At 72.1% G+C, this 56,429-nt stretch carries 53 protein-coding genes and 1 tRNA gene (1 of these 54 cut by a window edge); 44 read left to right on the forward strand and 10 right to left on the reverse strand.

Going from position 1 to position 56,429, the window contains the following annotated elements:
* Positions 1-1,147: 1,147 nt before the first annotated feature.
* The 3 genes from ACFU9E_RS25790 to ACFU9E_RS25800 are packed head-to-tail and all read right to left on the reverse strand — an operon-like array spanning position 1,148 to position 1,961.
* Entirely contained in the window at positions 1,148-1,387 is a 240-nt protein-coding gene (locus ACFU9E_RS25790; RefSeq protein WP_380715377.1) for a hypothetical protein, read from the reverse strand.
* Positions 1,384-1,599 (reverse strand): hypothetical protein, encoded by a 216-nt coding sequence (locus tag ACFU9E_RS25795; RefSeq protein WP_380715379.1) that lies wholly within the window; start codon positions 1,597-1,599, stop codon positions 1,384-1,386. Before ACFU9E_RS25795 ends, ACFU9E_RS25790 begins: the two co-directional genes overlap by 4 nt.
* Positions 1,596-1,961 (reverse strand): ATP-binding protein, encoded by a 366-nt coding sequence (locus ACFU9E_RS25800; protein ID WP_380690220.1) that lies wholly within the window; start codon positions 1,959-1,961, stop codon positions 1,596-1,598. The genes ACFU9E_RS25795 and ACFU9E_RS25800 overlap by 4 nt, the downstream gene beginning before the upstream one ends.
* 300 nt (positions 1,962-2,261) lie before the next feature.
* Between ACFU9E_RS25800 and ACFU9E_RS25805 the strand changes: the two genes are divergently transcribed.
* From ACFU9E_RS25805 to ACFU9E_RS25820, 4 genes are all read left to right on the forward strand, one after another.
* Positions 2,262-3,125, forward strand: a complete 864-nt coding sequence (locus ACFU9E_RS25805) for a helix-turn-helix domain-containing protein (protein WP_380690218.1) — start codon at positions 2,262-2,264, stop codon at positions 3,123-3,125.
* On the forward strand, positions 3,118-3,309 hold the full coding sequence (locus ACFU9E_RS25810) for a DUF397 domain-containing protein (RefSeq protein WP_380690216.1): 192 nt from the start codon (positions 3,118-3,120) through the stop codon (positions 3,307-3,309). Before ACFU9E_RS25805 ends, ACFU9E_RS25810 begins: the two co-directional genes overlap by 8 nt.
* 146 nt (positions 3,310-3,455) lie before the next feature.
* Complete coding sequence (locus tag ACFU9E_RS25815; protein WP_380688610.1) at positions 3,456-3,647, forward strand: hypothetical protein; 192 nt, start codon at positions 3,456-3,458, stop codon at positions 3,645-3,647.
* Positions 3,631-4,158 carry a DUF6879 family protein gene (locus ACFU9E_RS25820; protein ID WP_380688608.1) on the forward strand — a complete coding sequence of 176 codons (528 nt, stop codon included), beginning with the start codon at positions 3,631-3,633 and terminating at the stop codon, positions 4,156-4,158. Before ACFU9E_RS25815 ends, ACFU9E_RS25820 begins: the two co-directional genes overlap by 17 nt.
* A gap of 93 nt (positions 4,159-4,251) precedes the next feature.
* Here the strand turns inward: ACFU9E_RS25820 and ACFU9E_RS25825 are convergent, their stop codons facing one another.
* Positions 4,252-6,537 carry an FdhF/YdeP family oxidoreductase gene (locus ACFU9E_RS25825; RefSeq protein ID WP_380688606.1) on the reverse strand — a complete coding sequence of 762 codons (2,286 nt, stop codon included), beginning with the start codon at positions 6,535-6,537 and terminating at the stop codon, positions 4,252-4,254.
* A 134-nt stretch (positions 6,538-6,671) separates the two neighbouring features.
* On the opposite strand from ACFU9E_RS25825, the gene ACFU9E_RS25830 reads away from it, so the two are divergent.
* Entirely contained in the window at positions 6,672-8,402 is a 1,731-nt protein-coding gene (locus tag ACFU9E_RS25830) for a protein kinase (RefSeq protein WP_380715381.1), read from the forward strand.
* 29 nt (positions 8,403-8,431) lie between these two features.
* On the opposite strand, the gene ACFU9E_RS25835 is transcribed toward ACFU9E_RS25830, so the two are convergent.
* Both ACFU9E_RS25835 and ACFU9E_RS25840 read right to left on the reverse strand, forming a co-directional pair.
* On the reverse strand, positions 8,432-10,366 hold the full coding sequence (locus ACFU9E_RS25835; protein WP_380684352.1) for an FAD/NAD(P)-binding protein: 1,935 nt from the start codon (positions 10,364-10,366) through the stop codon (positions 8,432-8,434).
* On the reverse strand, positions 10,363-11,370 hold the full coding sequence (locus tag ACFU9E_RS25840; RefSeq protein WP_380684353.1) for an amino acid ABC transporter permease: 1,008 nt from the start codon (positions 11,368-11,370) through the stop codon (positions 10,363-10,365). Before ACFU9E_RS25840 ends, ACFU9E_RS25835 begins: the two co-directional genes overlap by 4 nt.
* A gap of 648 nt (positions 11,371-12,018) precedes the next feature.
* Between ACFU9E_RS25840 and ACFU9E_RS25845 the strand changes: the two genes are divergently transcribed.
* The 7 genes from ACFU9E_RS25845 to ACFU9E_RS25875 all read left to right on the forward strand — a co-directional run bounded on the left by ACFU9E_RS25845 (position 12,019) and on the right by ACFU9E_RS25875 (position 18,886).
* Complete coding sequence (locus ACFU9E_RS25845; RefSeq protein WP_355371254.1) at positions 12,019-13,188, forward strand: LLM class flavin-dependent oxidoreductase; 1,170 nt, start codon at positions 12,019-12,021, stop codon at positions 13,186-13,188.
* Positions 13,185-13,679 (forward strand): GNAT family N-acetyltransferase, encoded by a 495-nt coding sequence (locus tag ACFU9E_RS25850; protein WP_380684354.1) that lies wholly within the window; start codon positions 13,185-13,187, stop codon positions 13,677-13,679. The genes ACFU9E_RS25845 and ACFU9E_RS25850 overlap by 4 nt, the downstream gene beginning before the upstream one ends.
* Positions 13,680-13,727: 48 nt before the next feature.
* Positions 13,728-14,675: an ABC transporter substrate-binding protein gene (locus ACFU9E_RS25855; protein ID WP_380684355.1), complete on the forward strand. Its 948-nt coding sequence runs from the start codon at positions 13,728-13,730 to the stop codon at positions 14,673-14,675.
* Between the two features lie 34 nt (positions 14,676-14,709).
* Positions 14,710-15,732: an amino acid ABC transporter permease gene (locus tag ACFU9E_RS25860; RefSeq protein WP_380684356.1), complete on the forward strand. Its 1,023-nt coding sequence runs from the start codon at positions 14,710-14,712 to the stop codon at positions 15,730-15,732.
* Positions 15,733-15,785: 53 nt separating this feature from the next.
* Entirely contained in the window at positions 15,786-16,538 is a 753-nt protein-coding gene (locus ACFU9E_RS25865) for an amino acid ABC transporter ATP-binding protein (RefSeq protein WP_380684362.1), read from the forward strand.
* 35 nt (positions 16,539-16,573) lie between these two features.
* Complete coding sequence (locus tag ACFU9E_RS25870; RefSeq protein WP_380684357.1) at positions 16,574-17,560, forward strand: ABC transporter substrate-binding protein; 987 nt, start codon at positions 16,574-16,576, stop codon at positions 17,558-17,560.
* 129 nt (positions 17,561-17,689) lie between these two features.
* Positions 17,690-18,886: a protein kinase gene (locus tag ACFU9E_RS25875; RefSeq protein WP_380684358.1), complete on the forward strand. Its 1,197-nt coding sequence runs from the start codon at positions 17,690-17,692 to the stop codon at positions 18,884-18,886.
* On the opposite strand, the gene ACFU9E_RS25880 is transcribed toward ACFU9E_RS25875, so the two are convergent.
* Positions 18,842-19,543 (reverse strand): MBL fold metallo-hydrolase, encoded by a 702-nt coding sequence (locus ACFU9E_RS25880; protein WP_380684359.1) that lies wholly within the window; start codon positions 19,541-19,543, stop codon positions 18,842-18,844. The two genes, ACFU9E_RS25875 and ACFU9E_RS25880, sit on opposite strands and share 45 nt — an antisense overlap.
* A 187-nt stretch (positions 19,544-19,730) precedes the next feature.
* Between ACFU9E_RS25880 and ACFU9E_RS25885 the strand changes: the two genes are divergently transcribed.
* On the forward strand, positions 19,731-20,591 hold the full coding sequence (locus tag ACFU9E_RS25885) for a fumarylacetoacetate hydrolase family protein (protein ID WP_380684360.1): 861 nt from the start codon (positions 19,731-19,733) through the stop codon (positions 20,589-20,591).
* Positions 20,592-20,650: 59 nt separating this feature from the next.
* On the opposite strand, the gene ACFU9E_RS25890 is transcribed toward ACFU9E_RS25885, so the two are convergent.
* The gene (locus ACFU9E_RS25890) at positions 20,651-21,400 is read right to left on the reverse strand and encodes a TetR/AcrR family transcriptional regulator (protein ID WP_380684361.1); all 750 of its coding nucleotides are present in this window, start codon (positions 21,398-21,400) and stop codon (positions 20,651-20,653) included.
* A 171-nt stretch (positions 21,401-21,571) separates the two neighbouring features.
* Here ACFU9E_RS25890 and ACFU9E_RS25895 point away from each other — a divergent pair, with 171 nt between their 5' ends.
* The 4 genes from ACFU9E_RS25895 to ACFU9E_RS25910 all read left to right on the forward strand — a co-directional run bounded on the left by ACFU9E_RS25895 (position 21,572) and on the right by ACFU9E_RS25910 (position 26,983).
* Positions 21,572-22,270 carry a rhomboid-like protein gene (locus tag ACFU9E_RS25895; protein ID WP_380689900.1) on the forward strand — a complete coding sequence of 233 codons (699 nt, stop codon included), beginning with the start codon at positions 21,572-21,574 and terminating at the stop codon, positions 22,268-22,270.
* A gap of 84 nt (positions 22,271-22,354) precedes the next feature.
* Positions 22,355-24,079, forward strand: a complete 1,725-nt coding sequence (locus ACFU9E_RS25900) for a DUF885 domain-containing protein (RefSeq protein WP_380689902.1) — start codon at positions 22,355-22,357, stop codon at positions 24,077-24,079.
* Between the two features lie 193 nt (positions 24,080-24,272).
* Positions 24,273-25,856, forward strand: coding sequence for an MFS transporter (locus ACFU9E_RS25905; protein WP_380690237.1), 1,584 nt, complete (start codon positions 24,273-24,275; stop codon positions 25,854-25,856).
* Between the two features lie 179 nt (positions 25,857-26,035).
* On the forward strand, positions 26,036-26,983 hold the full coding sequence (locus tag ACFU9E_RS25910; RefSeq protein ID WP_380684802.1) for a trypsin-like serine peptidase: 948 nt from the start codon (positions 26,036-26,038) through the stop codon (positions 26,981-26,983).
* A gap of 68 nt (positions 26,984-27,051) precedes the next feature.
* Here ACFU9E_RS25910 and ACFU9E_RS25915 read toward each other — a convergent pair.
* Positions 27,052-27,123: transfer RNA gene (locus ACFU9E_RS25915), tRNA-Arg, on the reverse strand.
* A gap of 158 nt (positions 27,124-27,281) precedes the next feature.
* Between ACFU9E_RS25915 and ACFU9E_RS25920 the strand changes: the two genes are divergently transcribed.
* The 26 genes from ACFU9E_RS25920 to ACFU9E_RS26045 all read left to right on the forward strand — a co-directional run bounded on the left by ACFU9E_RS25920 (position 27,282) and on the right by ACFU9E_RS26045 (position 55,114).
* Positions 27,282-27,755, forward strand: coding sequence for a response regulator (locus ACFU9E_RS25920; protein ID WP_380684803.1), 474 nt, complete (start codon positions 27,282-27,284; stop codon positions 27,753-27,755).
* 74 nt (positions 27,756-27,829) lie between these two features.
* On the forward strand, positions 27,830-29,491 hold the full coding sequence (argS, locus tag ACFU9E_RS25925; protein WP_380684804.1) for an arginine--tRNA ligase: 1,662 nt from the start codon (positions 27,830-27,832) through the stop codon (positions 29,489-29,491).
* Between the two features lie 87 nt (positions 29,492-29,578).
* Complete coding sequence (lysA, locus tag ACFU9E_RS25930) at positions 29,579-30,973, forward strand: diaminopimelate decarboxylase (protein ID WP_380684805.1); 1,395 nt, start codon at positions 29,579-29,581, stop codon at positions 30,971-30,973.
* 136 nt (positions 30,974-31,109) lie between these two features.
* Positions 31,110-32,402 (forward strand): homoserine dehydrogenase, encoded by a 1,293-nt coding sequence (locus ACFU9E_RS25935; RefSeq protein WP_380684806.1) that lies wholly within the window; start codon positions 31,110-31,112, stop codon positions 32,400-32,402.
* 9 nt (positions 32,403-32,411) lie between these two features.
* Positions 32,412-33,509 (forward strand): threonine synthase, encoded by a 1,098-nt coding sequence (gene thrC / locus ACFU9E_RS25940; protein WP_380684807.1) that lies wholly within the window; start codon positions 32,412-32,414, stop codon positions 33,507-33,509.
* Between the two features lie 357 nt (positions 33,510-33,866).
* The gene (thrB, locus tag ACFU9E_RS25945) at positions 33,867-34,802 is read left to right on the forward strand and encodes a homoserine kinase (RefSeq protein WP_380684808.1); all 936 of its coding nucleotides are present in this window, start codon (positions 33,867-33,869) and stop codon (positions 34,800-34,802) included.
* Positions 34,803-35,381: 579 nt separating this feature from the next.
* Positions 35,382-37,469 carry a transcription termination factor Rho gene (gene rho, locus ACFU9E_RS25950; protein ID WP_380684809.1) on the forward strand — a complete coding sequence of 696 codons (2,088 nt, stop codon included), beginning with the start codon at positions 35,382-35,384 and terminating at the stop codon, positions 37,467-37,469.
* Positions 37,470-37,608: 139 nt separating this feature from the next.
* Positions 37,609-38,712: an LCP family protein gene (locus tag ACFU9E_RS25955; RefSeq protein WP_380681338.1), complete on the forward strand. Its 1,104-nt coding sequence runs from the start codon at positions 37,609-37,611 to the stop codon at positions 38,710-38,712.
* A 159-nt stretch (positions 38,713-38,871) separates the two neighbouring features.
* Positions 38,872-39,093, forward strand: a complete 222-nt coding sequence (gene rpmE, locus ACFU9E_RS25960) for a 50S ribosomal protein L31 (RefSeq protein WP_030057539.1) — start codon at positions 38,872-38,874, stop codon at positions 39,091-39,093.
* A 137-nt stretch (positions 39,094-39,230) separates the two neighbouring features.
* Positions 39,231-40,307, forward strand: coding sequence for a peptide chain release factor 1 (gene prfA / locus ACFU9E_RS25965; RefSeq protein WP_355371306.1), 1,077 nt, complete (start codon positions 39,231-39,233; stop codon positions 40,305-40,307).
* A gap of 58 nt (positions 40,308-40,365) precedes the next feature.
* A complete protein-coding gene (gene prmC, locus ACFU9E_RS25970; protein ID WP_350553031.1) occupies positions 40,366-41,232 on the forward strand; it encodes a peptide chain release factor N(5)-glutamine methyltransferase in 867 nt (288 codons plus the stop codon).
* Between the two features lie 37 nt (positions 41,233-41,269).
* Positions 41,270-41,917 (forward strand): L-threonylcarbamoyladenylate synthase, encoded by a 648-nt coding sequence (locus ACFU9E_RS25975; protein WP_355371309.1) that lies wholly within the window; start codon positions 41,270-41,272, stop codon positions 41,915-41,917.
* 29 nt (positions 41,918-41,946) lie between these two features.
* The gene (locus tag ACFU9E_RS25980) at positions 41,947-42,585 is read left to right on the forward strand and encodes a protein-tyrosine-phosphatase (protein WP_380681340.1); all 639 of its coding nucleotides are present in this window, start codon (positions 41,947-41,949) and stop codon (positions 42,583-42,585) included.
* 169 nt (positions 42,586-42,754) lie between these two features.
* A complete protein-coding gene (glyA, locus tag ACFU9E_RS25985; RefSeq protein WP_380681335.1) occupies positions 42,755-44,029 on the forward strand; it encodes a serine hydroxymethyltransferase in 1,275 nt (424 codons plus the stop codon).
* 160 nt (positions 44,030-44,189) lie between these two features.
* Entirely contained in the window at positions 44,190-45,542 is a 1,353-nt protein-coding gene (locus ACFU9E_RS25990; protein ID WP_380681333.1) for an MraY family glycosyltransferase, read from the forward strand.
* Between the two features lie 363 nt (positions 45,543-45,905).
* A complete protein-coding gene (locus tag ACFU9E_RS25995) occupies positions 45,906-46,295 on the forward strand; it encodes a hypothetical protein (RefSeq protein WP_380681331.1) in 390 nt (129 codons plus the stop codon).
* A gap of 285 nt (positions 46,296-46,580) precedes the next feature.
* Complete coding sequence (gene atpB / locus ACFU9E_RS26000; protein WP_380681329.1) at positions 46,581-47,393, forward strand: F0F1 ATP synthase subunit A; 813 nt, start codon at positions 46,581-46,583, stop codon at positions 47,391-47,393.
* A gap of 92 nt (positions 47,394-47,485) precedes the next feature.
* On the forward strand, positions 47,486-47,728 hold the full coding sequence (gene atpE, locus ACFU9E_RS26005) for an ATP synthase F0 subunit C (RefSeq protein WP_030302757.1): 243 nt from the start codon (positions 47,486-47,488) through the stop codon (positions 47,726-47,728).
* A 34-nt stretch (positions 47,729-47,762) separates the two neighbouring features.
* A complete protein-coding gene (locus tag ACFU9E_RS26010) occupies positions 47,763-48,323 on the forward strand; it encodes a F0F1 ATP synthase subunit B (protein WP_376091430.1) in 561 nt (186 codons plus the stop codon).
* A complete protein-coding gene (locus tag ACFU9E_RS26015; protein ID WP_380681327.1) occupies positions 48,320-49,135 on the forward strand; it encodes a F0F1 ATP synthase subunit delta in 816 nt (271 codons plus the stop codon). The genes ACFU9E_RS26010 and ACFU9E_RS26015 overlap by 4 nt, the downstream gene beginning before the upstream one ends.
* Before the next feature lie 155 nt (positions 49,136-49,290).
* Positions 49,291-50,865 carry a F0F1 ATP synthase subunit alpha gene (gene atpA, locus ACFU9E_RS26020; protein WP_355371332.1) on the forward strand — a complete coding sequence of 525 codons (1,575 nt, stop codon included), beginning with the start codon at positions 49,291-49,293 and terminating at the stop codon, positions 50,863-50,865.
* A gap of 32 nt (positions 50,866-50,897) precedes the next feature.
* Positions 50,898-51,812, forward strand: a complete 915-nt coding sequence (locus ACFU9E_RS26025; RefSeq protein WP_380681325.1) for a F0F1 ATP synthase subunit gamma — start codon at positions 50,898-50,900, stop codon at positions 51,810-51,812.
* Positions 51,813-51,814: 2 nt separating this feature from the next.
* Positions 51,815-53,260 (forward strand): F0F1 ATP synthase subunit beta, encoded by a 1,446-nt coding sequence (atpD, locus tag ACFU9E_RS26030; protein WP_380681323.1) that lies wholly within the window; start codon positions 51,815-51,817, stop codon positions 53,258-53,260.
* 185 nt (positions 53,261-53,445) lie between these two features.
* Complete coding sequence (locus ACFU9E_RS26035) at positions 53,446-53,829, forward strand: F0F1 ATP synthase subunit epsilon (RefSeq protein WP_376091445.1); 384 nt, start codon at positions 53,446-53,448, stop codon at positions 53,827-53,829.
* A gap of 148 nt (positions 53,830-53,977) precedes the next feature.
* On the forward strand, positions 53,978-54,478 hold the full coding sequence (locus ACFU9E_RS26040; protein WP_344324216.1) for a DUF2550 domain-containing protein: 501 nt from the start codon (positions 53,978-53,980) through the stop codon (positions 54,476-54,478).
* Between the two features lie 63 nt (positions 54,479-54,541).
* A complete protein-coding gene (locus tag ACFU9E_RS26045) occupies positions 54,542-55,114 on the forward strand; it encodes a cob(I)yrinic acid a,c-diamide adenosyltransferase (protein ID WP_380681321.1) in 573 nt (190 codons plus the stop codon).
* 3 nt (positions 55,115-55,117) lie between these two features.
* On the opposite strand, the gene ACFU9E_RS26050 is transcribed toward ACFU9E_RS26045, so the two are convergent.
* On the reverse strand, positions 55,118-55,660 hold the full coding sequence (locus ACFU9E_RS26050; RefSeq protein ID WP_380681319.1) for a hypothetical protein: 543 nt from the start codon (positions 55,658-55,660) through the stop codon (positions 55,118-55,120).
* Positions 55,661-55,807: 147 nt separating this feature from the next.
* Between ACFU9E_RS26050 and ACFU9E_RS26055 the strand changes: the two genes are divergently transcribed.
* Positions 55,808-56,429 carry the 5' portion of a sensor histidine kinase gene (locus tag ACFU9E_RS26055; protein WP_380681317.1) on the forward strand. Its footprint extends 599 nt past the window's final position, so only the first 622 of its 1,221 coding nucleotides appear in the window; its start codon is at positions 55,808-55,810; its stop codon lies beyond the right edge, outside the window.

The raw sequence follows: 56,429 nt of genomic DNA on the forward strand, positions 1-56,429 counted from the left end.
CCCTGGCGGTGCGCGGGTTTTTTTTTTAACCCCCCCCCCCCCCCGCGGGGCCCCGGGGTGGGGGGGGGGGGGGGGGGGGGGGGGCCGGGGGGGGGGCCCCCCCCCCCACGCCGCGCCTTCAACCTCCATCGCCACGCCATGCGCGAAGACCTCGGCGGCGATCGTTCGGCCCGAGCGATCGCCGCTGGCAGCAACCGTTCTCCACGAGGACGAGGTGGAGTGGGAAGTCGACGGGGCCGACTTCCCACTCCTGGCGCTCGCTCTGGCGGCTTCGGCTGCGCCTCGCCGCTGCATGTCTTGGCTGCGGAATGCTCGGTGTGGAGTGGGAAGTCGGCCATTCTGACTTCTCACTCCACCTGCAGAGTCCGTCCCTTGACCACCACACCTGCTCCGGCCGGTACTCGCTCAATCCGAGTGGGGACCGGCGGCCACACGTTGCGGCTGTCGTAGACGGATGGGTGCTTGGAGCAGGAAGTCGGCCCCTTCGACTTCCTGCTCCTGACGGCAGGGACCGCACAGCCAACCCGAGCATGGCATCGGGCGGCCCTTTGATCCGTGCAAGGGGTCGCTGGTGGAAGCGGAGTGGGAAGTCGATGGGGCCGACTTCCCACTCCGCGCCTTCAACCTCCACCTCCACCGCCATGCGCGAAGACCTCGGCGGCGATCGTTCGGCCCGAGCGATCGCCGCCGACAGCAAACCGTTCCCCACCAGAGCGAGGCGGAGTGGGAAGTCGATGAGGCCGACTTCCCACTCCGAGGGCTGCCATCTGGCTGCCTGAGGCCCGCCGACATCGACGGGTCCCCCCTGTTCCGGAGGCGTGGGGCGGGTCTGGTCTGTCACCTTTGCGCGCGCTGGGAAGTCGGTGGGACCGACTTCCTGTGCGTGGTGGTTGGGACAGCGCAGCCAAACTGAGCACGGTTTCCGCCGGCTCCTTGCTCCGTGCAAGGGGCCGGCGGCGGATGCGGAGTAGGAAGTCGGCGAGGCCGACTTCCTACTCCTGGCCCCGCACGGTGGGAGCTGCGCGAGATTGGCGGGCGGCCCCCTTGCTCCTCGCAAGGGGGCCGCCCGAAGGAGAAGCCGGGACTCCTTGGTCGAGGGGGTGGAGCGGGAAGTCGGTGGGGCCGACTTTCCACTCCGGAGGAGGCATCAGGGCGCGCGGCGGTGGTTGTCGGGGTTGGTTTCGGGGCTGAAGTGGCGGGCCTGGCGGGCGATCCAGGTGTATTCGGGGGTGCCGTCGGGGAGGGTGCGGAGTTCCCAGCGGCCGTGGCGGGTGATGGGCGGTGGGGGCGGGCCGACCTTGAGGGCGGTGATGACGCCGGTGATCACGGTGGTGAGGGCGAGGGCGAGGAGGGTGGTGAAGGCGGCGCCGATGAGGAAGTCGGTCACTTCGGGCTCGCTCGGCGGAGGAGTTCGAGGAGGTTGAGGAAGGTGGCGAGGGTGGTGTCGCCGAGGTGGACGGTGGTGCCGTCGACGGTGGCGGAGCTCCACCGGATGCCGAAGGGCTCGCCGCGCTCGTGGAGTTCGTGGAGGAGGGAGGCGATCTCGGGCTCGGTGTAGGTGCGGAGGTAGGGGTCGTGCGGGGTGAGGGGGAGGTTCACGCGGCGGCGTCCAGCTCGAACCAGGTGACCTTGCCGGTCTTGGTGGGGTGGGCGCCGAAGCGGTGGGTGAGGGCGCGGATGAGGTGGAGGCCGCGTCCGGAGGTCGCGTAGGGGTCGGTGGGCGTGGGGGGTTCGGGGAGGAGGGGGCAGTTGTCGCAGACCGCCACGCGCAAGGTGCTCGACAGGAGGGAGACCAGGACGCCGGGGGCGGGGGAGCGGCCGTGCTGCCAGGCGTTGACGAAGAGCTCCTGGAAGGCGAGTTCGGCGTCGGAGATGGTGTCCGGCGGCCAGCCGGCGGTGTGGAGGAGGGCACGGAGTTCGGCGCGGACGGTGGTGCAGTCGGGCGGGTTGAGGGCACGCATGAGAGAGACCTCCAGGGGAAGAGGCAAGAAGGGGAGGAAAGCGCCAACGGATGCGTCACCGTGAACGAGGCCAGCCCGGACCTGGCTGCTCTGCGGTGCGAAATGGGCAGCATGCGCCTACTGCCCCAGGAAACAGGCGTTACTGACGATCCGTCGGATCGTTGTGGCATTGACCATAGCGCAGCTCGCCACAAATTTGTGGCGAGCTGGCGGAAGTTCCCCCTTACGTGGCGCTCACCCCGAATGGCCCCGCATGGCGTCCGCGCGGCAGACTGATCCCACGCTCGCAGAGAGGACGTCATGGCCCTTCGATCGAATCCCACCCTCCGTCAGCGTCGACTGGGAGTTGAGCTGCGGAGAATGCGGGAGCAGGCGGGCTTCGGAGGTAGCCAGCTCGCCCGTGCGATCGGTGCCACCCCGGCTCAGATCACGCAGATGGAAGCGGGCCGGACCGGCATCAGTGTCGAGCGCCTGCGCACGATCGCCGCGACGTGCATGTGCGTCAATGAACCACTGATCGACGCTCTCGCGGAGATCATCACTGAGCGTGGCAGGCCCGGTTGGTGGGAGGAGTACCGAGACGCCTTGGCGACGGACTTTCTGGAGAACGCCGAACTCGAAGGCCACGCGAAGCGGCTCGTGACCTACACCGTGACCTTTGTTCCCGGGCTGCTTCAGACTGACGCCTATGCATCCGCTGTGTTCGGCAACTCCATCCCGCCATTGCCGCACCACGAGGTCGACCTGCGAACGGCCTTTCGCATGCGGCGACAGCAAGTGGTCCGTTCCGGCGCCGTCCCGTACACCGCATACATCCATGAGGCGGCCCTGAGGATGCGGTTCAGCGGAGCAAAGGTCTTCACCGACCAACTTGACGCACTCGTCGAGAGCTCCGAGAGGTCGGCAATCTCTGTTCGGGTTGTCCCGTTCGCCGTGGACGGCCTGCCAAGCCCCAGCGAGAACTTCACCTATGCCGAAGGGCCGATCCCTGAGCTGGACACCGTACAGATCGACACGGGTCTCGGCTGTCAGATGTTCGATGCCCCGGCCCACGTGGCAAAGTTCCGGGCCGTCCTCGTGCAGATGGAGTCGAACTCCCTCTCCGAGGGGGAGTCCCGCGACCTCATCCAGTCGATCAAGAAGGAAACCGGAAGGCATGCCTAGCCACACCTGGCAGAAGTCCAGCTACTCAGGCGCCAACAATGACTGCATCGAGGTTCGCACAGCAGGTGGGCTGATTGAAGTGCGTGAGTCCGAAGACCCTGGCGTCATAGTCCGCCCGCCGCTCGTTGCCTTCACTGGCCTTCTCGACTCCATAAAAGCCGGTGAGTTCGACTACTGGGAGTAGCTCTCGCGGCCCCTCGCTCGGTGCCGAGCGAGGGGCCGCCGCTTCGCAGTCAGGGTGGTTTCCAGTGTTGGAAACGTGAGGGCCTTGCCCACGTCCATCCCCTCTCGGGAGCATTGTCGTGACACCGAGCCACCGAGGAGGCGGCAGTGGAGCTGACGCGGCTTGTGGGTTCCTGCGACGACGGCGACTGCCCGACGCTGTACCTGACGGATCAGGGCACCCTCGCCGTTCAGGGCGGTCGCATCACCGAGCACGGTCTTCGGATCCCGGCCCACGAGACCCTGGTCGAAATTCCTGTCGAACTCATCCGAAAGGCCGTCCGTGACAACCTCATCTAGGACCCTGGGGGACTGGTTCGCAGCGTTCGAACGGACGGCATTCCGGCTGGAGACGCTGGACGACTACAGCCAGTCCGGTGGGGTGGACGCCTATCACGCGTTCCTCGCAGGGGAGGAGCAGCCGGAGGACTACCGGACCGCCGGCTGGGTCGGGACGGTGGCCGAGGCCACCCGTTCGGGGAAGCGCATGTACCGGGTTCACGTCCTCTCCCGCCCGCTCACCGACTACCTCCGGTTCGAACTCGCGTGGGGGTACCACCGCAACACGGCGGCCGGCGAGGAGTTCTTCATCCTGGACACCACCGACCAGCAGAACCCCGTCCCGCAGGCGCCGGATTTCTGGCTCTTCGACGACGAGACCGTGGCCGCGATGAACTACGACGGCAACGGCAAGTACCTCGGCGCCGACTTCCTCGCCCCCGCACGGCTCGACGAGTTCAGGGCGTACCGCGACACCGCGATGGCGCACTCGATTCCCTTCACGGAATGGTGGGCTCAGCACGGCGCGTGAACGGAGTGGTGATGGGCGACACCAAGCGCCCGGGCCGGCGGTGATGCCCCTGGAGTAGGAAGTCGGCGGAGGCGACTTCCTACTCCAGGGACATCAGGCATCGGCGCCGGTGTCGGGCTCGAAGCGGATGACGACGGCCTTGGAGGTGGGGGTGTTGCTGATGTCGGCGGTGGAGTCCAGCGGGACCAGGACGTTGGTCTCGGGGTAGTACGCCGCGGCGCCGCCCCGGGCGACCGGGTAGTAGACGACGCGGAAGTGGGGAGCCCGGCGCTCGACACCGTCCTTCCACTCGCTGACCAGGTCGACGTACTGGCCGTCGGAGAGCCCCAGCTCGATGGCGTCCGCCGGGTCGACCAGGACGACCCGGCGCCCGCCCTTGATGCCGCGGTAGCGGTCGTCCAGGCCGTAGATGGTGGTGTTGTACTGGTCGTGCGAGCGCAGCGTCTGCAACAGCAGGCGGCCCTCCGGGACCTCCGGCGCCGTCAGCGGGTTGACCGTGAAGTTGGCCTTCCCGTTCGCGGTGGGGAAGGTGCGGGAGTCGCGCGGGCCGTGCGGGAGGGTGAAGCCGCCGGGGCGGCGGACCTTGTCGTTGTAGTCCTCGAAGCCGGGGACGACCCGGGCGATCCGGTCGCGCAGGGTGTCGTAGTCGGCGGCGAAGTCCTCCCACGGCACGGTGTCCTGCGGGCCGAGGACGGCGCGGGCGAGCCGGCAGACGATGGCGGTCTCGGAGAGCAGGCCGGGGGCCGGCGGGCGCAGGCCGCCGCGCGAGGAGTGGACCTGGCCCATCGAGTCCTCGACGCTGACGAACTGGGCGCCGCCGGCGGTGACGTCCCGGTCGGTGCGGCCGAGGGTGGGGAGGATCAGGGTACGGGCGCCGGTGATCACGTGGGAGCGGTTGAGCTTGGTGGAGACGTGCACGGTGAGCCGGCAGCGGCGCATCGCGGCCTCGGTGACCTCGGTGTCCGGGGTGGCGGCGACGAAGTTGCCGCCCATCGCGAAGAAGACGCCTATCCGGCCGTCGCGCATCGCGCGGATGGTGTCGACGGAGTCCAGGCCGTGCTCGCGCGGCGGTTCGAAGGAGAACTCGCGGCCGAGGGCGTCCAGGAAGGCGGTGGTGGGGCGTTCGAAGATGCCCATCGTCCGGTCGCCCTGGACGTTGCTGTGTCCGCGCACCGGGCAGACGCCCGCGCCCGGGCGGCCCACGTTGCCGCGCAGCAGCAGGAAGTTGACGACCTCGCGGATGGTCGGCACGGCGTGCTTGTGCTGGGTGAGGCCCATCGCCCAGCAGACGATGACCTTCTCGGAGGCGAGGACGAGCCGGGCGAGCTCCTCGATGTGCGCCCAGGGCAGGCCGGTGGCGGCGAGCACCTCCTCGCGGGAGGTCGACGCGGCCTCGGCGGCGAACTCCTCGAAGCCGTGGCAGTGCTCCTCGACGAAGGCGTGGTCGACGGCGTCCTGCTCCAGCAGCAGCTGGTTGAGGGCGCGGAACAGGGCGAGGTCGCCGCCGAGCCGGATCTGCAGGAAGAGGTCGGTCAGCTTGGTGCCGTGGCCGACCAGGCCGCGCGCCTGCTGCGGGTTCTTGAAGCGCTCCAGCCCGGCCTCGGGCAGCGGGTTGACGCTGACGATGGTCGCGCCGGCGCGCTTGGCCCGCTCCAGGGCGGAGAGCATCCGGGGGTGGTTGGTGCCCGGGTTCTGGCCCGCCACGATGATCAGATCGGCCTGGTAGAGGTCCTTGAGGCTGACGCTGCCCTTGCCGACGCCAAGAGTCTCGGTGAGCGCGGAGCCGGAGGACTCGTGGCACATGTTGGAGCAGTCCGGCAGGTTGTTGGTGCCGAGCCGGCGGGCGAACAGCTGGTAGGCGAACGCGGCCTCGTTGCTGGTCCGGCCGGAGGTGTAGAACGCGGCGCCGTCCGGGGTGTCCAGGGCGCGCAGCTCCTCGGCGATCAGCGCGAAGGCGTCGTCCCAGGAGATCGGCGTGTAGTGGGTGGCGCCCTCGTCGAGGAACATCGGCCGGGTCAGCCGGCCCTGCTGGCCGAGCCAGTAGCCGGAGCGCTCGGCCAGCTCGGCGACCGGGTGGGCGGCGAAGAACTCGGCGCGGATCCGGCGCTCGGTGGCCTCCTCGGCGACGGCCTTGGCGCCGTTCTCGCAGAACTCGGCGGTGTGGGTCTTCCCGGGCTCCGGCCAGGCGCAGCCGGGGCAGTCGAAGCCGTCGGGCTGGTTGATCTTCCGCAGGGTGCTGAGGGTGCGACGGGCGCCCATCTGCTCGGTGGCCATCCGCAGGGTGTGGCCGACGGCGGGCAGCCCGGCGGCCGCGTGCTGGGGCGCCGACACCCGGGGGGCGTCCTGCGCCGGGTCGCTCTGCGGGGCCTGCTTGGCCATGACTGCGCTCCTCGGCTGTGCGTCGGGCCGCCGTCTCGTCACGGCGCCTGACTCATCCTCGCACCCGGCGGCCGGGGGCGGCAGGGGCGGGAAAGGGGGAGGGCGGCCGGGACGGCGGCGCGGATAGAGTGCAGGTGCTTCGACAGGTCCGGGGGTGGCGGGTGATGGTCGGCGACGTGCTCGACGGGCGGTACCAGCTGGTCGAGCGGCTGGGCCAGGGCGGGTTCGGCGTGGTGTGGCGGGCCTTCGACACCCGGATGCGGCGGCCGGTGGCGGTCAAGGTCATCAACCACCGCGGCGAGGACCAGCAGAAGGCCGCGCTGCGGTTCGTCCGGGAGGCCTGCGCGGCCGGGAACCTCTCCCACCCGCACATCGTCACCGTGCACGACCTCGGTGAGGGCGAGCTCGGCGGCCGGACGGTGACGTACCTGGTGATGGAACTGCTCATCGGCCGCACCCTGACCGCCGTGCTGCGGGACGGACCGGTGGACCCGGTGCGGAGCCTGCGCTGGGGGCGGCAGATCTGCTCCGCGCTGGCCGCCGCGCACGACGCGGGGATGGTGCACCGGGACATCAAGCCCGAGAACATCATGGTCACCGAGGCCGGGGCGGTGAAGGTGCTGGACTTCGGCATCGCGCAGCTGGACATCGGGACGGGCGGGCTGACCACCACCGGCACGGTCATCGGCAGTCCGGCGTACATGGCACCGGAGCGCTGGACCGGGGGCCGGGTGGACGGCCGGGCGGACCTCTACGCGTTCGGCTGCGTGCTGGTCGAACTCTGCACCGGGGCACGGCCGTTCAGCGGGGACTCGACGCCGGTGCTGATGTACCAGCACCTCAACGAGCCGCCTCCGGCGCTGGACCCGGCGCCGTTCGGGCTGCCGGCGGAACTGGCGGGGCTGGTCGCGGAGCTGCTGGCGAAGGACCCGGAGGGGCGACCGACGGACGCCCGCACGGTGGAGCGGCGGCTGGCGGAGCTGGCGGATCTGGAGGAGCGGCGGACGGCGGGGCGAGGAGGGGCGGCGGGCCGGGCGGAGGACCGCGTGGAGGACCGGGCGGCGGGCCGGGCGGAGGACGTCCGGGCCGCGCTGCGCGAGCGCCGCAACGCCGCCTTCCGGGCGCCGACGGCCGGCGAGTCCGCCGTCCAGCTCCAGGCGGTGGCCCAGGAGGCCGTGGCCGCGCTCGGCGCCGCCGACCGCGAGACCCTCGTCGCCTGGCGCGACTTCACCTGGTTCCTCAGCCGGGCCGGCGACCTCGACGGCGCGATCCGGTTGCTCTCCACGGTGACCGAGGACATGCGGCTCGCCCTCGGCCAGGGCGACCCGGACACCCTCGCCGCCCGGTACCACCTGGTGTGGTGCATCGGCGAGAGCGGCGAGACGGTCACCGCGCTGCGTCGGCTCGCCCAGCTGCTGCCGGACCTGCAGGCCGCCTGGGGCGGCCACGACCCGCGGGTGCTCAAGGCGCGGCACGACCTGGCGGTGTACACGGCCAACCGGGGCGACCTCGACGGCGCGGTGCTCCAGCTGCGCACCCTGCTGCCGGAGCTCGCCCGCGCGCTCGGGGAGCAGCACCCGGCCACCGTCCAGGCCTGGCAGGACCTCGCCGGCTACCAGCGGCGGCTGGCGGCGGCCCCGGCCGGGCGGGCGCGGCCGGGGCGGCAGCCGCGGATGCACCCGGGTGAGGCGCTGCTGCTCGTCCGCCGCCTGCTGGCCTGGGACTTCGCCTCGGACCAGGAGGCCGACGCCTGCCTGACCGCGCTGGAGCGCGGCACCGGGATCAAGCGGGTCGGCGACTGGGTGCTCTCCGCGCCGGACCACGTCACGGCCGAGGACCTGGTGGCGGAGATCTACGGCCCGTGACGCGGTGGGGCGCGTCAAACCCCGGCGCCCTACACCGGCACCGCCGAGTCTGCCCGGGCGAGCGCGCGCAGCAGGGCCCGGACCGCCGCGTCGTTCTGCCGGAAGCCGGGCGAGTCGGTGCGCGGGCGGGCGAAGGCCGCGGCCGCGCGCAGGCTGGTGTGCGGGCCGAGCGCGGTGCGGCGCGGGTGCGCGCCGCCGTCGACGGCGGGGTCGAGGGCCGGGTCGAGGACGCGGCTGTCCCCGGGGCGGATGGTGAGCAGGCCGGAGCGGTGGCTGTACTCGGGGTCGGCGACGACCTCCTCGGTGATCCGCCCGGTGCGGTGCAGGTCGCGCAGCAGCGCGTCGCGGGTGCGGGCCAGCGCGTGCTTGGGCAGGTACGCCTCGACCAGCGCGGTGGCGGTGACGGTGTGGCCGGGCACGGTGGCGCCGGAGGCCCGCCAGGTGCCGGTGGCCTCGTCCCGCTCGACCCGGACGCCGGCGCCGAGGAAGCGGACCACCCCGGCCTCGGAGAGCGCGAGCAGCTGGCGCAGCCGGAAGCCGGGCGGGCCGGAGGCCAGGTAGCTGAAGTAGCCGAAGAACCACTCGTCGATCTCCTCGGCCACCGAGCGGGCGGTGAGCCGGCCGGAGCCGAGCAGCCGGGGCAGCTGGCCGAAGAGCGAGAGCAGGGCGAGGAAGGCGCCGAGGTCGGCGCTGTGGGCGGGGTCGGCGCGGCGGTCGGCGTCCTCGGTGATGTAGCGGCGCAGGTACCGCTGGAGTTCCTCGGCGGAGCCGAGTTCGAGGCCGGCGAGCGGGAAGTCCAGGCGTTCGAGGTCGAGCCGGTCGGCCGGGTCGGGGACGGCCCGTTCGACCAGGGCGCGCAGCCCGGGGGACGCCCAGGGGTGGGCGTCGTAGCCGGCCAGGAACTCGGCCCAGGGCAGGGCGGTGCGCTCCGGGTGGGCGTGGAACAGTTCGTGGTAGTGGCCGAAGCCGATGTCCTTGGCCATCAACGGCCAGGCGTCGCGCCGCAGTTCGAGTGGGCCGGGCCGGTCCAGCAGGGCGTCGACGGCGGCGGCGTCGAAGTAGCGGGGGAGCGGTGCGGGCGGTCCCTGCAGGCGGTAGTCGGTCTTGGAGTGGTAGGGGACGCCGCGCCGGGAGCCGACGTGCAGGACGGGTTCGCGGCCGGAGGGGCGGTAGACCAGGCCGTCGGCGCCGTCCGGCTCGAAGCGGCCGCCGCGGCCCTCGGTGAGCAGGGAGACGAGGTCGACGAACGCGAGACCGAAGCCGCGCAGCACGGTGTGCTCGCCGGGGGCGATCCGGTCGAGGTCGCCGGCCGCGTCGGCGGAGTAGGCGGGCGGCAGGTGGAAGCGGCCGTGCCGGGTGGCGAAGGCGGTGTCGGCGGCGTAGCGGGGGTCGGGGGCGGAGTCGAGGTGGCCGAGGGTGAGTACGACGTGGTCGGCGGTGAGCACCCGGTCGGTGAGGTGGACGTGCTGCGGCCCGTCGGCCGGGCCCTCGACGCGGTGCGCGGTGTCCCGGTGCACGGTGACCGTGACGTGCGGCGGCAGGTCGGCGACGGCGCGCCGGAACACCCAGTCCAGGTAGGCGCTCTGGGCCCGGCGGGTGGGGAAGTCGGTGGGCGCGAGGGTGCGCAGCTCGGCCCGGACGGCCGGGTCGGTGATCTCCCGGTGGGGGGCGAAGGCCCGGGGGTCGGCGGCCCACTCGGCGAGCGAGGGGCCGGGGCGGACCGGGCCGTCGATGGTGGAGCGCTCGTCGGTGAACATCGTGACGTCCTCGGCCATCGAGTTCATCCGCAGCAGGGGGGACTGCTCGTGGCGCCAGATCCGGCCTCCGCCGGGCGGGTGCGGGTCGACCAGGTGGATGTGCAACGGGCGGTCGGCGGGCAGCAGTTCGGGCGCGTTGGCGGCGAGCCGCTCCAGGACGCCGGTGCCGCGCGGCCCGGCGCCGACGATGACCAGGACGGCGCTCATCGGCCGGCCTCCCCGGGCAGGTCGGCCGAGGCGGCGGCGCGCAGCCGGCGGTACCCGGCGCGGGCCTTCTGCAGCGGCGTGGGCGGCAGCCCCTCGCGGGTGGCGCCCTTCGCGTAGTGCCGTTCGACGTAGTACTGGCCGATCGACAGTACCGTGGTGATCACGATGTACCAGATGGTGGCGACCATCAGCATCGGGATGACCTGGTAGGACTGCAGATAGACCAGCTGCACCGAGTAGAGCAGGTCCGAGACGGCCAGCACGCTGATGATGCTGGTCCCCTTGAGCGCGCTGATCAGCATGTTGCCCGCGGTGGGCACGATCGAGCGCATCGCCTGCGGCACGACGATCCGGCGCAGCACCCGCCACCGGCCGATGCCGAGCGCGGAGGCGGCCTCCAGCTGGCCCCGGTCGACGGCGAGGATGCCGCCGCGCACCACCTCGGCGGCGTACGCGGCCTCCAGCAGGGTCAGGCCGACGACGGCGGTGAGGGTCGGGCCGAACAGGTTGACGGTGCGGACGGTGAGGAACTCCGGGCCGAACGGGATGCCGAGGCCGAGCGTCGGGTAGAGGGCGCCGATGTTGAAGAAGAGCAGCAGCTGCACCAGGGCCGGGGTGGAGCGGAAGATCCAGATGTAGACCCAGCTCAGCGTGCGCAGCACCGGGTTGCCGGACAGCCGCATGGTGGCGAGGACGGTGCCGAGCAGGAAGCCGAGGCCGAGGGTGACGGCGGTCAGCCAGAGGGTCAGGGTGAGGCCGTTCATGACCGAGGCGGCGGTGAACCAGTCGGCCACCACGTCCCACTGGAACGCGCGGTTGCGGGCGAGTGAGTTGACGACCATCGCGAAGAGCAGCAGGGCGACGGCGGCGGCGACCCACTGGCCGGGGCGGCGGCGGGGGACGATCCGGGCGGTGGCGGCCGCGGCGTCGAGGACGGTCGCGGGCGGCGGGGTGGTGGGCTCGGTGAGGGCGCGGGCGGGCAGGACGTCCGACGGGGTGGCCATGTTCAGGCTCCAGGCGGGAGGGCGGAGACGCGCGCGGGCGCGCGGGCGGGGTACGGCGTGGTCACGTACGGCCGTTGCGGCCGGCCCGCGTCCCTCAACACGGCCGGCGATGCGTTGCACTCCGCTTGGATCGTACGCGTGAGCGAGAGGCGGGTGTCAAGGGTGGGGACCCCGCCTCCGAGCGGGGCCGGGGAGGCTTCGCGGGGCGACAGGAGATCGCAACAGAGCGGTAATGGTGGACGGTTGACGCCGTGCGCGGTTCGCTGCTCAACTTGAGGCCATGTACGCCGAGCAGCCACTGGTCACCCGCGACCACATCGACTTCGGTCGGGTGTGGTCCGCGGCGTGTCGCGGCTGACCCGGCAGCGGGCCGTTCGTCCGGCCTGTTCCTCCCTCGCAGGGACCTCCCTCGGTGCCCCGTCCCGGGCCGGGAGAGCCGTCGTCTCCTGACGGTTCGTCAATCGCGCGCTGCCGCCGCCCCCTTCTCCTCCTCACCGCGTTGCGCTCCGGCTGTACCCCGTTCCGCGCCCGGGCCGTCACGTGCCCGCCGCCTCCACCGCACCACGGCCCGCCAAGCCGCCGGGCCCCGATCCGGTCTGCCCACCCGCAGCCCACCGGACTGCGCACGACCCGAAAGGTTCCGCCACCATGCCCGTCGAATTCCTCGGCATCGCCGCCACCGCCGACGGTACCGAGACCACCGCTCGCACCACGGCCGCGTTCGACCGCGACTACACCCTGCGGCTGGCCCGCGCCCACGAGGACAACGGCTGGGACCGGGTGCTGTTCGCCTACGGCTCCGGCGCCCCCGACCCGGCCCCCGCCGCCGCGTTCCTCGCCTCCCGCCTCGACACGCTGCAGATCCTGCTCGCCCACCGCCCGAACGTCTCGTACCCGACCTTCGCCGCCAAGACCTTCGCCACCCTGGACCACATCAGCGAGGGCCGGCTCACCGTCCACTTCATCACCGGCGGCAACGACCACGAGCAGCAGCGCGAGGGCGACTTCCTCACCAAGGACGAGCGGTACGAGCGGACCCGGGAGTACATCGGGATCGTCAAGAAGGCCTGGACCAGCCGCGAGCCCTTCGACCACGAGGGCGTCCACTACCGCTTCAAGGACTTCGTCGCCGACGTCTTCCCGGTGCAGCAGCCGCGGCCGGGCGTCTCCTTCGGCGGCTCCTCGGCGGCGGCGTACGCGGCCGGCGGCGCCGAGGCGGACGTCTACGGCCTGTGGGGCGAGCCGCTGGCGCGCACCGCCGAGCAGATCGAGCGGGTGAAGGAGGCGGCGCGGGCCGCCGGGCGCGAGGACGCGCCGCGGATCCAGGTGGCGTTCCGGCCGATCATCGCCCCGACCGAGGAACTGGCCTGGGAGAAGGCGCACCGGACGGTGGACGCGATCCGGGCCCGCCGGGAGGGCGGCGAGCTGATCCGCCGGGGACGCCCGGCCGGGGAGGCCCCCGAGAACGCCGGCTCGCAGCGGCTGCTGGAGATCGCCGAGGCGGGCGAGCGCTACGACCGCGCGCTGTGGACGCCGACCGCCGCGGCCACCGGCGGCGCGGGCAACTCCAACGCCCTGGTCGGCACCCCGGAGACGGTCGCCCAGGCGCTGCTCGACTACTACGACCTGGGCGTGGACATCCTCTCCGCCCGCGGCTACCACCTGGTGGACGACGCGATCGACTTCGGCCGGTACGTGATCCCGATCGTGCGCGAGGAGGTCGCCAAGCGGGACGCGGCCAAGGCGGCCGCCGCCGAGGCCGACCGCGCCGAGCAGAGCGAGCGCGACCGGCACCAGCTGATCGCGGCCCAGGCGTGACGGCCCTGCCCGGCGGCCCGGCCCTCGACGTCGAGGTGCGCCGGGTGCGCATCGACGACCCGCTCGCCGAGCCGCTGGTGCGCGAGCTGACCGAGGAGTACGTCCGCCGCTACGGCCCCGGGGCGTACGAGGAGATGACCCGCTACCCGGTGGAGGAGTGGGCCGAGCCGCACGGCGTCCTGCTGCTCCTGCTGGAGGGCGGCGAGCCGGTGGCCGGCGGCGCGTACCGGCGCTACGACCCGCGCACGGCCGAGCTGAAGCGGATGTGGACGCACTCGGCGCACCGCCGCCGGGGCCTGGCCACCCGGGTGCTGGCCGAGCTGGAGCGGGCCGCCGCCGCGGCCGGCTACCGGCGGATCTACCTCACCACCGGCCCGCTCCAGCCCGAGGCCCGGGGGCTCTACCTGGCCAACGGCTACACCCCGCTGTTCGACGTCGCCGCCGACCCTCTGACGATCGGCCCGCTGCCGTTCGAGAAGCACCTGCGCTGACCCGGCGCACCCCGCACATCCCGCACACCCCGAAAGGCACCCGTACCCGTGAGAACCACCACCGTCCGCCGCCGCCTGCTCGCGACCGCCGCCGTGCTCCCGGTCCTGGCGCTGGCCGCGTGCGGCTCGGACCCGAAGCCGGCGGCGGCGGGTGCCGGGCAGCCGGCCGTCTCCGCCGCCGCGGAGGACGTCGTCTCCGGCCTGAAGAAGTCGGACACCGCCGCCGCGCTGCTGCCCGCCGACATCCGGGCCGCCGGAACGGTGAAGTTCGGCAGCTCGATCGGCGCCCCGCCGTCCTCCTTCTACGCCGACCAGGCGAGCAAGAAGGCCGCCGGCCTGGACGTCGACTTCGCCGACGCGGTGGCCAAGCTGCTCGGTCTGAGCGTGCAGCGCGAGGACGCGGCGTTCGAGACCATCCTGCCCGCGCTCGGCAGCGGCAAGTACGACGTCGGCACCGGCAACTTCGGCGTCACCACGGCCCGGCTGAAGACGATCGACTTCGTCACCTACATCGACGACGGCCAGGGCTTCGCGGTCAAGAAGGACAACACCTCGATCCAGCCGGTCACCGACCTCGTCCAGCTCTGCGGGCTGACCGTCGGCACCAGCGCCGGCACCACCTTCGAGACCACGCTCAACGCGAAGAAGAGCGTCTGCACGGACGCCGGCAAGCAGCCCTACGAGGTCAAGGCGTTCAGCGACAACGGCGCCCTCCTGACCAGCCTCCAGCAGGGCCGGGTGGACATCGAGATGTCCACCATCAACGGCCTGCGCTACCAGGCCTCCCAGGAGGCCTCGGGCACCCGGTTCCTCGGCGAGTTCCACCGCCTCGACGTCGGCTTCGCGTTCAAGAAGGGCTCCCCGCTCACCGCCGCGTTCCAGGCGGCCGTCAACGAGCTGATCAAGGACGGGACGTACGAGCGGATCCTCAAGAAGTGGGGGGTGACGGACTCGGCCGTCAAGGAATCGCTGATCAGCCCGCCCGAGCACGCGTGACCCCCTGTCCAGGGCCCGTTGGGAGGAGTCCCCCATGAGTACCACCACCACCGAAGCGCTCGCGAAACCCGGCGGCAGACCCGGAGCCGGCAAGGCCGCCGGCGCCGGCACGACCGCCCCGCTCGACCTCGCCGAGCTGACCGGGCTGACCACCGTCCGCGCCCGGCACCCCTGGCGCTGGGCGGCCGGCGTCGCCACCCTCGTCGTGCTGGCCCAGTTCGCCCACGGCCTGGCCACCAACCCCGCCTGGGACTGGGCGACCTTCCGGCTGTTCTTCTCCGCCGACACCATCCTGCAGGCGGTCGGCCGGACCGTGGAGCTCACCGCCTACGGCACCGTGCTGGGCTTCCTGCTGGGCGCCGTCGTCGCCGCGATGCGGCTCTCCCGCAGCGTGGTCCTGCAGTCCGTCGCCTGGGCCTACGTCTGGGTGTTCCGCTCGATCCCGCTGATCGTCCAGCTGGTCTTCTGGTTCAACCTCTCCTACCTCTACAAGCGGTTCGGCTTCGGCATCCCGTTCGGCCCGACCTTCGGGGACTTCGAGACGGTCGGCGTGCTGGGCGCGCTCGGCGCGGCGGTGCTCGGCCTCGGGCTGCACCAGGCCGCGTTCGCCGCCGAGATCATCCGCGGCGGCGTGATCGCCGTCGACCCCGGCCAGCGCGAGGCCGCCGCCGCGCTCGGCGTGCCGCGGCTGCGGCAGGCCTGGCGGATCGTCCTGCCGCAGGCCATGCGCGGCATCCTGCCGGCCGCCGCGAACGAGGTGATCTCGCTGTTCAAGGGCACCTCGGTGGTCTACGTGATGGCCATCGGCGAGCTCTTCTACCAGGTGCAGGTGGTGTACGGCCGCACCGGCCGGGTGGTGCCGATGCTGATGGTCGCCACCGTCTGGTACGTGCTGCTCACCACCGTGCTGTCGATCGGCCAGTACTACGTCGAGCGCTACTTCGCCCGTGGCGCCGACCGCACCCCGCCGCCCACCCCGCTCCAGCGGGCCCGGGCGTTCGTCCGGGGCCTGCGCGCCCGCACCGCCACCGCCCCCGCCACCGGAGGACGCTCGTGACCACCGTCGCCAAGGACCCCGCCGCCGAAGAGGCCGAGCCGGCGGCGCCGCCGATGGTCCAGGTCCGCGGTCTGTGGAAGAGCTTCGGGGCGAACGCGGTGCTGCGCGGCGTCGACCTCGACGTGCCGGCCGGCTCGGTGACCGTGGTGCTGGGGCCGTCCGGCTCCGGAAAGTCCACCCTGCTGCGCTCGATCAACCACCTGGAGAAGGTGGACCGCGGCTTCGTGGCGATCGACGGCGAGCTGATCGGCTACCGGCGCACCGGGGACAAGCTGCACGAGCTCAAGGAGCGCGAGGTCCTGCGGCAGCGGACCGGCATCGGCTTCGTGTTCCAGAACTTCAACCTCTTCCCGCACCTGACCGTGCTGGAGAACCTCACCGAGGCGCCGGTCAGCGCCCTCGGCCGGCCGAAGGCCGAGGCCCGGGCCCGCGCGCTGGAGCTGCTCGAACGGGTCGGCCTGGCCGAGAAGGCGGCCGCCTACCCGCGCCAGCTCTCCGGCGGCCAGCAGCAGCGGGTGGCGATCGCCCGGGCGCTGGCGCTGGACCCGAAGGTGCTGCTGTTCGACGAGCCGACCTCGGCGCTGGACCCGGAGCTGGTCGGCGAGGTGCTGGACGTCGTCAAGGACCTCGCCCGCAGCGGCACCACGATGATCGTGGTGACCCATGAGATCGGCTTCGCCCGCGAGGTCGCCGACACCGTGGTCTTCATGGACGGCGGTGTCGTGGTCGAGCAGGGCCCGCCGCAGGCGGTCCTCGACGAGCCGCGGCACGACCGGACCAAGGCCTTCCTGGCCAAGGTCCTCTGACCCACCGAACCCCCCTCACCGGCAGGAGCCCCGCCATGTCTCTACCCCGTCGCGCCCTCGTGACCGCCGCCGCCGCGCTCGCCGCCGCCCTCACCCTGGCCGCCTGCGGCAGTTCCTCGGACGCGTCGGCCGACCTCGCCGCCCCGGCCAAGGGCAGCACCGCGCCGAACGGCACCACGGTGAACCTGACGGCGAAGCAGAACCGGGTGACCACGCCCAAGGTGGACGCCCTCGCGGCGCTGGTCCCGGAGGAGATCAGAAAGCGCGGAAAACTGACCGTGGCCGACTCGCTCGGCACCACGCCGCCGCTGGACTTCTACGCCGACGACGACAAGACGGTCATCGGCGTCGACCCGGACATCGCCTCGCTGATCGGCAATGTGCTCGGCCTCGACATCGAGTTCAACCCGGTCTCCTGGGAGAACATCTTCGTCGGCCTGGACAGCGGCAAGTACGACGTCGGCGTCTCCAACATCACCGTCACCGAGGCCCGCAAGGAGAAGTACGACTTCGCCACCTACCGCCTGGACATCCTCGGCTTCGAGGCGAAGATGGGCAGCGGCTGGAAGGTCGCCGGCCCCAAGGACATCGCCGGGCGGACCGTCGCCGTCAGCTCCGGCACCAACCAGGAGAAGCTGCTCGTCGCCTGGAACGAGGAGAACGTGCGCAACGGCCTCAAGCCGGCCGACATCAAGTACTTCCAGAACGCCTCGGACTACTACCTGGCACTCGCCTCCGGCCGGATCGACATGTACGTCGGCCCCAACCCGATGGCGGCCTTCCACGCCGTGCAGAGCGGTGACACCGAGGTGATCGGCACCTACTCGGGCGGCGGAGCCGACGTGCTCGGCAAGATCGGGGCCACCACCAAGAAGGACAACGGCCTGGTCAAGGCACTGAACGGGGCGCTCAACGAGGTGATCAAGAACGGCACCTACGCCCAGGTGCTGAAGCGCTGGGGCCTGGACGCCGAGGCCGTGCCGACCTCCGAGATCAACCCGGTCGGCCTGCCGAAGACGTAACCCTGGCTCCGGGCCCGGTCCGGGCCCGGTCCGGGCCCGGGGTCGTTCACCCGAACGCCGTCGGCCGCCGCTACCCTGACCCGGTCAGGTTGAACGGGGCTCGGTTCCGGCGGACTTGTGGGGGAAGGCATGAAGGCGGGCGATGTCGTGGGCGGCCGCTACCGGCTGGAGCGCGAGCTCGGCCACGGCGGGTTCGGTGTGGTCTGGGCCGCCCACGACGAGACCATCGGGCGCGCGGTCGCGGTCAAGGTGCTCTCCGAGGAGAAGGCCGGCGACGAGGAGGCGGTCGGCCGGTTCATCCGCGAGGCGAGGACCGTCGGCGGCCTCTCCCATCCGCACATCGTCATCCTGTACGACTACGGACGGGTGCAGGACGGCGCGCGCTCGACCCACTACCTGGTGATGGAGCTGGTCCGGGGCCGGCCGCTCTCCGCGCTGCTGGCCGGCGGGGCCCGGCCGGACTCCTCGGCCGCCCTGCGCTGGATGCGGCAGGTCTGCAAGGCACTGGACTCCGCGCACCGCAGCGGCGTGGTGCACCGGGACATCAAGCCCGAGAACATCATGATCACCGACACCGGTGAGGCCAAGGTGCTGGACTTCGGCATAGCCCGCCTGCTCACCCAGCAGGGCGGCGGGCTCACCTCCACCGGCGTGGTCATCGGCACCCCGGCGTACCTGGCGCCCGAGTGCTGGTCCGGCGAGGACATCGACGGCCGGGCCGACCTGTACGCGCTCGGCGTGCTGCTCTACCAGCTGTGCACCGGCCGTCGCCCGTTCAGCGCCAATACGCCGGTGACCATGATGTTCAAGCACCTCAACGAGCAGCCGCCGGCCCCCGGTACACCCGACCCCGCGCTGGACCGGCTGATCCTCCAGCTGCTCGCCAAGGACCCGGCGGACCGGCCCGCCGACGCCGCCGAGGTCCGCCGCCGGCTGCGCGACGTCAAGGTCGGCACCGACCCGGAGGCGCTGCGGCAGAAGGCCGACGACGCCTGGCGGCGCGGCGCGGCCGGCTCGCCCGAGCGGGCCGTCGAGCAGCTGGTCGCGCTGATACCGCAGTTCGCCCGGGCCTTCGGGCCGGCCGACCCGCGGACCCTGCGGACCTGCCACGACCTGGCGCTGTGGCTGGCCCGCTCCGGGCGGCCGCGGGCGGCCGTCGCGCTGCTGCGCGAGCTGTTGCCGGTGCTGGACGGCCACCCGCGGGCCCGCGAGGACGTCGGGCGCGACCTGGAGCGCTGGGAGCGGGAGAGCGCCGCCGCCGCGCCGGAACAGGACCGGCCGCTAGTGCTCGCCCAACTGCTCGACGGCCCGGCGCAGAGCGGCTGAGCCGCCCTCGACGATCGGCTCGCCGTGCCCGAACACCACCGTCCCGGCGTCCAGCGCGGCCAGCCGGCGGAAGGACTCCAGCGCCAGCGCCGGATCGGTGTTGAAGACCCCGGGCGTGGTCCGGTGCCCGACGTTGGCCGCGAGGTCCCCGGTGAACAGCACGCCCGGCCCCGGCAGGTGCAGGGCGATCGACCCGTCGGTGTGGCCGGGCACGTGCACCACCACGGCGCCGCCGCCGAAAGCCAGCACCTCGCCGTCCGCCACCTCGCGGTCCACCCGGCACGGCGGGGCGGGCGGCAGCGCCGGCAGCGCGTCCCACAGCTCCTGCTCGAAGGGGCTCAGCGCGAACGGCTTCGGCTCCTGCTCGCCGCGGACCACCGGGGCCTCCAGCCGGTGGGCGACCACCTCGGCGCCCAGCCGCCGGGCGAGTTCGGCGGCCGAGCCGGTGTGGTCCTCGTGGTAGTGGGTGAGCACGATGGCGCGCAGCGCGGCCGGCTCGGCGCCGACGGCGCGGATCGCCTCCTCGATCGCGTCGGCCTGCCCGGCGATGCCGGTGTCGACCAGGGTGAGCGTGCCGTCCTCGTCGCGCCAGAGCTGGGCGGTGCCGAACTCCAGCGTGATGGTGGTCAGTTCGGGGCGTATGCGGGTGATCTCCATGGGCGGATCCTGTACCGCGCGGTGCCGGTTCACGCCCCTGTTCGCCCCGGGCGTGACGCGGCCCCCCGGGGGCGCCGGCCGGGCCGGCCTGGCCCGCCGCGGCGGGCCGTTGATATACCTCGCAGGCAGCAGCCGGGCGCGGGCCCTCACCGCCCCGGCGATCGACGAATCAGGAGGTGGGGATCGGATGAAGCTCCTCCGTGTCGGCCCGCCGGGCGCCGAGCGCCCGGTCGCGCTGGCCCAGGACGGCACCGCGTACGACCTCTCCGGGGTGACCGCGGACATCACCGGCGGCTTCCTCGCCGGGCTGGACGGTTCCGGCCTGGCCGAGCTGGCCGGACGGGTGGCGGCCGGGCGGCTGCCGGTGGCCGACCTTGCCGGGCAGCGGATCGGCCCGCCGGTGGCCCGGCCCGGCAAGGTGGTCGGCATCGGCCTCAACTACCGGGACCACGCGGCCGAGGCGGGCGCGGCGATCCCGGACGAGCCGGTGATCTTCCTCAAGCCGAGTTCGACGGTGGTCGGCCCGTACGACGAGGTGCTGGTGCCGCGCGGCGGCGAGAAGACCGACTACGAGGCCGAACTGGCCGTGGTGATCGGCCGCACCGCCCGCTACCTGGAGGACCACGCGGCGGCGGCGGGGGTGATCGCCGGCTACACCATCGCCAACGACGTCACCGAGCGCGCCTTCCAGTTCGAGCGCGGCGGCCAGTGGGACAAGGGCAAGTCGGCGGAGACCTTCACCCCGCTCGGGCCCTGGCTGGTCACCGCCGAGGAGGTGGCGGACCCGCAGCGGCTGTCGCTGCGGCTGTGGGTGAACGGGGAGCAGCGCCAGGACGGCTCCACCGAGCGGATGATCTTCCCGGTGCTGGAGCTGGTCCGCTACGCGAGCCAGTTCATGGTGCTGGAACCGGGCGACGTGATCATCACCGGCACCCCGGCCGGGGTCACCCTCGGCCGCCCGGGCACGCCCTACCTCGCGCCCGGCGACGTCGTCGAGATCGAGATCGACGGCCTCGGCCGGCAGCGCCAGGTCCTCGGCAAGGCGTAGTGCGGGCCGTGGTCCCGGCCCTCGGCGCGGGGGCCGGGGCCGCGGCGCCCGGACCCGCGCTACCCGGCCGCCGTATCCAGGACCGCCCGCAGCCGCGCGGTCCGCGGCGAGTCCGGGCCTTCGAGCAGCAGCAGCACGGCCAGCACCTCGGCGGTCTGCGGGTCGTGCAGCGCCGTCGCCGCCGCCATCGCCACGAACTGGTCCACCAGCCACTCGCGCAGCTCGTCCACCGGCAGCGCCCGGCCCTCGTCGAGCCAGCTGAGCGAGGCCCCCTCGACCACCGCGATCCACGAGCGCACCAGCAGCGTCAGCCGCGGCCCGGCCTGCCGCACCCCGAGGTGGCGCAGCGTCCGCCGCAGGGCCGCCCGCCGGACGTCGTCCACGATCGCCGAGGTGCGGGCCGTCTCCACCACCGAGCCGCCGCGCAGCAGCGCCGAGTAGCCGGCGTCGTGCTCGGCGACGAAGGAGAAGTAGCGCTCCAGGACGGCGGACAGCTGCTGGGTCGGGGTCCCGGCCGGCGGCACCATGAAGCGGTCGGTGAGTTCCTCGGCGGCGCTGCGCAGCGCCGCCTCGTACAGCTGCTGCTTGCCGCCCGCGAAGTAGCGGTAGACCAGCGGCCGGGAGGCTCCGGCGGCCTCCGCCACGTCGTCCAGCCCGACGTCCTCGGGCGGCCGGTGGGCGAACAGCTCCAGTGCCACCGCGATCAGCTGCTCGCGCCGCTGCTGCACCGGCAGGCGCCGGTATCCGGCGCGCCGTGGCCGGGCGGCCGGTTCGGGGTCCGGCGGGACGGGCGCTGAGCTGGCTTCCATGGCGGTCAGCGTAACGGCCCCGGGCCGGATGGGAGGCGGGTCTGCACCGATCTTCCGAACGGGCGTTTGTGCCGCCCCGCGGCCCGCCCGGGGCCGGCTCCGGGAGGCGGCCCGCCGGGCGCCGTCCGAGGATGGGACACACCACGCCACCGCACCGAGGAGGCCCGCCGGATGGCCCGGACGCTGGAACGGCCGCCCCGCGCGCGCCGGCTGCGCGGGGCCTCGCGCGCGCTCCTGGCGTGGGTCCGCTCGGCGCCCGGCACGTACCTGTGGCTGCTCCTGCTGGCGGTCACCAGCTTCGTCGTGGCGCGGATGGACCAGCGCACCCTGGACTGGTTCCTGGCCGCCCGCTCGACCAACCTGGAGCACCTGCGCTCGCGCCCGGTGCACGCCCTGGTCGCCAGCGCGCTGTGGACCGAGACGTCGAGCTGGCCGCTCTACGCCGTCCTGTTCACCCTGGTCCACGCCAACGCCGAGCGCTGGCTGGGCACCGCGCGCTGGTTCACGGTGGCCGCGACCTCGCACGTGCTGGCGACCCTGGTGAGCGAGGGGGTGGTGGCCTGGGGGATCGTCCAGGGCACCCTGCGGCGGAGCATGGCCGAGACGGTGGACGTCGGCGTCTCCTACGCGCTGGCCGGGGTGGTGGCGGTGCTCACCCACCGGTTCGCCGGCGGCTGGCGGTGGCTGTACGGCGGTGCGGTGGTGGTCTTCTACCTGGTGCCGCTGGTGGCCTCGCACACCTTCACGGACCTCGGGCACTTCACCGCCGCGCTGATCGGCCTCGCCTTCTTCCCCTTCGCGCACGGACGGCCCCTCTGGGACCCGGGCCGGGCGCTGCGGCGCGGGTGGCCGCGCCGCCCGCACGGCTGACCCGGCGGGCCCCGGCGCGAATTGGCCGGCCCATGCCAGGCCGAAGGGGCTTGCAAACGGCGCGGGTCACGAAATGATGTCCGGATGGTTGAACTGATCAGCTCCGACGGCACCACACCCCGCAGTGTCGCCGACACCTATGTGCGGGACCTCGCCGAGCTCGACCCGCTGACCGCGGTGTACCTGGGCCTGAACCCCGAGGACGACCGCCTTCCCGACCTCTCGCCGGCCGGCGCCGAGGCGATCGCGGACCTCGGCCGCGCCACCCTGGCCCGGCTCGACGAGGCCGAGGCGGCGCTCGACGCGGCCGAGGCGGCCGGCACCCCCCGGGACGAGGCCGAGCGGCGCTGCGCACGCCTGCTGCGCGAGCGGCTCGACGCCGAACTCGCCGTCCACGACGCCGGCGAGCGCTACCGGGCCGTCCACAACCTGGGCTCCCCGGTGCACCTGGTCCGCGACGTCTTCACCCTGATGCCCACCGACACCGAGGAGCAGTGGCGGATCCTCGGCCGCCGCCTGGCCCGGGTGCCCCAGGCGCTCACCGAGTACCGCGCCACCCTCGCCGAGGGCATCGAGCGCGGCCTGCTCTCCGGACCCCGCCAGGTCACCACGGTGACCGGCCAGCTCGGCGAATGGCTCGCCGGGGAGGTCCCGGGCGGCTGGTTCGGCGAACTGGTCCAGGAGGCCCCCGAGGCGTTGCGCGGGGAACTGGCCGGGCACGCGGTGGCCGCCGCCGAGGCGCTCGCCGCCCTGCGCGACTGGCTGCGCGACGTCTACGGGCCGGCCGCCGCCGACGCCCCCGACACCGCCGGCCGCGAGCGCTACGGCCGCTGGGTGCGCTACTGGACCGGTGCCGACCTCGACCTCGACGAGGCCTACGCCTGGGCCTGGCAGGAGTTCCACGACCTGCTCGCCCAGATGCGCACCGAGGCCGAGAAGGTGCGGCCCGGCGCCGAACCGATGGAGGCGATGAAGTGGCTGGAGAGCGACGGCCCCGCGCGGGTCGGCGTCGAGGCCGCCCGTGAGTTCCTCCAGGGCCTGATGGACTCGGCGATCGCCGACCTCCAGGGCATCCACTTCGACCTGGCCGAGCCGATCACCCGGGTCGAGTCGCGGATCGCCCCGGCCGGCAGCGCCGCCGCGCCGTACTACACCGCCCCGTCGCTGGACTTCAGCCGCCCCGGCCGGACCTGGCTGCCGGTCCTGGGCCGCGAGCGGTTCCCCGAGTGGGACCTGGTCTCGACCTGGTACCACGAGGGCGTCCCCGGCCACCACCTGCAGATCGCGCAGTGGAACTACGTCGCCGACCGGCTCTCCACCTACCAGGTGAGCCTCGGCGGGGTGAGCGCCAACCTGGAGGGCTGGGCGCTGTACGCCGAGCGCCTGATGGACGAGCTCGGCTACCTCACCGACCCCGGCCACCGGCTGGGCTACCTCAACGCGCAGATGATGCGGGCGCTGCGGGTGATCGTGGACATCGGCATGCACGCCGGCCTGGAGTTCCCGGCGGACTCGCCGTACCGCGCGGGGGAGTCGGTCACGCCGGACGCCGCGCGGGAGTTCTTCGGCCTGTACTGCGGGCTGTCCGCCGACTTCCTGGACAGCGAGCTGGTCCGCTACCTGGGCCTGCCCGGGCAGGCGATCGGCTACAAGCTGGGCGAGCGGGCCTGGCTGCGCGGCCGGGCGGCGGCCCGGGCGGCGCACGAGGCGCGCGGCGAGGTGTTCGACCTCAAGGCCTGGCACATGGCGGCCCTGTCGCAGGGCTCGCTGGGTCTGGACGACCTGGTCGCGGAGCTCTCGGTGCTGTAGCCGGCTGGTCGCGACGGCGGGGCCCCCGGGACGAACCGGTCCCGGGGGCCCCGGACCGTGGTCCCGGGCCCCTGGTCATTTGGTCCTGGTTCCATTGATTTGTCCAGGTTTTTCCTTGCCATTCGACGCCCCGCGCGTTTGGCTGGAAGGCGACTGCGTGACCTCTCCGTACCCCTCCGGAAAGGCTCCCCCAGTGTCTGCCCAAGCCCAAGCCACCACCGGTCACGGAACGGCGGCGGACTCCCGCCGCTGGTGGGCGTTGGCGGTCATCGCCATCGCCCAGCTGATGATCGTGCTGGACATCACCATCGTGAACATCGCCCTCCCGTCGGCCCAGAAGGACCTGGGCATCTCGGACGCCGACCGGCAATGGGTGATCACCGCCTACACGCTGGCCTTCGGCGGTCTGCTGCTGCTCGGCGGCCGGCTCGGGGACCTCTTCGGCCGCAAGCGCGTCTTCATCATCGGCCTGCTCGGCTTCGCCCTCGCCTCCGCGATCGGCGGCAGCGCGAGCGGCCCGACCATGCTCTTCGCGGCGCGCGCCCTGCAGGGCGCCTTCGGCGCGCTGCTTGCCCCCTCCGCACTGGGGCTGCTCTCGACGACCTTCTCCGATCCCAGGGAGCGGAGCACGGCCTTCGGCGTCTTCGGCGCGATCGCCGGCGGCGGCGCCGCGATCGGCCTGCTGCTCGGCGGTGTGCTCACCGAGTACCTGAACTGGCGCTGGTGCCTGTTCGTGAACACCCCGATCGCGGTGGCGGCCGCCTTCGCGGCGTACTCGGTGCTCACCCGCGACCACATCGGCAAGGGCACGCGGATCAGGCTCGACCTGCCCGGCGCGCTGCTCGGCTGCGGCGGTCTGCTGGCCATCGTGTTCGGCATGTCCGAGGCGGTCACCCGGGGCTGGGGCGACGCCCTGGTGCTCGGCTCGCTGGTGTTCGGCGTGCTGCTGCTGGCGGTGTTCGTGCTGGTCGAGAAGCGGACGCCGCACGCACTGCTGCCGACGCACATCGTCGCCAACCGGAACCGGGGCGGCGGCGCCCTCTCGATCGGCCTGGCGATGATCGGGATGTTCGGCCTGTTCCTGTTCCTGACCTACTACCTCCAGGTGATCAAGCACTTCTCGCCGGTGCTGTCCGGCGTCTCCTTCCTGCCGATGACCGCCGCCATCGTCATCAGCTCGACCGGCTTCGCGGCCCGGCTGATGACCCGGGTGCCGTCCCGCAACCTGATCGGCCCCGGGCTGCTGCTGGCCGCCTCCGGCATGGCCTGGCTGACCCAGATGCGGGTGGACAGCCCCTGGGCCGGCATGGTGCTGCCGGCCGAGCTGCTGCTGGGCTTCGGCATGGGCCTGGTCTTCATGCCGTCGATGAGCCTGGCCACCCTGGGCGTCTCCCCGCACGAGGCGGGCGCGGCCTCGGCCACCATCAACTCGGCCCAGCAGGTCGGCGGCTCCTTCGGCACGGCCCTGCTGAACACCATCGCGGCCAGCGCCACCGCGAGCTGGCTGGCCGCCCGGGGCCTCGGCGCCGCGAACCCCGCGGTCCGGGCCGAGGGCTCCGTGCACGGCTACGTGGTGGCGACCTGGGTGGCGATGGGCATCCTGCTGCTCGCCGCGCTGATCGCGTTCCTGATGATCAACCACCGGCCGGCGCCGGGGGAGGCCGCCGGACCCGGCGAGGCCGCCGGAGCGACCGGGGCTGCCGAGGCCCCCGAGGTCGCGGGGGCCCCGCAGTCCCCGGCGCAGTCCCCGGCCCACCAGCGACAGCGGGCCCGATGACACCTGCCCGGCGGCCGGCGCCTCCGCACCCGACGGACGCGCCGGCCGCCGCACTGCGAGCGCGCCGTCGACCGGCTGAATTCTCATCGCGTTCCCAGCGACGCATCACGACCCTCCCAGCTCAGGGCGCCATAGTCGGTTCCCGTACCGCCGCCGACCAGGGCAGGAGTCGACCACGCATGGGCCAGCACCGCCGCCGCACCTCCCGACGACGCCTCCTGGCCCCTACCGTGGGCGCCGCGACGCTCTCCGCGCTCACCCTGGCGGCCGCCGTCGTCGGCACCCACAGCGTGACCCCCCGGGCCACCGCCGTGGCCTCCCCGGAGACCGCGGCGGCCGCCGCTCCGGCGGCTCCGGCGGCTCCGCGGATCCAGGCGGCCCCGGTGGCTCCGGTGGCGACACCCACCGTCACCCCGACGCCCACCGTCACCGCGGCCACCACCGCCACCCCGACCCCCACACCGAGCAGTCCGCCGGGCACCACCGACACCGCCGGGGCCACCCCCGAGGCGGCCACCGTCGGTGCCCTGTTCAGCGGCGCCGTGCGCGCCGGCGACCACTTCTGCACCGCCAGCGTGCTGCACAGCGCCACCGGCAACCTGCTGCTCACCGCCGCCCACTGCGTCGACGACCCGAGCGGCGTCACCTTCGCCCCCGGCTACCGGGACGGCCGCGCCCCGTACGGCACCTGGCGGGTCACCGCCGTGCACACCACCACCGGCTGGTCCCACGGCGGCGACCAGGACGAGGACTTCGCCGTCCTGGAGACCGCCCCCGACGCCGCGGGACGCCGGATCGAGGACGTGGTCGGCGGCAATACGCTCGGCACCGACGAGCCGTTCGGCGCCGACGTCCGTCTCTACGGCTACCCCGCCACCGGCGAGGAGCCCCTGCTGTGCACCAACACCACCGGCCGGCAGAGCGCCTTCCAGCGTGTCGTCGACTGTCCCGACTATCCGGGCGGGACCAGCGGCGGGCCCTGGATCTCCACCGCCACCGGCCACGTGGTCGGCGTCATCGGCGGCTACCAGCAGGGCGGCGACAGCGACGACACCTCCTACGGCGCCTACTTCGACCACACCGTCGCGGCGCTCTACGCCGAGGCCGTGGCCGCCGCGTCCTCCTGAAAACGAATCAGGCCCAGTCCGGTGGCAACTCGCCACTGGCCTGGGCCTCTTCGGCACTTCTCGCGAAGTGCCCCCGGTAGGATTCGAACCTACGCACCCGCCTCCGGAGGGCGGTGCTCTATCCCCTGAGCTACGGGGGCTTGCTCGGTGTTGTCGTCGCGTTCGCTTCGACGTGGAGAACACTACCAGGCCCGGAGCGTGCTCCGTGCACGGGTTTCGCGCGGGGGCCGGGCGGCCGGTCCGGTGGAAGTGCGGAAAGGCCGGACGGGGCGGCGGGGCCGCCGATACCCTCGGTGAGGTGTCGGGAGTGTCCGGGCGGGTCCTCGTGGTGGACGACAGCGAGGTGATCCGCCAGCTGATCAGGGTCAACCTGGAGCTCGAGGGCTTCGAGGTGGTGACCGCCGCCGACGGCGCCGAGTGCCTGGAGGTGGTCCGCCGGGTGAAGCCCGACGTGGTGACGCTGGACGTGATGATGCCGCGACTGGACGGCCTGCGGACGGCGGCCCGGCTGCGGGCGGCGCCGGGGACCAGGCTGCTGCCGATCGCGATCGTGAGCGCCTGCACTCCGGCCGACCTGGACCGGGGGGAGTCGGTCGGGGTGGACGGCTACCTGGGCAAGCCCTTCGACCCGGCGGACCTGGTGGCGCTGGTGCGCCGGCTGGTCGAGCTCGGCCGGGGGGACGCGACAGCCGGCGGGGCGGCCGGCGGGGCGGCCGACGAGGCGCAGGGCGGGTTTCGCCCTCAGCGAACAGATTCGAGCGATCGGGGCTGAGCGCCGGGGGCCGGACGTCTCAACCGGTAAACCGGGTGGCGGGCGCACTCCCCCTCTCGCCTACGCTTGGCGTCGTGACCCCCGCAGAGCTTTCCCAGGCAGTCCAGGCCGCAGTGAGCGCCGCCGTCGAGGCGGGCGAGCTGGCCGTCGCCGTGCCCGAGCACGTGACGGTCGAGCGGCCCAAGAACAGGGACCACGGCGACTACGCGACCAACGTGGCCCTCCAGCTCGCGAAGTCGGCCGGCCGGCCGCCGCGAGCCGTTGCCGAGGTGCTGGCCGACCGCCTGCGAGGGATCACCGGCGTCGCCAAGGTCGACATCGCCGGCCCGGGCTTCCTGAACATCACCCTGGACACCGCCACCGCGGGCGCGCTGGCGCGCACCATCGTCGAGGCGGGCGAGGCCTACGGCCGCAACGGGGACCTCGCCGGTCTGAAGATCAACCTGGAGTTCGTCTCCGCCAACCCGACCGGCCCGATCCACATCGGCGGCGTGCGCTGGGCGGCCGTCGGCGACTCGCTGGCGCGCGTGCTGCGGGCCTGCGGCGCCGACGTCACCACCGAGTACTACCTCAACGACGCCGGCGTGCAGATCAGCAAGTTCGCCGGCTCGCTGCAGGCCGCCGCGAACGGCCGCGAGGTGCCGGAGGGTGGCTACGTCGGCGAGTACATCGTCGACATCGCCAAGGCGATCACCGAGGCCGTCCCGGGCCTGCTGGAGAAGTCCGAGGACGAGCAGCTCCAGGTCTTCCGCGCCGAGGGCCTGAAGCTCATGGTCGCCGAGATCAAGCGCTCGATGGACGAGTTCGGCACCCACTTCGACGTCTGGTTCTCGGAGAAGTCGCTGCACGACTCGGGCGCCGTCGGCACGGCCATCGAGCGGCTGCGCGAGCAGGGCCACGTCTTCGAGCAGGACGGCGCCGTCTGGCTGCGCACCACCGACTTCGGCGACGACAAGGACCGCGTCCTGGTCAAGGCCGACGGCGACACCACCTACTTCGCCGCCGACGCCGCCTACTACCTGTCCAAGCGGGACCGCGGCACCGAGGTCGCGCTCTACATGCTGGGCGCCGACCACCACGGCTACGTCAACCGCCTCAAGGCCATCGCGGCCTGCGCGGGCGACGACATGAACCACAACATCGAGGTCAAGATCGGCCAGTTCGTGAAGATGCTTCGCGACGGCGAAGAGGTCCGCATGTCCAAGCGGGCCGGCAACATCATCACGATCGACGACGTCGTCGAGTGGATCGGCGTGGACGCGGCCCGCTACACCCTGGCGCGCTCCTCCACCGACTCCACCATCACGCTCGACATCAACATCCTGACCAGCCAGACCAACGAGAACCGGGTGTACTACGTCCAGTACGCCCACTCGCGGATGTGCGCGGTCCAGCGCAACGCCGACGAGCACGGCGTCTCGCGCGGCGCGGCCGAGGACTTCAAACCGGAGCTGCTGGCCACCGAGTGGGAGTCCGACCTGCTCGGTCACCTCGGTGAGTTCCCGCGCGTGCTGGCCTCGGCCGGCGAGCTGCGCGAGCCGCACCGCGTCGCGACGTACCTGGAGGACCTTGCGGCCAAGTACCACCGCTTCTACGACAACTGCCGCATCCTGCCGCGGGGCGACGAGGAGGTCACCGACCTCACGCGCGCCCGGCTCTGGCTCGCCGACGCGACACGCACGGTCGTCGCGAACGGCCTGACGCTGCTGGGCGTCTCGGCGCCCGAGCGGATGTAGGCACCACCCCCATGTGCACAGCGGGGGCGGCGGACGGTCAACGGGGACCGTCGCCGCCCCTCGCCATAGGTCGAGGGAACCAACGACATGTCTCGCTCCGCACACCCCGCAGGTCCCCGGCACGGCGACGTGCTGCCCGAGGGCCACTACCAGGCGCCGCCGAGCGACCTGAACGCGCTCGACCCCAAGGTCTGGTCCCGGACCGTCACCCGTGACGCCGAGGGCGTGGTCACCGTCGGCGGCGTCGACGTCAAGCGGCTGGCCGCCGAGTTCGGCACCCCGGCCTACGTCATGGACGAGGCCGACTTCCGGGCCCGGGCCCGCGCCTGGCGCGAGGCGTTCGGCGCGGACGCCGACGTCTTCTACGCGGGCAAGGCCTTCCTCTCCAAGGCGGTCGTGCGCTGGCTGCACGAGGAGGGCCTCAACCTCGACGTCTGCAGCCCGGGCGAGCTGGCCGTGGCACTGGCCGCCGGGATGCCGCCGGAGCGGATCGCGCTGCACGGCAACAACAAGTCGGTGGACGAGCTCGAACACGCGGTGAAGACCGGGGTCGGGCACATCGTGGTCGACTCCTACGAGGAGATCGAGCGCCTGGCGGCCATCGCCGGCCACCAGGGCGTGCGCCAGCCGGTGCTGATCCGGATCACCGTCGGCGTCGAGGCGCACACCCACGAGTTCATCGCCACCGCGCACGAGGACCAGAAGTTCGGCCTGTCGCTGACCGGGGGAGCGGCCGCCGAGGCGGTCCGCCGGGTGCTGGCGCACGGCGCGAGCCTGGAACTGCGCGGCATCCACTCGCACATCGGCTCGCAGATCTTCGACACCGCCGGCTTCGAGGTGGCCGCCCGCCGGGTGGTCGGCCTGCTGGCGTCGATCCGCGACGAGCACGGCGTCGAGCTGCCCGAGATCGACCTCGGCGGCGGCCTGGGCATCGCCTACACCAGCGAGGACGACCCGCGCGAGCCGGCCGAGATCGCCGCCGCGCTGGCCGAGATCGTGCGCCGCGAGTGCGCCGCCGCGAACCTCACCGCCCCCCGGCTGAGCGTGGAGCCGGGCCGGGCGATCGTCGGCCCGACCGCGTTCACCCTGTACGAGGTCGGCACCGTCAAGCCGCTGGAGGGCCTGCGCACCTACGTCAGCGTGGACGGCGGGATGTCCGACAACATCCGCACCGCGCTGTACGACGCCGAGTACTCGGTGGCCCTGGTGTCGCGCACCAGCGAGGCCGAGCCGATGCTGGTCCGGGTGGTCGGCAAGCACTGCGAGTCCGGCGACATCGTCGTCCGGGACGCCTTCCTGCCGGCCGACCTCGCCCCCGGCGACCTCGTCGCGGTGCCCGCCACCGGCGCGTACTGCCGCTCCATGGCGAGCAACTACAACCACGCCCTCAAGCCCCCCGTGCTCGCCGTCCAGGACGGTGCGGCCCGGGTGATCGTCCGGCGCGAGACGGAGGAGGATCTCCTGCGTCTCGATATCGGATGACGAAATCCTTGTCTCAGATCATGGAACGACCGTAGATCCGTACGGAAAGTCCCGGAGACTGGTAGGGACCGAAAGTCCGGCGGGCCCCCGAAAATCCCGCCGGAACGACCGAAGCACGATGAATGAGCGGAGTCGGATGATGCGTACGCGGCCGCTGAAGGTGGCGTTGCTGGGCTGTGGTGTGGTGGGCTCCGAGGTGGCGCGCATCATGACGACAGACGCCGCCGACCTCGCCGCGCGCATCGGCGCGCCGGTCGAGCTCGCCGGCATCGCGGTCCGCCGGGCGGGCCGCCCCCGCCCGGGGGTGCCCGAGCACCTGCTCACCACCGATGCCGAGGCGCTGGTCAACCGGGGCGACATCGACGTGGTGATCGAGGTCGTGGGCGGCATCGAGCCGTCCAAACACCTCATCCTGTCGGCGTTCCGGCAGGGCGCCTCGGTGGTCAGCGCCAACAAGGCGCTGCTGGCCAAGGACGGCACCGAGCTGCACGCGGCGGCCGCCGAGGCCGGGGTGGACCTGTACTACGAGGCCGCGGTGGCCGGCGCGATCCCGCTGCTGCGCCCGCTGCGCGAGTCGCTGGCCGGCGACCGGGTCAACCGGGTGCTGGGCATCGTCAACGGCACCACCAACTTCATCCTCGACAAGATGGACTCCACCGGCGCCGGGTACTCGGAGGCGCTGGAGGAGGCCACCGCGCTCGGTTACGCCGAGGCCGACCCCACCGCCGACGTGGAGGGCTTCGACGCCGCCGCCAAGGCCGCGATCCTGGCCGGCATCGCCTTCCACACCAAGGTGACCGCGGCGGACGTCTACCGCGAGGGCCTCACCGAGGTGACCGCCGCCGACATCGCCTCCGCCAAGGCGATGGGCTGCGTGGTGAAGCTGCTGGCGATCTGCGAGCGGGCCGCCGACGGCGAGTCGGTCACCGCGCGCGTCCACCCGGCGATGATCCCGCTGTCGCACCCGCTGGCCTCGGTCCGCGAGGCGTACAACGCGGTGTTCGTGGAGGCCGAGGCGGCCGGCCGGCTGATGTTCTACGGCCCGGGCGCGGGCGGCGCGCCGACCGCCTCCGCGGTCCTCGGCGACCTCGTCGCGGTGTGCCGCAACAAGCTCGCCGGTGCCACCGGCCCCGGCGACTCGGTGTACACCAGGCTGCCGGCCAAGCCGATGGACGAGGTCGTCACCCGCTACCACGTCAGCCTGGACGTCGACGACCGGGCGGGCGTGCTCGCCCAGGTCGCCTCCGTCTTCGCCGAGCACGGCGTCTCCATCGACACCGTGCGCCAGCAGGGCCGCGACGGCGACGCCTCGCTCGTCGTGGTCACCCACCGCGCCACCGACGCCGCGCTGTCGGCGACGGTGGACAAGCTCCGCGCACTCGACAGCGTGCGCGACGTGGCCAGCATCATGCGGGTCGAAGGGGAATAGGAACAGATGATGAGCAGCGTTGCCGAGAACGCCGCCCGTGGCACCCACACCCACCAGTGGCGTGGTCTGATCGAGGAGTACCGGGACCGCCTGCCGGTCAGCGCGGCCACCCCGGTGGTCACCCTGCTGGAGGGCGGCACCCCGCTGGTCCCCGCCCAGGTGCTCTCCGAGCGCACCGGCTGCGAGGTCTACCTCAAGGTCGAGGGCGCCAACCCGACCGGGTCCTTCAAGGACCGCGGCATGACGATGGCCATCTCCAAGGCGAAGGAGGACGGCGCCCAGGCCGTCATCTGCGCCTCCACCGGCAACACCTCGGCCTCCGCCGCCGCGTACGCGGTGCGGGCGCGGATGGTGTCGGCGGTGCTCGTCCCGCAGGGCAAGATCGCCCTGGGCAAGATGGGCCAGGCGCTGGTGCACGGCGCGAAGATCCTCCAGGTGGACGGGAACTTCGACGACTGCCTCACCCTTGCGCGTGAACTGTCCGAGAAGTACCCGGTGGCGCTGGTCAACTCGGTGAACCCGGTCCGGATCGAGGGCCAGAAGACCGCCGCCTTCGAGATCGTCGACATGCTCGGCGACGCTCCGGACATCCACGTGCTGCCGGTCGGCAACGCGGGCAACATCACCGCCTACTGGAAGGGCTACCGCGAGTATGCGGCGGACGGCCTGGCCACCCGCACCCCGCGGATGTGGGGCTTCCAGGCCTCCGGCTCGGCCCCGATCGTCGACGGCGCCCCGGTGCTGCAGCCGCAGACCATCGCCACCGCGATCCGGATCGGCAACCCGGCCTCCTGGGACTACGCGCTCGCCGCGCGGGACGAGTCGGGCGGTCTTATCGACAAGGTGACCGACCGTCAGATCCTCTCCGCGTACCGGCTGTTGGCCTCCCAGGAGGGCGTCTTCGTGGAGCCCGCCTCGGCCGCCTCGGTGGCCGGACTGCTGGCCAAGGCGGAGGCCGGCCTGGTCGACCCGGGCCAGCGGATCGTCTGCACGGTGACCGGCAACGGCCTCAAGGACCCGGACTGGGCGGTGGCCGGCGCGCCGCAGCCGCAGATCGTCCCGGTCGACCCCGAGGCCGCCGCCCGGCGCCTGGGCCTGCTCGACTAGCCCCCCACCGCCACGGGGGCCAGGCCCCCACCCGGGCCGACCCTTTCGGGGGTCGGCCCGGTTTGCGTTCTCGACTGACACTTTTGTGTCAATTTACCGGCGCATTCCGATCCGATTCCCGCATGCATTCCGGCCAGAACCGGCAACACACCAGATCGAAGGCCCACGGGGTGTACCGCTGTGGAACCTCTCTTCGATACTCTGGGTCCGGCCGTGTGGCACATGCCCCGGGTCCGGCCCCTTCGCGGGCCGCACCACCGACTGTGACCGTTCGCCCCGGCCGGGGCCCGAGGCCCGCTCCCCACCCTCGCACCGACGCGCTTCGCGCCGCCCGATTTCCCCAGGAGAGTCCACCGCATGGCCGGTCCTGCGTTCCGTGCCGCCGCCGTCCGGGTCCGGGTTCCCGCGACCAGCGCCAACCTCGGTCCGGGTTTCGACGCCTTCGGACTCGCGCTGGGTCTGTACGACGACGTGGTCGTCCGGGTCGCCGACTCCGGGCTCTCCGTCGACATCGCCGGCGAGGGCGCCGACACGCTCCCGCGCGACGAGCGCCACCTGCTGGTCCGCTCGATGCGCGCCGCCTTCGACCGCCTCGGCGGCCAGCCGCGCGGCCTCGAAGTGGTCTGTGCCAACCGGATACCGCACGGCCGCGGCCTGGGCTCCTCGTCCGCCGCCATCTGCGCCGGCATCGTCGCTGCCCGCGCCGTCACCATCGGCGGCCCGTCCGCCCTGGACGACGACGCCCTGCTGGCCCTCGCCTCCGAGCTGGAGGGCCACCCGGACAACGTGGCGGCCTGTCTGCGCGGCAACTTCACCGTGGCGTGGACCGAGGAGGACACCGCCAGGGCGATCGCCCTGGAGCCGTCCGCCGAGGTCGTCCCGGTGGTGTTCGTACCGGGCACCGAGGTGCTCACCGAGACCGCCCGCGGCCTGCTGCCGAAGACCGTCCCGCTGGCCGACGCCGCCGCCAACGCCGGCCGGTCCGCGCTGCTGGTCGAGGCGCTGACCCGGCGGCCGGACCTGCTGCTGACCGCCACCGAGGACCGGATCCACCAGGACTACCGGGCCTCCGCGATGCCGGACAGCGCCGCGCTGGTGGCCGCGCTGCGCGCCGAGGGCGTGCCCGCGGTGATCTCCGGCGCCGGCCCGACCGTGCTCGCGCTCACCGACGAGGCGGGCGTGCAGAAGGTCCTGGACTTCGCCGACGGCCACGGCGCCGACGGCCCGGCGTTCGCCGCGCACCGGCTCGAACTCGACCGGACCGGCGCCGCGGTGCTCCCGCTCGACGTCTGAGCACGCCGTCCGGGCCGGGCCGTCCGGACACGATTGGCAAGCGCAAGGCTGGGGAATGTCTGAGGGGGTCGGTAGTGTTAACCTCATTGCTGCACCAGGTGCCCTCCGGGGCTCGGTGCGCCGCGTCCCGATCCCAGCACTCCGCACCAGCGGAGTCCCGGCGATGCACGGGGCGACGATTCTCCGGGAGCCCACCGCAGCGCGTACGCAGCCTGCCTGCGCGACTTGCGGCCGCATCCCGAAGCCGTGACGGCACCTGACTCCCACCCGCGGCCTCCCACCCGAGGCCAGGACGGGCGGAGCGCGGGCCACCGTCACGCGACGGGGGCCCGGGATTCGCAGGCAGCGTGGGGGCACCTCCCGGCCGGCGGCCGGGGGAGGGTCGACACTCGACCGTCCCACCACGCCACTCAGCACCACCGTGCTTCAAGCACCGCACCTCGCAGCTCTCTCCCGAACGGCACCCAGCGCCATTCGGGGGATCACCGCCTCGGACCGACGCAGTCGAGCGTTGGTCAGGACAGCACAACCGGTCGCCGAGCCAGACAGGCCGACGTCCGCTCCAGGGAAGGACCCTTAGTGAGCGACACCACCGATCTGATGGGCGCGCGCCCGGACGCCGAGGCGTCGGACGCCGCCGCCGCCCCCGCGGCCCCGGCGCGGCGCCGTCGTACCGCCGCCGCGGGCCTGGACGGCATGGTCCTGGCCGAGCTGCAGAAGCTCGCCGCGGACCTGGGCATCACCGGTACCGGGCGCATGCGCAAGAGCCAGCTGATCGAAACCATCAAGGAGAAGAGCGGCGGCGACCCGCTGCTCGCCGGCGCCACCGCCGCTCCGGCCGCCAAGCGCGCCGCCAAGACCGAGACCGCCGAGCCGGCCGAGAAGCCGGCCCGCCGCACCAGCAAGGCCGCCGCCGCCCGGGCCGAGGCCTCCGCCGCCGAGGCGCAGGCCCAGATCGAGATCCCGGTCCAGGCCGCCGCCGAGACCGCCGCGCCGGCCCGCACCGAGCGCACCCGCCGCCGGGCCACCTCGGCCGCCGGCGCCCCGGCCGCCGAGACCGCCGCCGAGGCGCCCGCCGCCGTGGTGACCGAGGCCAAGCCGGCCGAGACCCGCACCGAGGGCGCCCGCGCCTTCGAGGGCCGCGAGGAGGGTCGCGAGACCCGCCGCGACCGCCGGGAGCGCCGCGACCGCCGCGAGGGCGGCGAGCGCGAGGGCCGGCAGGAGACCGCCACCGAGGCCCAGGCCGGCCAGGACGGCGAGGGGCGCGAGTCGCGTCGCGACCGCCGCAACCGCCGTGACCGCGCCGAGCGCCAGACCCAGCAGCAGGGCGCGCAGGGCGAGGGCCAGCAGGGCCAGGGCCGCCAGGGCGGCCAGCAGGCCCAGCAGCCGCAGGCTCAGCAGCAGGCCGGCTTCGACGACGACGAGTACGGCGACGGCCGTCGCGGCCGGCGTGGCCGCTACCGCGACCGCCGGGGCCGCGGCCGCCGCGAGGGCTTCGAGACCACCGGCACCGAGCCGCAGATCGGCGAGGACGACGTCCTGATCCCGGTCGCGGGCATCCTCGACATCCTCGACAACTACGCGTTCGTGCGCACCTCCGGCTACCTGCCGGGCCAGAACGACGTCTACGTCTCGCTCGCCCAGGTCCGCAAGAACGGCCTGCGCAAGGGCGACGCCATCACCGGTGCGGTGCGCCAGCCGCGCGAGGGCGAGCGCCGCGAGAAGTTCAACGCCATGGTGCGGCTGGACTCCGTCAACGGCATGGACCCGGAGAGCGGCCGCGGCCGCCCCGAGTTCAACAAGCTGACCCCGCTGTACCCGCAGGAGCGACTGCGCCTGGAGACCGACCCGGGCGTGCTGACCACCCGGATCATCGACCTGGTGTCGCCGATCGGCAAGGGCCAGCGCGGTCTGATCGTCGCGCCGCCGAAGACCGGCAAGACGATGGTGCTGCAGGCGGTCGCCAACGCGATCACCCACAACAACCCCGAGTGCCACCTGATGGTCGTCCTGGTCGACGAGCGTCCGGAAGAGGTCACCGACATGCAGCGGTCGGTGAAGGGCGAGGTCATCTCCTCGACCTTCGACCGCCCGGCGGAGGACCACACCACCGTCGCCGAGCTGGCCATCGAGCGCGCCAAGCGCCTGGTGGAGCTGGGCCACGACGTGGTGATCCTGCTGGACTCGATCACCCGTCTGGGCCGTGCCTACAACCTGGCGGCGCCGGCCTCCGGCCGCATCCTGTCCGGTGGTGTCGACTCGACCGCGCTCTACCCGCCGAAGAAGTTCTTCGGTGCCGCGCGCAACATCGAGAACGGCGGCTCGCTGACCATCCTGGCCACCGCGCTGGTCGAGACCGGCTCGCGGATGGACGAGGTGATCTTCGAGGAGTTCAAGGGCACCGGCAACATGGAGCTCAAGCTCGACCGGAAGCTCTCGGACAAGCGCATCTTCCCGGCCGTGGACGTGGACGCCTCCAGCACCCGCAAGGAGGAGATCCTGCTCGGCGGCGAGGAGCTCGCCATCGTCTGGAAGCTGCGCCGGGTGCTGCACGCGCTCGACTCGCAGCAGGCGATCGAGCTGCTGCTGGACAAGATGAAGCAGACCAAGAGCAACGCCGAGTTCCTGATGCAGATCGCCAAGACGACCCCCGGGTCGGGCGACTGACGCGGCAGGACGCGTCGAAGCACCCGGGCCCCGGACCGCGCGAGCGGTCCGGGGCCCGCTGCCGTTCCGGTCCGGTTTGTTCCAGACTCGCGACATCTTGAGCCGTTTTTGGCATCTTGTCCGATTTACTCTGGGCCGTATGGCCGAACACAAGAGGGTCCCGAGCCGCCGTCGCAAGCTGCTGCGCGCGGTCGCGTGCGCCGTCGCCGCGCTCACCGTCCTCGGCGCCGGGGCCGCCGGGTACGCGTACCTGCGGCTGGACGGCAACCTCAAGAGCGTCGACATCGACGCGCGGCTCGGCACCGCCCGCCCGGCGGCCGCCGTCGACGGTTCCTTCAACGTGCTGGTGCTCGGCTCCGACTCGCGCTCCGGCAACAACGCCGGCCTCGCCGGCGGCGACACCGGCGGCACCGCCCGCTCGGACACCGCGATGGTGCTGCACGTCAACCAGGACCACTCCCGCGCCGACGTGGTGTCCATCCCGCGCGACACGCTCGTCCCGCGCCCCGAGTGCACCGACGGCAAGGGCAAGGCGGTGCCGGCCGCCAAGCGCGCGATGTTCAACAGCGCCTACGAGAGCGGCGGCGCGGCCTGCGCGGTGAAGACCGTGGAACAGCTCAGCGGGCTGCGGATGGACCACTACGTCGAGGTGGACTTCGACGGCTTCGCCCGGCTGGTGGACGCGATAGGCGGGGCCACCGTGACCACCACGGTGGCCATCCACGACAAGGACAGCGGCCTGGACCTGCCGGCCGGCGAGCACCACCTGGACGGCCGGCAGGCGCTCGCCTTCGTCCGCACCCGGCACGGCGTGGGCGACGGCAGCGACCTCGGCCGGATCGAACTGCAGAAGCAGATGGTCCGCTCGCTGCTCCAGCAGGCCGGCGGGATCGGACTGCTGACCAACCCGGTCAAGCTCTGGTCCGTCGGCGACACCCTGACCCGCTCGATCACCACCGACTCCGCGCTCGCCTCGGTCAACTCGCTGGTCGCCCTGGCCCAGGAGCTCAAGGGGATCGGCCCGGACCAGCTCTCCATGGTCACCCTGCCGGTGGAGCCCGCCCCGACCGACCGGGACCGGGTGGTCCAGCAGCAGCCGCAGGCGGACCAGCTCTGGGCGGCCCTCAAGGCCGATGCGCCGGTGCCGCGGGCGGTGGTCGCCGGCCAGCCGCAGAACCCCGCCCAGGCCACCCCCACCGCGCCCGCCACGGCCCCGGCGAAGGCGCCCGCCAAGCGCCCCTGAACGCGCCCGCCGGGCGCCTCCGGGCGGCCCGGAATATCCCGCGGCGCCCCCCGGTTTGGGAAGAAGCGGCCGGTCCTGGCAGACTGGACCGTCGGTCCCGGTTCACGTGCGGCATTCCAGCCGCCGACCCGGTGCCCTCCCGAACACTAGGAGAACCCCTTGAAGCCCAACGTTCACCCCGAGTACGTGGTCACCCGCGTGACCTGCACCTGCGGTGCCGAGTTCACCACCCGCTCGACCGAGACCAGTGGCGAGATCCGCGCCGAGGTCTGCTCGCAGTGCCACCCGTTCTACACCGGCAAGCAGAAGATCCTCGACACCGGTGGCCGCGTGGCCCGCTTCGAGGCCCGCTTCGGCAAGCAGCACAGCGCGAAGGCCTAGCGCTCCCTCGGCGCCGGTCTCCCGGTGCCCCCGAACTCGTTTCCGGGGGCGCTGGGGACCGGCGCCGTTCGCGTCCCCCCGCACCTCCGCGCACCCACCCCCCCTTGCACGACGATCCCCGGGAAGAAGGCCACCCCATGTTCGAGGCAGTCGAAGAGCTCCTCGTCGAGCACGCCGACCTCGAAGCGAGGCTGGCCGACCCGTCCGTCCACGCCGACCAGGCCAACGCCCGCAAGCTGGCCAAGCGGTACGCCGAGCTGACCCCCATCACCCGGGTCTACCGGCAGTGGCGGCAGGCCGGTGACGACATCGAGGCCGCCCGCGAACTCGCCGCCGAGGACCCGGAGTTCCTCTCCGAGGTGAAGGACGGCGAGGCCCGCCGCGAGGAGCTGACCGAGGAGCTGCGGCTGCTGCTCGTCCCGCGCGACCCGAGCGACGACAAGGACGTCATCCTGGAGATCAAGGCGGGCGAGGGCGGCGAGGAGTCCGCGCTGTTCGCCGGCGACCTGCTCCGGATGTACCTGCGCTTCGCCGAGCGGATCGGCTGGAAGACCGAGATCATCGACTCCAACGAGTCCGACCTCGGCGGGTACAAGGACGTCTCGGTCGCCGTGAAGACCAAGGGCAACGCGGAGCCCGGCCAGGGCGTCTGGGCCCGGCTCAAGTACGAGGGCGGCGTGCACCGCGTGCAGCGCGTGCCCGCCACCGAGTCGCAGGGCCGCATCCACACCTCCGCGGCGGGCGTGCTGGTCACCCCCGAGGCCGAGGAGGTCGAGGTCGAGATCCTCGCCAACGACCTGCGGATCGACGTGTACCGCTCCTCCGGCCCCGGCGGCCAGTCGGTCAACACCACCGACTCCGCGGTCCGGATCACCCACCTGCCGACCGGTATCGTGGCGTCCTGCCAGAACGAGAAGAGCCAGCTGCAGAACAAGGAGCAGGCGATGCGCATCCTGCGTTCGCGGCTGCTGGCCGCCGCGCAGGAGGAGGCCGAGCGGGAGGCCTCGGACGCGCGCCGCAGCCAGGTCCGCACGGTGGACCGCTCCGAGCGGATCCGGACGTACAACTACCCGGAGAACCGCATCTCGGACCACCGTACGGGCTTCAAGTCCTACAACCTGGACCAGGTGCTGGACGGCGAACTGAACCCCGTCATCCAGTCCTGCGTCGACGCGGACGCCGCGGCCAAGCTCGCCGCGGCCCAACAGAACTGACACCGGCGGCAGCGAGCCCGACGTCGAGGCCGGAGAGCGGAAGCAAGAGGTCGTACGGATGAACCTGCTACTCGCGGAGGTGGCCCAGGCCACCCAGCGGTTGGCCGCGGCCGGCGTGCCGTCGCCGCGCTTCGACGCGGAGGAGCTCGCCGCCCACGTCCACAACGTCAAGCGCAGCCAGCTGCACACGGTCCAGGACGGCGACTTCGACGCCCGGTACTGGGAGGCCGTCGCCCGTCGCGAGGCCCGTGAGCCGCTCCAGCACATCACCGGCCGGGCCTTCTTCCGCTACCTCGAACTGGCGGTCGGGCCGGGCGTGTTCGTGCCCCGCCCGGAGACCGAGACGGTCGTCGAGTGGGCCATAGACGCGGTCCGAGAGATGGACGTCGCCGAGCCGTTGGTGGTCGACCTGTGCTCCGGCTCCGGCGCCATCGCGCTCGCCCTCGCCCAGGAGCTGCCGCGCTCCACCGTGCACGCCTTCGAGCTCGACGAGGGCGCGCTGCCGTACACCCGGCGCAACATCGAGGCCTCGCCCGACCGCGCCCGGGTCACCCTGCACGAGGGCGACGCCACCCGGGCCTTCGAGGACGACCGCGCCTGGGACGGCCGCTTCGACCTGGTCATCTCCAACCCGCCGTACATCCCGCTCACCGAGTGGGAGTACGTCGCCCCGGAGGCCCGCGACCACGACCCGCAGATGTCGCTGTTCTCCGGCGAGGACGGCCTCGACACCATCCGCGGCATCGAGCGGGTCGCCGCCCGGCTGCTGCGTCCGGGCGGTGCCGTGGTGATCGAGCACGCCGACACCCAGGGCGGACAGGTCCCGTGGATCTTCAACGAGGAGGGCGGCTGGACCGACGCCGCCGACCACCGGGACCTCAACAACCGCCCCCGCTTCACCACGGCGCGCAAGGCGTCGCTGTGAACCACGCCATGAGCCCGTTCGGAAGGGGACCGCACCGATGAGCCGCCGCTACGACTGTGCCGACACCGGGGACCGCGCCACCGGCCTGCGCGAGGCCGCCTCGGCCATCCGCCGCGGCGAACTCGTCGTGCTGCCCACCGACACCCTGTACGGGGTCGGCGCGGACGCCTTCTCCCCGGAGGCCGTGGGCGCCCTGCTCGCCGCCAAGGGCCGCGGCCGCAACATGCCCTCGCCGGTCCTGGTCGGCTCGCCGACCACCCTGCACGGCCTGGTCACCGACTTCTCCGAGCAGGCCTGGGAGCTCGTCGACGCCTTCTGGCCCGGCGGCCTCACCCTGGTCGCCCGGCACCAGCCCTCGCTGCGCTGGGACCTCGGCGACACCCGGGGCACCGTCGCCGTCCGGATGCCGCTGCACCCGGTCGCCATCGAGCTGCTGAACGCCACCGGACCGATGGCCGTCTCCAGCGCCAACCGGACCGGCGGCCCGTCCCCGGCCACCTGCGACGAGGCCCAGCAGCAGCTCGGCGACGCCATCTCGGTCTACCTGGACGGCGGCACCGCCGACCACGCCCAGGCCTCGTCGATCGTGGACGTCACCGGCAAGGTGCCCGTGCTGCTGCGGGCCGGCGCGATCTCCGTCGAGCAGCTGAGGGAGGTCGTCCCCGACCTGGAGGCCGGCAGTTGACGGCCGCCTCCCTCCATGCCGGGCCCGGCATATCGCCGTACCTGAGCGTGGGCCCCAGGCCGCTGAACCACTTCCGGATCCTCTACGTCTGCACCGGCAACATCTGCCGCTCGCCGATCGCCGAGCGGCTCACCCGGCGTGAGCTGGACACCCGGCTCAATCCCCGGGTGGCCGGGCGGATCCTGGTCGAGTCGGCCGGCACCTGGGGCCACGTGGGCGCGCCGATGGAGGAGCACGCCGCGACGGTGCTGGACGAGTACGGCGCCGACAGCGGCGGCTTCACCGGCCGCGAACTGCTGGACGAGCACGTGGTGGAGGCCGACCTGGTGCTCACCGCGACCCTGGACCACCGGGCCCAGGTCATCTCGATGGGCCACGAGGCGGGGCTGCGCACCTTCACGCTGAAGGAGTTCACCCGGCTGGTCCGCACCATCGACCCCGGCACCCTGCCGGACCCCCGGCGCGGCGCGGACGTCACCGAACGCGCCCGCGCGCTGGTCCGCGCCGCCGCCGCGCTGCGCGGCTGGCTGCTGGCCGCCGACCCCGAGGCGGACGAGCTGCACGACCCCTACGGCGCGCCGATCGGGATGTTCCGCAACTGCGGCGAGGAGATATTCCACGCCGTCGACCCGGTGGTCACCGCACTGACCGGCATCCGCGCGCTCTGAATATTGGCCCGCCCGGGCGCTCCCGGCCCGGTCCCGACGGTCGTCGCTCCGACACCGTTCGCGGCTCCCTTCGTACGCCCGGGCGTACCCCGGCACGCGCCGCCGTGCCGGGGCGCGGGGGCGGTCCTACGCTGGAGAAATCCGACCCGACGCGCCCGGGAGCCCCGCCATGACCGTCACCGATGCCGCGACCGGACCCGTCGACACCGCCGAGGCGCGCTCAACGGCCCTGTACCGGGCCGATCCCCAGCTGGCCGACCTGCTGGCCGCCGAGGCCGAGCGGAGGGCCGAGACGGTCCAGCTGCTGGCCGGGGAGAACCTCACGAGCGCGGCCGTCCTGGCGGCCCTCACCGGCCCGCTGATCGACAAGTACGCCGAGGGCTACCCCGGCCGTCGCCACCACACCGGCTGCGCGCTCGCCGACGCCGCCGAGCTGCTGGCGATCGACCGGGCCCGGGAGCTGTTCGCCGCCCCGCACGCCAACGTGCAGCCGCGCTCCGGCACCTCGGCGATGCTGGCCGCCTACGCCGCGCTGCTGCGGCCCGGCGACGCGGTGCTCGCGATGTCGCTGGAGCACGGCGGCCACCTCAGCTGCGGCTCGCGGGCCAACTTCTCCGGCCGCTGGTTCGAGTTCGTCGGCTACGGGGTGCGCCGCGACGACGGGCTGATCGACCTCGACCAGGTGCGCGAGCTGGCCCTGCGCCACCGCCCGAAGGCGATCGTGGCCGGTTCCATCTCCTACCCGCGGCACCCCGACTGGGCCGCCTTCCGGGAGATCGCCGACGAGACGGACGCCTATCTGGTGGCCGCCGCCGCGCAGACCACCGGACTGATCGCGGCCGGTCTGGCGCCGTCCCCGGTGCCGTACGCGGACGTCACGGTGGCGGCCACCCACAAGCTGCTCCGCGGCCCGCGCGGGGGCCTGCTGCTGTCCACCGCGGAGCTGGCGGAGCGGATCGACCGGGCGGTCTTCCCGTTCAGCCAGGGCGGCGCCGCGATGAACGAGGTGGCCGGCAAGGCCGTCGCGCTGGCCGAGGCCGCGACGCCCGCCTACCGGGCGTACGCGCAGCGGACGGTGACCGGCGCGCGGGTGCTGGCCGAAGGGCTCGCGCAGGCCGGTGCGGGCCCGCTGACCGGCGGGACCGACACCCACCTGGTGACCGCCGACGTCGGCGCGCTCGGGGTCAGCGGCGCCGAGGCGGAGCGCCGCTGCGCCGCCGCCGGCCTGCTGCTCGGCAAGTGCGCGCTGCCGTACGACGAGGCGCCGCCGTCCGAGGCCTCCGGGATCCGGCTCGGCACCGGCACGGTGACCTCGCAGGGCATGGGGGAGGCGGAGCTGGAGGAGATCGCCGGGCTGATCGGACGGCTGCTCGTCGCGGGCACGGACGTCCGGGTGGCGCAGCGGGTCCGGGAGCTGGCGCGGGCGTTCGCCGGGCGCCGTTGAACGGTCATCCGAATCTCCTGCCCGGCGGGGCGAACCGCGATGCGCGCCCCCGGCGTCGGAGTCAATAAGGTGTGTGCCGTGGCGACGCACCTCGAACCCCGGACAGGCACGGGAGTACCTTCGGTACCCACCCGTCGGACAGCGCTGCAGGAGGTCAGTGGTGCGTGAGTATCTGCTGGTGCTGTTCTGCACCGCGGCCGTCACCTACCTGCTGACCGGGCCGGTCCGGAAGTTCGCCATCGCGGCGGGGGCGATGCCCCCGGTCCGCGCCCGCGACGTGCACCGTGAGCCCACACCGCGGCTCGGCGGCATCGCCATGTTCGGCGGCCTCTGCGCGGGCATCCTGGTCGCCTCCCAGCTGGACAACCTGAGCAAGGTGTTCTCCCAGGGCACCGACATCCGGGCGCTGCTCTCCGGGGCCGGCATCATGTGGCTGCTCGGTGTGCTGGACGACAAGTGGGGCGTGGACGCCCTGGTGAAGCTCGGCGGCCAGATGATCGCCGCCGGTGTGATGGTCTGGCAGGGCGTCACGGTGATCACCCTGCCGGTGCCGGGTGTCGGACCGGTCGCGGTCAGCCCCACCCAGGGCATGGTCATCTCGGTGGTCATGGTCGTGGTGATGGTCAACGCGGTGAACTTCATCGACGGCCTGGACGGTCTGGCCGGCGGCATGGTCTGCATCGCCGCGATGGCCTTCTTCCTGTACTCCTACCGGCTCTGGTACGGCTACACGATCACCGACGCCGCCCCCGCCGTGCTGTTCAGCGTGCTGCTGATCGGCATGTGCCTGGGCTTCCTGGCGCACAACATGCACCCGGCCCGGATCTTCATGGGCGACTCCGGGTCGATGATGCTCGGCCTGATGCTGGCCGTCGCCGCGATCTCCATCACCGGCCGGGTCGACCCCGACCTCATCACCAGCGAGCTGGGCTCGCAGACCGCCACCGTGCACGCCCTGGTGCCGATCTACATCCCGCTGCTGCTGCCGCTGACGGTCATCGCGCTGCCGCTGGCGGACCTGCTGCTCGCGGTGGTCCGCCGCACCTGGGCGGGGCAGTCCCCGTTCGCCGCCGACAAGCGCCACCTGCACCACCGACTGCTCCAGGTCGGCCACTCGCACAGCCGGGCCGTACTGATCATGTACTTCTGGGCCGCGCTGATCGCCTTCGGGACCGTCGCCTTCTCGGTCACCAACACCGGCCGCACCGTCGTCCTCACGCTGGCCGGGCTCTGCCTGGTCGGCCTGGTGGTGCTGCTCACCCCGCAGTTCCGGCCGCGGGCCCCGCGCGCCGTGCAGGCCTTCGTGCCGCCGCGCTACCGCCGCCGCCGTCCCCAGCTCCGGAGCGCCGCACCGGTCACGCAGGGTGAGGAACTGACCGCCGAATCGGCCGGGAGTGCGGCCTCCGAACCGATGGCCGAGCTGTCGGCCGAGGACAAGCGGCTGCTCGGCGGGGTCGCGAAGGGATCGTCGGCGATCACCGGCCGCGGCCACGGCAACGGCCGGGGCCGCTAGCGGAGGTGATGATCCGTCAATCCGCTTCACTCGTTCGGCGGTACTGCTGTGCTGCCGGTGTGACAGGTACCACACATTCATGGTAAAGCTCTCATCAAATAGTTTGTGATACCGTTCACGAGTACCGAGAACACGCCGAAAGACCTGACAGGTGGATGACTTCCGTCCCTGGCAGGTCTCCCTCGACGGGCTCGCCGTCGAGCGGCCGGCCCGCGGCGGTCCCGGTCCGGTGTCACCCACCGCGTTTCTCTGCCCGTCCCCCCGCCACATCGACATGCCGCCGGAGTTGCCGACATGCCGTCCAACGACGCCCGGATCCTCCGGGGCGCCGCGATCCCCACTGCGGTCGCCGGAGTCATTGCGATGGCCATCTCCTTTGCCGTCGCCGGCGGCAAGGGCCTGCTCGGAGCACTCTTCGGCGCTCTGCTCGTGATGGCCTTCTTCACCTTCGGCCAGGTCGCCCTCGACCGGCTGACCAGGTCGAACCCGCAGATCATGATGGCCGCCGCGCTGCTGGTGTACACCACGCAGATCCTGCTGGTCGGCATCGTGCTGGCGGTGTTCAAGGACACCGAGCTCTTCAACCGGCAGGCCTTCGCCTTCACGCTGCTGGGCTGCGCGCTGATCTGGACCGGGTTCCAGGTGCGCGGCGCGCTGAAGGCCAAGACCTTCTACGTCGACCCCGAGGCCTCCGACCGCGATTCCTCCGAAACGAAGGCCGGGAAGCCGTCCGACAAGGGGCGTCAACAGTGACGGCGGCCCACTGTCCCCCCAACGAGGGGGGCGGTGTTTATGCCGCGCTGACGGGCTGCTATCGTCCGTCGCAGCAACGGAGTACGGGAAGAGGCCTGGTCTGTCCGCACGGCGGACCGATCGCCCCCCGGATCCGCGCAGTCTTCGATGATCCCGCTTCGGTGCAGCGCACTGCCGCGCGGGGTCGGCGAGAAATCCATCAAGTTCCAGTGCCGCTCCGTGGTCGCAGGCCACGCCGACACACCGAGGTTGCCGTAACCATGCGTCACGACGAAGGAGTCCGTGGTGAGTGCTGAACTCACGTCCCTCGCCTCAGGCAGTTGCCACTTCGGGGACGCTGGCTGCGGCTTCCCGGCCCCTGGCCTGAACGAGTTCCAGTTCGAGCCGATTTTCTCCATCGGTAGCTTCGACTTCAACAAGCCGATGCTGCTCTCGATCATCGTTGCCGCGCTGGTCGTCGTGTTCTTCTGGGCGGCCTTCGCGAAGCCGAAGCTGGTCCCGGGGAAGCTGCAGCTGGTCGGTGAGATCGGCTACGACTTCGTCAAGCGTTCGATCGTGCTGGAGACCATCGGCAAAAAGGGCGAGAAGTACGTCCCGATGCTGGTCTCGATGTTCTTCTTCGTGTGGCTGCTGAACATCATGTCGGTCATCCCGTTCGCCCAGTTCCCGGTGACGGCGGCGATCGCGTTCCCGGCCGGTCTGGCCGCGGTCGTGTGGATCACCTACATGACGCTGACCTTCAAGAAGCACGGCTTCGTCGGCGGTCTCAAGAACCTCTGCTGGCCCTCGGGCATCCCCGGCTGGGTCATGTTCATCCTGGTGCCGATCGAGTTCTTCTCGAACATCTTCGTGCGCCCCTTCACGCTCGCGGTCCGAGCCTTCGCGAACATGTTCGCCGGCCACCTGCTGATCGTGATGTTCTCCATCGCCTCCTGGTACCTGCTCAGCCCGACCCTGGGCGCGCTGTACGGCTCGGCCTCGTTCATCGTCGCCGTCGGCCTGACCGCCTTCGAGCTGCTGGTCCAGTTCCTGCAGGCCTACATCTTCGTGATGCTGGCCAGCAGCTACATCGCCGGTGCCCTGGAAGAGGCGCACTGAGCCAGGGGCCGCCGCGGCCCTCTTGAACCACCCCCGGAACGCCCGGTGGCCAATCACCACCGGATCACCATCCCCGCAAAGGACACATTGCAATGAGCATGCTCGCTGAGGTCGGCGTCTACGGTTCCGTCGCTTCCATCGGCTACGGCCTCGCCGCGATCGGCCCCGGCATCGGTGTCGGTCTCATCTTCGGTAACGGTGTCCAGGCCATGGCCCGCCAGCCCGAGGCCGCCGGCCTGATCCGTTCCAACATGTTCATCGGCTTCGCGCTGACCGAGGCGCTCGCCCTCATCGGCATCGTCATGCCGTTCGTCTTCGGCCAGGGCCCCAAGTAATTCCCGCCGTAGACCCTTCGAGGAAGGTCCAGATATGAGCATCGCGGCTCACCTCGCGGAGGAGGGGGAGATCATGAACCCCCTTCTGCCCGCATGGCCCGAGATCATCATCGGCCTGCTCTGCTTCTTCATCGTCTTCGGGATCCTCGGCAAGAAGCTCCTCCCCAGCATCGAGAAGGTGCTGTCGGAGCGCCGGGACGCGATCGAGGGCGGCATGGAGCGCGCCGAGGCCGCTCAGGCCGAGGCTCAGGCCACGCTTGAGCAGTACCGTGCCGAGCTCGCCGAGGCGCGTCACGAGGCTGCTCGCATCATCGAGCAGGCTCGCGAGCAGGGCGCCGCCCAGCTCGCCGAGATGCGCGAGGAGGGCCAGCGCCAGCGCGAGGCCATCGTCGCCGCCGGCCACGCCCAGATCGAGGCCGACAAGAAGCAGGCCACCGCGGCCCTGCGCCAGGACGTGGGCTCGCTCGCGACCCAGCTGGCGTCCCGCATCGTGGGTGAGTCCCTTGAGGACCACGCGCGGCAGAGCGGCGTCGTCGACCGCTTCCTGGACGAGCTGGAGGCCAAGGCCGCCGTTGCTCAGGGTGCGGCCAAGTGATCGGCGCCAGCCGCGAGGCCCTCGCCGCCGGGCGGCAGAACCTGGAGAGCCTGACCGACTCCACCTCGGTGGACGCGGCCGGGCTGGCCGAGGAGCTCACCGCCGTCACGGCCCTGCTGGACCGTGAGGTGTCGCTGCGCCGCGTTCTGACCGACCCGTCCCGGTCGGGCCAGGACAAGGCCCAGCTGGTCTCCTCGCTGCTGACCGGCCAGGTCTCCGGCGAGACGGCCGACCTGGTCGCCGGCCTGGTGCGGTCCCGCTGGTCGGGCGCCCGCGACCTGGTCGACTCCACGGAGCAGCTGGCCGCGTACGCCGAGGTCATCGCCGCCGACAAGGCCGGTGCCCTGGACGACGTCGAGGACGAGCTCTTCCGGTTCGGCCGGGTGGTGAGCGGCTCGCACGAGCTGCGCGCCGCGCTGACCGAGCCCAAGGCCGGTGCCGTCGCCAAGGCGGCCCTGATCAAGAAGCTGCTCGGCGGCCGCGCTCACGCGGGCACCGTGCGGCTGGTCACCACCCTGGTCAACAACCCGCGTGGCCGTAGCCTGGAGCAGGGGCTGGAGTCCTACTCCAAGCTCGCCGCCTCCCGGCGCGACCGTGTGGTGGCCCAGGTCACCACGGCGGTTCCGCTGTCGGACAGCCAGAAGGAGCGCCTGTCGGGTGCTCTCGGCCGGCTGTACGGCCGCCAGGTCCACCTGAACATCGACATCGACCCCGAGGTCGTCGGCGGTGTCCGGGTGCAGATCGGTGACGAGATCATCGAGGGCACGGTGTCGAGCCGCCTGGAAGGCGCTCGCCAGTCCCTCGAAGGCTGAGCACCCAAGCAGCACATCCGACCCTCGGTCGGGAAACCGGCTCCACCGGAGTCGGGAAAACGTACGGCCGGTTCATACGACCCGGCCGAGAGTCGAGTACTTGCGGCCCTCAATGGCGGGCCGAGGATCGCAAACTAGGAGAGCAGGGAAGCCTGATGGCGGAGCTTACGATCCGTCCGGAGGAGATCCGGGACGCGCTGGCCGACTTTGTCCAGTCGTACCAGCCGGACGCCGCCTCTGTGGAAGAGGTCGGCACGGTCACTGACGCGGCGGACGGCATCGCCCATGTCGAGGGTCTGCCCTCGGTCATGGCGAACGAGCTGCTGAAGTTCGAGGACGGCACCCTCGGCCTCGCGCTGAACCTCGACACCCGCGAGATCGGTGTCGTCGTCCTCGGTGAGTTCGGCGGCATCGAGGAGGGCCAGACGGTGCGCCGCACCGGCGAGGTCCTCTCGGTTCCGGTCGGCGACGGCTACCTCGGCCGCGTCGTGGACCCGCTGGGCAACCCGATCGACGGCCTGGGCGACATCGCCTCGACCGGTCGCCGCGCCCTGGAGCTCCAGGCTCCGGGCGTCATGGCCCGCAAGTCGGTCAAGCAGCCGCTGCAGACCGGCATCAAGGCCATCGACGCGATGACCCCGATCGGCCGCGGCCAGCGCCAGCTGATCATCGGTGACCGCCAGACCGGCAAGACCGCGGTGGCCGTCGACACGATCATCAACCAGCGCGACAACTGGCGCTCGGGCGACCCGGAGAAGCAGGTCCGCTGCATCTACGTCGCCGTGGGCCAGAAGGGCTCCACCATCGCGTCCGTCCGCGGCGCCCTGGAGGAGGCCGGCGCGCTGGAGTACACCACCATCGTGGCCGCTCCCGCCTCCGACCCGGCCGGCTTCAAGTACCTCGCCCCGTACACCGGCTCGGCCATCGGCCAGGAGTGGATGTACGACGGCAAGCACGTCCTGATCATCTTCGACGACCTGTCGAAGCAGGCCGAGGCCTACCGTTCCGTCTCCCTGCTGCTGCGCCGCCCGCCGGGCCGCGAGGCCTACCCGGGTGACGTCTTCTACCTGCACTCCCGCCTGCTGGAGCGCTGCGCCAAGCTGAACGACGCCCTGGGCGGCGGCTCGATGACCGGTCTGCCGATCATCGAGACCAAGGCCAACGACGTCTCGGCGTACATCCCGACCAACGTCATCTCCATCACCGACGGCCAGTGCTTCCTGGAGTCCGACCTGTTCAACGCCGGCATCCGCCCGGCCGTGAACGTCGGTATCTCGGTCTCCCGCGTCGGTGGCTCCGCCCAGATCAAGGCCATGCGCTCGGTCGCCGGCCGTCTGCGTCTGGACCTCGCCCAGTACCGCGAGCTGGAGGCGTTCGCCGCCTTCGGTTCCGACCTGGACGCGGCCTCCAAGGCCCAGCTGGAGCGCGGTGCGCGCATGGTCGAGCTGCTGAAGCAGGGCCAGTACCAGCCGTTCCCGGTCGAGGAGCAGGTCGTCTCCATCTGGGCCGGCACCACCGGCAAGCTGGACGACGTCCCGGTCGCCGAGATCCGCCGCTTCGAGCGCGAGTTCCTGGACTACGTCCGTCTGCAGCACAAGGACCTGCTGGCCGGCATCGTCGAGACCGGTCTGCTGGCCGACGGCACCGTCGACGCGCTGACCAAGGCCGTCGAGAGCTTCAAGGCGGGCTACCAGACCGCTGACGGCAAGCTGCTCTCCGAGCAGGCCTGAGTCCGGTAGCGAGGGAAAGGACGTAACGACCCATGGGAGCACAGCTTCGGGTCTACAAGCGCCGGATCCGCTCTGTCACCGCGACGAAGAAGATCACCAAGGCGATGGAGATGATCTCCGCGTCGCGCATCGTCAAGGCGCAGCGCGCGGTGGCCGCCTCCACTCCGTACGCCGATGAGCTCACCCGGGCGGTGACGGCGGTGGCCACCCGGTCCAACGCCAAGCACCCGCTCACCACCGAGAACCCGAGCGCCTCGCGCGCCGCGGTCCTGCTGATCACGGCGGACCGCGGTCTGGCGGGCGGCTACTCGACCAACGCCATCAAGGCCGCGCTGACGCTCTCCGAGCGCCTGCGCGGCGAGGGCAAGGACGTGGTGACGTACATCGTCGGCCGCAAGGGCGTCTCGTACTACGGCTTCCGCAACCTCCAGGTCGCGGGCTCGTGGACGGGCTTCTCCGACAAGCCGACCTACGGTGACGCGAAGACGGTGGCCTCCGAGCTGATCGAGGCCTTCACCGCGGAGACCGGCGGCGTGGACGAGCTCCACCTGATCTCGACCGAGTTCGTGTCCATGCTGACGCAGAACGCGGTCGAGGCGCGGCTGCTGCCGCTGAAGCTGGACGAGGTCCAGCTCAGCGACCAGAGCCCGGCCAAGTCGGAGATCTTCCCGCTGTACGACTTCGAGCCGTCGGCGGAGGGCGTCCTGGACGCGCTGCTGCCGCGGTACGTCGAGAGCCGGATCTACAACGCGCTGCTGCAGTCGGCTGCCTCCGAGCACGCCGCCCGCCGCCGCGCCATGAAGAGCGCGACGGACAACGCCGGCGAGCTCATCAAGTCGCTCACGCGGCTTGCCAACTCGGCCCGTCAGGCCGAGATCACCCAGGAAATCAGCGAGATCGTCGGTGGCGCGAACGCCCTGGCCGACGCTAGCGCGGGGAGCGAATGAGTATGACCACCACTGTTGAGCCGACCACGGCGACGGGCCGCGTCGCGCGGGTCATCGGCCCGGTCGTCGACGTGGAGTTCCCCGTCGACGCGATTCCGGACATGTTCAACGCCCTGCACGTCGAGGTGGACAACCCCGACGGCTCGGGCAAGAAGACCCTGACCCTCGAGGTCGCCCAGCACCTCGGCGACGGCCTGGTCCGCGGCATCTCGATGCAGCCGACCGACGGTCTGGTCCGTGGCTCGCAGGTCAGCGACACCGGTGCCGCCATCTCGGTGCCGGTCGGCCAGATCACCAAGGGCAAGGTCTTCAACGCCCTCGGTGACGTGCTGAACGTCGACCAGGCGGAGTTCGACAAGCAGGTCGAGGTCCGCTGGCCGATCCACCGCAAGGCCCCGGAGTTCAAGGACCTCGAGTCCAAGACCGAGATGTTCGAGACCGGCATCAAGGTCATCGACCTCCTCACCCCGTACGTCCAGGGTGGCAAGATCGGTCTGTTCGGTGGTGCCGGTGTCGGCAAGACCGTTCTGATCCAGGAGATGATCTACCGCGTCGCCGAGAACTTCGGTGGTGTGTCGGTGTTCGCCGGTGTCGGCGAGCGCACCCGTGAGGGCAACGACCTCATCGACGAGATGGTCGACTCGGGCGTTCTGGACAAGACCGCGCTGGTCTTCGGCCAGATGGACGAGCCGCCGGGCACCCGTCTGCGCGTCGCGCTCTCCGCGCTGACCATGGCGGAGTACTTCCGCGACGTCGAGAAGCAGGACGTGCTCCTCTTCATCGACAACATCTTCCGGTTCACCCAGGCCGGTTCCGAGGTGTCGACCCTGCTCGGCCGTATGCCCTCCGCGGTGGGTTACCAGCCGAACCTGGCCGACGAGATGGGCCTCCTGCAGGAGCGCATCACCTCGACCCGCGGTCACTCGATCACCTCGATGCAGGCGATCTACGTCCCCGCGGACGACCTGACCGACCCGGCGCCGGCCACCACCTTCGCCCACCTGGACGCGACCACCGTTCTGTCGCGTCCGATCTCGGAGAAGGGCATCTACCCGGCCGTCGACCCGCTGGACTCCACGTCCCGCATCCTCGACCCGCGGTACATCGCTGCGACCCACTACGAGACGGCCGTCCGTATCAAGGGGATCCTGCAGAAGTACAAGGACCTCCAGGACATCATCGCGATCCTCGGTATCGACGAGCTGTCCGAGGAGGACAAGGTCACGGTCCACCGTGCCCGCCGCATCGAGCGCTTCCTCTCGCAGAACACCTACGTGGCGAAGCAGTTCACCGGTGTCGAGGGCTCGACCGTCCCGCTGTCGGAGACCATCGAGGCCTTCAACGCGATCGCGGACGGCAAGTACGACTCCGTCCCGGAGCAGGCCTTCTTCATGTGCGGTGGCATCGAGGACCTCGAGAAGAACGCCGCCGAGCTGGCGAAGAAGTAGTCCGGCCGGTAGCAGCCGAGCGTGATCGCGAGGGGTGGGCCCCAACCCTGGGACCCACCCCTCGCGTCGCATCGACTGTGATTCCGGTCAAATCCGTGCCGCCGGTTTCATGCCGGGGGCGCGGGCCCGTTATTCTTACCGAAACTCCCGAGTAATCGGGCGTTGCATGAGCCTAGGAGCCCACGTTGGCTGAGCTGCACGTCGAGCTGGTCGCAGCCGACCGCAAGGTGTGGTCCGGTGCGGCCACCATCGTCGTCGCCCGTACGGCCTCCGGTGACACCGGCATCATGCCGGGTCACACCCCGGTGCTGAGCGTGCTGGAGACCGGTCCGGTCACCATCCGCACCACGGACGGCAACACCGTGATCGCCGCGGTGCACGGCGGCTTCATCTCCTTCGCCGACAACAAGCTGTCTCTGCTCGCGGAGATCGCCGAGCTGGCGGACGAGATCGACGTCGCGCGCGCCGAGCGCGCACTGGACAAGGCCAAGTCGGACCTGGACGAGCACGCCGAGCGGCGCGCCGAGGTCCGGCTGTTCGCGGCGCGCGGCCTCAAGGCCCACGCCTGAGTGCGCCGGACCCCGCCTGAGCGGGGTCGACCGACGGTCCCGGGGACGCGTGAGCGTGACCCCGGGACTGTCGTCTCAGTTGGTAGGTCAACGCGGTCGGCTGGTACGACCGACACGGGGAACGCGGGTAGCGAGGAGGTAGGTGAGCATGGTCCTCGCCCTTGTGGTGTGTGCGGCGGTCGTGGCGCTCGGTGTGATCGGGTTGGTCGCGTTCGCGGTACGCCGCCGTGTGATCCAGCGGGTCGGTGGCACGTTCGACTGCAGCTACCGGCTCAAAATGCCGGCCGACGCCTCGACGCAGCCCGACCTCGACGAGAACGGCCAACCCACCCCGGCCCCGGTCCCGCAGACCGATGGCAAGGGGTGGGTTTTTGGTATCGGCCGGTACAGCGGCGATTCCATCGAGTGGTTCCGGGTCTTCTCGTACGCCCCGCGCCCGCGCAAGGTGCTGCCGCGCCGGGAGATCGAGGTGCTCGGCCGACGCTATCCGGAGGGGCAGGAGGAGCTGGCCCTGCTCTCCGGCTCGGTGGTGCTGCGCTGCCTGCACAACGGGGCCCCGCTGGAGCTGGCGATGAGCGAGGACGCGCTCACCGGCTTCCTCGCCTGGCTGGAGGCGGCCCCGCCCGGGCAGAGGGTCAACGTCGCGTAGCGACGGACCCTCGGGGTGGGGGAGAGGTTAACGCCGCCTAACCGGCCCGGCTAGGCTGGCCGCATGGTCAATCTGACGCGCATCTACACCCGCACCGGCGACGACGGCACCACCGCGCTGGGCGACATGAGCCGCACGACCAAGACCGATCCGCGCCTGGTCGCGTACGCGGACACCAACGAGGCCAACGCCGCGATCGGCGTGGCGATCGCCGCCGGCGCGCTGCCCGAGGACGTGGCCGCCGTGCTCACCCGGGTGCAGAACGACCTCTTCGACGTCGGCGCCGACCTGGCCACCCCGGTGGTGGAGGACCCGAAGTACCCGCCGCTGCGGGTCCAGCAGTCCTACATCGACAAGCTGGAGGCGGACTGCGACCACTACCTGGAGACGCTGGAGAAGCTGCGCAGCTTCATCCTGCCCGGCGGCGCCCCGGGCGCTGCTTACCTGCACCTGGCCTGCACCGTGGTCCGGCGGGCCGAGCGGGCCACCTGGGCGGCGATCGACACCCACGGGGACACCGTCAACCCGCTGACCGCCAAGTACCTCAACCGGCTGTCCGACCTGCTGTTCATCCTGGCCCGGTCGGCCAACAAGGAGCGCGGTGACGTGCTCTGGGTGCCGGGCGAGAACCGCTAGAACCTAGCTGCCGGGCTTCGGCGGCCGCTTGGGCCAGAGCGTGTAGCTGGCGGCGATCGCGGTGTTCACCACCGCGGCGATGCCCAGCTTCCAGTACCACTGGTCGAAGACGGCGGTCCCGGGCGCGTCGGTGAACAGCTTCAGCGCGCTGATCAGGGTGACCGTGATCGCCACCGAGACCAGGGTGCGCCCGCAGATCCGCCACTCGTGCCGGCTGCGTTCGGCGCCGTACCTGGGCGCGGGCGGCGGCTTCGGCCCGCCGGCGAAGCGGTGCAGGAACCGGGCGTCGGCCCAGCGGACCACCGACGGGCCGTAGCCGACCGAGAAGCCCAGGTAGCTCGCGGCCAGCGCGTGCGTCCAGGAGGCGGTGGCGCCGCCGCGCAGGTCGAGGAAGGTGAGCAGGAAGAGCCCGAGGTCGATCACCGGCAGCCCGACCAGCAGGACGGTGCTCACCGTGCGCCACCGCAGCAGGTAGCGGGTGACCAGACCCAGGGCGAGGACCACCCAGAAGGCGGCCTCGGCGGCGAGGATCAGGGTGACGATCATGGTCTGCTCCGGCTCTCGGCGATGCCTCCAGCCTCCCCGGCGCCGCTCGCGCGCGCGTCGTCGCCGGGAACGGACCCGGGCTGCATCTTTCGATGTACGGGGGCTCCTCCCCGCTGCCGGAGCCGGGTCGGCCCCAGGGATGATCTGATGGGGGGCGTGCGCAGACCCACCCCCACCCCGCGGCAGGTCGACGGGGCACTGGCGCTGTCCGGGCTGCTCGGCGGGCTGCTGCTGATCGCCTTCCAGGTGTACGACCACTCGTCGACGATCGAGCGGTGGCAGGTGCTGCCGGCGCTGCTGGCGATGTCGGGCCTGGAGCTGATGCGGCGGACCCGGCCGATCCTGGTGGTGACGCTCGGCGGACTGGTCTTCGCCGGGAGCATCTTCTCCGGCGCGCTGCTGGCGACCACCATCATGTACACCGACCTGCTCTACGCGGCGGTGGTCTACGGCCCCCGCCGGATGTCGCCGGTCCTGCACGTGAGCGGTACCGCCTCGGTACTGGTGCTGACCACCCTGACCTTCGTGTACTCCGACTCGGCGACGGCCGTCGCGGTGGCCATGCTGACCGCCCTGATCTTCCTGGGCCCGCTGTGGACCGCGGACGCGGTGCGCAAGCACCGGCAGGAGGCGGAGGCCCAGCGGCTGCGGGCGGAGCAGACCGCGCTGCTCTCGGAGATGGACCGGCGCGAGGCGGTGGTCGCCGAACGGGCCCGGATGGCCCGCGAGTTGCACGACGTGGTGGCCAACCACCTGTCGGCGATCGCGA

Source organism: Kitasatospora sp. NPDC057595, assembly GCF_042800875.1.
GTDB lineage: Bacteria > Actinomycetota > Actinomycetes > Streptomycetales > Streptomycetaceae > Kitasatospora.

Coding starts and splice junctions, on each gene's coding strand:
- ACFU9E_RS25800 (WP_380690220.1), bottom strand. CDS start 1,961: ATGCGTGCCCTCAACCCGCCCGACTGCACCACCGTCCGCGCCGAACTC.
- ACFU9E_RS25805 (WP_380690218.1), top strand. CDS start 2,262: ATGGCCCTTCGATCGAATCCCACCCTCCGTCAGCGTCGACTGGGAGTT.
- ACFU9E_RS25810 (WP_380690216.1), top strand. CDS start 3,118: ATGCCTAGCCACACCTGGCAGAAGTCCAGCTACTCAGGCGCCAACAAT.
- ACFU9E_RS25825 (WP_380688606.1), bottom strand. CDS start 6,537: ATGGCCAAGCAGGCCCCGCAGAGCGACCCGGCGCAGGACGCCCCCCGG.
- ACFU9E_RS25835 (WP_380684352.1), bottom strand. CDS start 10,366: ATGAGCGCCGTCCTGGTCATCGTCGGCGCCGGGCCGCGCGGCACCGGC.
- ACFU9E_RS25840 (WP_380684353.1), bottom strand. CDS start 11,370: ATGGCCACCCCGTCGGACGTCCTGCCCGCCCGCGCCCTCACCGAGCCC.
- ACFU9E_RS25845 (WP_355371254.1), top strand. CDS start 12,019: ATGCCCGTCGAATTCCTCGGCATCGCCGCCACCGCCGACGGTACCGAG.
- ACFU9E_RS25860 (WP_380684356.1), top strand. CDS start 14,710: ATGAGTACCACCACCACCGAAGCGCTCGCGAAACCCGGCGGCAGACCC.
- ACFU9E_RS25865 (WP_380684362.1), top strand. CDS start 15,786: ATGGTCCAGGTCCGCGGTCTGTGGAAGAGCTTCGGGGCGAACGCGGTG.
- ACFU9E_RS25870 (WP_380684357.1), top strand. CDS start 16,574: ATGTCTCTACCCCGTCGCGCCCTCGTGACCGCCGCCGCCGCGCTCGCC.
- ACFU9E_RS25875 (WP_380684358.1), top strand. CDS start 17,690: ATGAAGGCGGGCGATGTCGTGGGCGGCCGCTACCGGCTGGAGCGCGAG.
- ACFU9E_RS25880 (WP_380684359.1), bottom strand. CDS start 19,543: ATGGAGATCACCCGCATACGCCCCGAACTGACCACCATCACGCTGGAG.
- ACFU9E_RS25885 (WP_380684360.1), top strand. CDS start 19,731: ATGAAGCTCCTCCGTGTCGGCCCGCCGGGCGCCGAGCGCCCGGTCGCG.
- ACFU9E_RS25890 (WP_380684361.1), bottom strand. CDS start 21,400: ATGGAAGCCAGCTCAGCGCCCGTCCCGCCGGACCCCGAACCGGCCGCC.
- ACFU9E_RS25895 (WP_380689900.1), top strand. CDS start 21,572: ATGGCCCGGACGCTGGAACGGCCGCCCCGCGCGCGCCGGCTGCGCGGG.
- ACFU9E_RS25900 (WP_380689902.1), top strand. CDS start 22,355: ATGGTTGAACTGATCAGCTCCGACGGCACCACACCCCGCAGTGTCGCC.
- ACFU9E_RS25910 (WP_380684802.1), top strand. CDS start 26,036: ATGGGCCAGCACCGCCGCCGCACCTCCCGACGACGCCTCCTGGCCCCT.
- lysA (WP_380684805.1), top strand. CDS start 29,579: ATGTCTCGCTCCGCACACCCCGCAGGTCCCCGGCACGGCGACGTGCTG.
- ACFU9E_RS25935 (WP_380684806.1), top strand. CDS start 31,110: ATGATGCGTACGCGGCCGCTGAAGGTGGCGTTGCTGGGCTGTGGTGTG.
- thrC (WP_380684807.1), top strand. CDS start 32,412: ATGAGCAGCGTTGCCGAGAACGCCGCCCGTGGCACCCACACCCACCAG.
- thrB (WP_380684808.1), top strand. CDS start 33,867: ATGGCCGGTCCTGCGTTCCGTGCCGCCGCCGTCCGGGTCCGGGTTCCC.
- ACFU9E_RS25955 (WP_380681338.1), top strand. CDS start 37,609: ATGGCCGAACACAAGAGGGTCCCGAGCCGCCGTCGCAAGCTGCTGCGC.
- prfA (WP_355371306.1), top strand. CDS start 39,231: ATGTTCGAGGCAGTCGAAGAGCTCCTCGTCGAGCACGCCGACCTCGAA.
- prmC (WP_350553031.1), top strand. CDS start 40,366: ATGAACCTGCTACTCGCGGAGGTGGCCCAGGCCACCCAGCGGTTGGCC.
- ACFU9E_RS25975 (WP_355371309.1), top strand. CDS start 41,270: ATGAGCCGCCGCTACGACTGTGCCGACACCGGGGACCGCGCCACCGGC.
- glyA (WP_380681335.1), top strand. CDS start 42,755: ATGACCGTCACCGATGCCGCGACCGGACCCGTCGACACCGCCGAGGCG.
- ACFU9E_RS25995 (WP_380681331.1), top strand. CDS start 45,906: ATGGCCATCTCCTTTGCCGTCGCCGGCGGCAAGGGCCTGCTCGGAGCA.
- atpE (WP_030302757.1), top strand. CDS start 47,486: ATGAGCATGCTCGCTGAGGTCGGCGTCTACGGTTCCGTCGCTTCCATC.
- ACFU9E_RS26010 (WP_376091430.1), top strand. CDS start 47,763: ATGAGCATCGCGGCTCACCTCGCGGAGGAGGGGGAGATCATGAACCCC.
- atpA (WP_355371332.1), top strand. CDS start 49,291: ATGGCGGAGCTTACGATCCGTCCGGAGGAGATCCGGGACGCGCTGGCC.
- ACFU9E_RS26025 (WP_380681325.1), top strand. CDS start 50,898: ATGGGAGCACAGCTTCGGGTCTACAAGCGCCGGATCCGCTCTGTCACC.
- atpD (WP_380681323.1), top strand. CDS start 51,815: ATGACCACCACTGTTGAGCCGACCACGGCGACGGGCCGCGTCGCGCGG.
- ACFU9E_RS26040 (WP_344324216.1), top strand. CDS start 53,978: ATGGTCCTCGCCCTTGTGGTGTGTGCGGCGGTCGTGGCGCTCGGTGTG.
- ACFU9E_RS26045 (WP_380681321.1), top strand. CDS start 54,542: ATGGTCAATCTGACGCGCATCTACACCCGCACCGGCGACGACGGCACC.
- ACFU9E_RS26050 (WP_380681319.1), bottom strand. CDS start 55,660: ATGATCGTCACCCTGATCCTCGCCGCCGAGGCCGCCTTCTGGGTGGTC.